Annotated in this window: 30 protein-coding genes and 1 pseudogene; 16 read left to right on the top strand and 15 right to left on the bottom strand. The window is 63.8% G+C overall.

Annotated elements, in window-relative coordinates; translation table 11 throughout:
* On the top strand, positions 1 to 389 hold a 389-nt coding region (locus tag ACIRG5_RS47325), incomplete at its 5' end, for a hypothetical protein (RefSeq protein WP_402918008.1).
* On the top strand, positions 344 to 1,123 hold the full coding sequence (locus ACIRG5_RS47330) for a transposase family protein (RefSeq protein ID WP_402918011.1): 780 nt from the start codon (positions 344 to 346) through the stop codon (positions 1,121 to 1,123). The genes ACIRG5_RS47325 and ACIRG5_RS47330, both read left to right, overlap by 46 nt.
* Here ACIRG5_RS47330 and ACIRG5_RS47335 read toward each other — a convergent pair.
* From ACIRG5_RS47335 to ACIRG5_RS47345, 3 genes and pseudogenes are all read right to left on the bottom strand, one after another.
* Positions 1,102 to 1,326 carry a hypothetical protein gene (locus ACIRG5_RS47335; RefSeq protein WP_402918014.1) on the bottom strand — a complete coding sequence of 75 codons (225 nt, stop codon included), beginning with the start codon at positions 1,324 to 1,326 and terminating at the stop codon, positions 1,102 to 1,104. The genes ACIRG5_RS47330 and ACIRG5_RS47335 overlap by 22 nt on opposite strands.
* A gap of 31 nt (positions 1,327 to 1,357) precedes the next feature.
* Positions 1,358 to 2,695 (bottom strand): annotated as a pseudogene (locus ACIRG5_RS47340) (IS701 family transposase).
* 112 nt (positions 2,696 to 2,807) lie between these two features.
* Positions 2,808 to 3,506: a hypothetical protein gene (locus tag ACIRG5_RS47345; protein WP_402918017.1), complete on the bottom strand. Its 699-nt coding sequence runs from the start codon at positions 3,504 to 3,506 to the stop codon at positions 2,808 to 2,810.
* Between the two features lie 128 nt (positions 3,507 to 3,634).
* Here ACIRG5_RS47345 and ACIRG5_RS47350 point away from each other — a divergent pair, with 128 nt between their 5' ends.
* Both ACIRG5_RS47350 and ACIRG5_RS47355 read left to right on the top strand, forming a co-directional pair.
* The gene (locus tag ACIRG5_RS47350; protein ID WP_402918020.1) at positions 3,635 to 5,383 is read left to right on the top strand and encodes an FG-GAP repeat domain-containing protein; all 1,749 of its coding nucleotides are present in this window, start codon (positions 3,635 to 3,637) and stop codon (positions 5,381 to 5,383) included.
* 10 nt (positions 5,384 to 5,393) lie between these two features.
* Complete coding sequence (locus ACIRG5_RS47355; RefSeq protein ID WP_402918023.1) at positions 5,394 to 6,317, top strand: hypothetical protein; 924 nt, start codon at positions 5,394 to 5,396, stop codon at positions 6,315 to 6,317.
* A 528-nt stretch (positions 6,318 to 6,845) separates the two neighbouring features.
* Here the strand turns inward: ACIRG5_RS47355 and ACIRG5_RS47360 are convergent.
* The 4 genes from ACIRG5_RS47360 to ACIRG5_RS47375 all read right to left on the bottom strand — a co-directional run bounded on the left by ACIRG5_RS47360 (position 6,846) and on the right by ACIRG5_RS47375 (position 10,091).
* Complete coding sequence (locus tag ACIRG5_RS47360; RefSeq protein ID WP_402918026.1) at positions 6,846 to 7,352, bottom strand: hypothetical protein; 507 nt, start codon at positions 7,350 to 7,352, stop codon at positions 6,846 to 6,848.
* On the bottom strand, positions 7,333 to 8,487 hold the full coding sequence (locus ACIRG5_RS47365; RefSeq protein ID WP_402918029.1) for a nucleotidyltransferase: 1,155 nt from the start codon (positions 8,485 to 8,487) through the stop codon (positions 7,333 to 7,335). Before ACIRG5_RS47365 ends, ACIRG5_RS47360 begins: the two co-directional genes overlap by 20 nt.
* 23 nt (positions 8,488 to 8,510) lie before the next feature.
* Positions 8,511 to 9,716: an SAVED domain-containing protein gene (locus ACIRG5_RS47370; RefSeq protein WP_402918032.1), complete on the bottom strand. Its 1,206-nt coding sequence runs from the start codon at positions 9,714 to 9,716 to the stop codon at positions 8,511 to 8,513.
* A gap of 129 nt (positions 9,717 to 9,845) precedes the next feature.
* Positions 9,846 to 10,091 carry a DUF2188 domain-containing protein gene (locus ACIRG5_RS47375; protein WP_402918035.1) on the bottom strand — a complete coding sequence of 82 codons (246 nt, stop codon included), beginning with the start codon at positions 10,089 to 10,091 and terminating at the stop codon, positions 9,846 to 9,848.
* 169 nt (positions 10,092 to 10,260) lie between these two features.
* On the opposite strand from ACIRG5_RS47375, the gene ACIRG5_RS47380 reads away from it, so the two are divergent.
* Positions 10,261 to 10,596 carry a hypothetical protein gene (locus ACIRG5_RS47380; RefSeq protein WP_402918037.1) on the top strand — a complete coding sequence of 112 codons (336 nt, stop codon included), beginning with the start codon at positions 10,261 to 10,263 and terminating at the stop codon, positions 10,594 to 10,596.
* A gap of 34 nt (positions 10,597 to 10,630) precedes the next feature.
* Positions 10,631 to 11,746: an ImmA/IrrE family metallo-endopeptidase gene (locus tag ACIRG5_RS47385; protein WP_402918039.1), complete on the top strand. Its 1,116-nt coding sequence runs from the start codon at positions 10,631 to 10,633 to the stop codon at positions 11,744 to 11,746.
* Positions 11,747 to 12,833: 1,087 nt separating this feature from the next.
* Here the strand turns inward: ACIRG5_RS47385 and drmB are convergent.
* From drmB to ACIRG5_RS47410, 5 genes are all read right to left on the bottom strand, one after another.
* Positions 12,834 to 14,633: a DrmB family protein gene (gene drmB, locus ACIRG5_RS47390; RefSeq protein ID WP_402918042.1), complete on the bottom strand. Its 1,800-nt coding sequence runs from the start codon at positions 14,631 to 14,633 to the stop codon at positions 12,834 to 12,836.
* Entirely contained in the window at positions 14,614 to 17,775 is a 3,162-nt protein-coding gene (locus ACIRG5_RS47395) for a helicase-related protein (RefSeq protein WP_402918044.1), read from the bottom strand. Before ACIRG5_RS47395 ends, drmB begins: the two co-directional genes overlap by 20 nt.
* Positions 17,772 to 19,292: an NERD domain-containing protein gene (locus ACIRG5_RS47400; protein ID WP_402918047.1), complete on the bottom strand. Its 1,521-nt coding sequence runs from the start codon at positions 19,290 to 19,292 to the stop codon at positions 17,772 to 17,774. Before ACIRG5_RS47400 ends, ACIRG5_RS47395 begins: the two co-directional genes overlap by 4 nt.
* Positions 19,289 to 24,028: a DEAD/DEAH box helicase gene (locus ACIRG5_RS47405; RefSeq protein ID WP_402918049.1), complete on the bottom strand. Its 4,740-nt coding sequence runs from the start codon at positions 24,026 to 24,028 to the stop codon at positions 19,289 to 19,291. Before ACIRG5_RS47405 ends, ACIRG5_RS47400 begins: the two co-directional genes overlap by 4 nt.
* A 1,845-nt stretch (positions 24,029 to 25,873) precedes the next feature.
* Positions 25,874 to 26,485: a hypothetical protein gene (locus ACIRG5_RS47410; protein WP_402918051.1), complete on the bottom strand. Its 612-nt coding sequence runs from the start codon at positions 26,483 to 26,485 to the stop codon at positions 25,874 to 25,876.
* A gap of 259 nt (positions 26,486 to 26,744) precedes the next feature.
* On the opposite strand from ACIRG5_RS47410, the gene ACIRG5_RS47415 reads away from it, so the two are divergent.
* Positions 26,745 to 28,190 carry a recombinase family protein gene (locus ACIRG5_RS47415; RefSeq protein WP_402918054.1) on the top strand — a complete coding sequence of 482 codons (1,446 nt, stop codon included), beginning with the start codon at positions 26,745 to 26,747 and terminating at the stop codon, positions 28,188 to 28,190.
* Positions 28,191 to 28,651: 461 nt separating this feature from the next.
* On the opposite strand, the gene ACIRG5_RS47420 is transcribed toward ACIRG5_RS47415, so the two are convergent.
* A complete protein-coding gene (locus ACIRG5_RS47420) occupies positions 28,652 to 30,679 on the bottom strand; it encodes a restriction endonuclease (RefSeq protein ID WP_402918057.1) in 2,028 nt (675 codons plus the stop codon).
* A gap of 1,479 nt (positions 30,680 to 32,158) precedes the next feature.
* Here ACIRG5_RS47420 and ACIRG5_RS47425 point away from each other — a divergent pair.
* The 9 genes from ACIRG5_RS47425 to ACIRG5_RS47465 all read left to right on the top strand — a co-directional run bounded on the left by ACIRG5_RS47425 (position 32,159) and on the right by ACIRG5_RS47465 (position 51,135).
* Positions 32,159 to 33,553 carry a hypothetical protein gene (locus tag ACIRG5_RS47425; RefSeq protein ID WP_402918060.1) on the top strand — a complete coding sequence of 465 codons (1,395 nt, stop codon included), beginning with the start codon at positions 32,159 to 32,161 and terminating at the stop codon, positions 33,551 to 33,553.
* Positions 33,554 to 33,560: 7 nt separating this feature from the next.
* Positions 33,561 to 37,313, top strand: coding sequence for a hypothetical protein (locus tag ACIRG5_RS47430; RefSeq protein ID WP_402918063.1), 3,753 nt, complete (start codon positions 33,561 to 33,563; stop codon positions 37,311 to 37,313).
* Positions 37,306 to 40,893 carry an AAA domain-containing protein gene (locus ACIRG5_RS47435; protein WP_402918065.1) on the top strand — a complete coding sequence of 1,196 codons (3,588 nt, stop codon included), beginning with the start codon at positions 37,306 to 37,308 and terminating at the stop codon, positions 40,891 to 40,893. Before ACIRG5_RS47430 ends, ACIRG5_RS47435 begins: the two co-directional genes overlap by 8 nt.
* 47 nt (positions 40,894 to 40,940) lie before the next feature.
* Entirely contained in the window at positions 40,941 to 44,057 is a 3,117-nt protein-coding gene (locus ACIRG5_RS47440) for a hypothetical protein (protein ID WP_402918068.1), read from the top strand.
* Positions 44,054 to 46,462, top strand: a complete 2,409-nt coding sequence (locus tag ACIRG5_RS47445) for an ATP-binding protein (RefSeq protein WP_402918071.1) — start codon at positions 44,054 to 44,056, stop codon at positions 46,460 to 46,462. Before ACIRG5_RS47440 ends, ACIRG5_RS47445 begins: the two co-directional genes overlap by 4 nt.
* A 1,233-nt stretch (positions 46,463 to 47,695) precedes the next feature.
* A complete protein-coding gene (locus ACIRG5_RS47450) occupies positions 47,696 to 47,905 on the top strand; it encodes a hypothetical protein (RefSeq protein ID WP_402918074.1) in 210 nt (69 codons plus the stop codon).
* 195 nt (positions 47,906 to 48,100) lie between these two features.
* A complete protein-coding gene (locus ACIRG5_RS47455; RefSeq protein ID WP_402918077.1) occupies positions 48,101 to 48,967 on the top strand; it encodes a radical SAM protein in 867 nt (288 codons plus the stop codon).
* On the top strand, positions 48,967 to 49,299 hold the full coding sequence (locus tag ACIRG5_RS47460; protein ID WP_402918080.1) for a hypothetical protein: 333 nt from the start codon (positions 48,967 to 48,969) through the stop codon (positions 49,297 to 49,299). The genes ACIRG5_RS47455 and ACIRG5_RS47460 overlap by 1 nt, the downstream gene beginning before the upstream one ends.
* Before the next feature lie 21 nt (positions 49,300 to 49,320).
* Positions 49,321 to 51,135 (top strand): caspase family protein, encoded by a 1,815-nt coding sequence (locus tag ACIRG5_RS47465; RefSeq protein ID WP_402918083.1) that lies wholly within the window; start codon positions 49,321 to 49,323, stop codon positions 51,133 to 51,135.
* A gap of 139 nt (positions 51,136 to 51,274) precedes the next feature.
* On the opposite strand, the gene ACIRG5_RS47470 is transcribed toward ACIRG5_RS47465, so the two are convergent.
* Together ACIRG5_RS47470 and ACIRG5_RS47475 are read right to left on the bottom strand one after the other, a co-directional pair.
* A complete protein-coding gene (locus ACIRG5_RS47470) occupies positions 51,275 to 52,144 on the bottom strand; it encodes a helix-turn-helix domain-containing protein (RefSeq protein WP_402918086.1) in 870 nt (289 codons plus the stop codon).
* Positions 52,137 to 52,988: a Scr1 family TA system antitoxin-like transcriptional regulator gene (locus tag ACIRG5_RS47475; RefSeq protein ID WP_402918089.1), complete on the bottom strand. Its 852-nt coding sequence runs from the start codon at positions 52,986 to 52,988 to the stop codon at positions 52,137 to 52,139. The genes ACIRG5_RS47470 and ACIRG5_RS47475 overlap by 8 nt, the downstream gene beginning before the upstream one ends.
* Positions 52,989 to 53,216 lie beyond the last annotated feature (228 nt).

Raw genomic sequence — 53,216 nt, forward strand, 5'->3', positions numbered from 1 at the left:
GTCCGCCAAGTCCGGAGCTGTGCAGCAAGGGTGATGCTGTCCGGCTCGCAGCGGATATCTCGCTGCCCCTCATCAACACCAACGCCAGGATGCGCTGCGACTTCCGAAACGGTGTGGCTTCCGCCTGGCTCGTGGGTTGGAGCGTCGCGCTCCAGGTTTTGGGCTGGTTCTTCGCGACGTTGTTCGTCGTTGGAGTGAGCCCTTTTCATCCTGACCTGGATGCGTTGGCGCGCAAGGGATGCCGATTGCAACCAGCAATGCTCGGCGTGTCGGTGCCCGGACGTGGCGAAGCCCCTGGTAGCAGAGCTTTCGACCAAGATCGTTCCGCACCCAGGGGCTTCACGTGTTGTTCTACCGTGCTGCGCTTCCGTTGTCACATCAGACCCTGACCTTCGTGTCCGGCCTGGTTCGCGCTCACCGCAAGCAGGTCGGGTCGGTGTGGCGCAAGCTCAACCCAGGACAGCAGGCACTGCTGGTGCTGGTGTACCTGCGCAAGGGCGAGACTTTCGCCGACGTGGGCGCCGGGTTCGCGGTGTCCACCACGACGTGCTGGCGCTACGTCAACGAAACCGTCGAACTGCTGGCCCAGCGGCCCCCGAAGTTGCGGGACGCGCTGCGGAAGGCGAAACGGCAGGGCCTGGCCTACGTGGTGATCGACGGCACGCTGATCCCGATCGACAGGATCGCCGCCGACCGCCCGTTCTACTCGGGCAAGCACAAGATGCATGGGGTGAACCTGCAGGTGATCGCGTCGCCGGACGGGACGATCCTGTGGGTGTCCGGTGACCTGCCTGGCAGCACCCACGACACCGCCGCGGCCCGGATCTGGAACATCCTCGCCGCCCTGCGCACCGCCGGGCTGATTGCCTTGGGTGACAAGGGCTACCACGGTTACGACGAGACCGGACGGCACGTGATCACCCCGTACAAAGGCCGCAACAAGCCCGAGTCGCAGAAGGACGCCAACCGCGCCCACGCCCGCCTGCGCGGCCCCGGCGAACGTGCCAATGCCCAGCTCAAGACCTGGCGCGTACTGCGCAAGCTCCGCTGCTGTCCCCGCCGCGCCGGCCGACTGGCCAAAGCCATCCACGTCCTACAGAACTACGAGGCCGCCACAGGATGAAAAAGGCTCAGTGTCACGAACGCGGTGCTGCCCCGCAGATCGATCCCTGCGGCGCCAGCCATGTTCAGTGCGATGACCTCTGCGTGGCGATGGCCGTCCTGCCCTTTGTGCGCAGCCACCAGAACCTCGTCGCCGCGGGCGAAGACGACACCGATTCTGGCTGTACTCGGGGATTGCCACATCTCCGCGATGGCTCGCTCCATGTGGTGCCTCGCAGTGGTTACATCCACCTTGTCACTCCGTCGTCCTCGCCGCGACCAACTCTGGATCTCCTAGTACTACAGCCGCAGGCCGTGATCTTTGAGTCGTCGCTGGTAGTGGCATTGCCGGGCGCGGTGTTGGCGGCGTCGTCGCCAGTGTGACCAGGCCTCGGTGTGTGAACGCGGGTGCGGGGTGAAGGTCAGGGTGGCATGCAGGTGCCTGATCTCGTTGACGCTCAACGGGATCATGCCGTCATCGGGGTCTGCAGAGCCCCCTTTTGTGTCTTCGCGGTGACCGCGAGGAAGGCGTGGGCGAGCATCGCGAGGGTGACGTGCCGGTACCAGGCGCCGTACTTGCGGACCTGGTAGTGGTCCAGGCCGACCTCGTTCTTGGCCGCCTGGAAGCATTCTTCGACCGCCCACCGGGTCCCGGCCACCCGGACCAGCACGTCCAGCGGGACCGGATCCGTTGTGTGGCAGAGGAAGTAGGCCAGCTCGTGGACGCCCTTGGCGTTACGGGTGAGCGAGCGGCGGATCAGCAGACTGTGGTGATCGCCAGCGTCGACCAGTGCCCAGTCATACAGCCGTGACCCCTTGGCGCCGTCGCCGCAGGAGCGGCGTTGCCAGGCCGTCTTCGGCACCAGCCGGCCCAACATGTCGGCCCGTCGTTTCCCCGCGGCCGTCGGGAGTTGCTGTGTGCACGGGATCGCCATGATGTAGGCGATACCGCGTTGTTCCAGCCAGGACCGCAGACCAGGGTTCTGGCCGTAGGCCTCGTCCGCGGTGAACCACGAGAACGGCACCCCCGCGTCCACTGCCCGCTCCAGCATGAGTCGGGCCAGTTCGGGCTTGGTCGCGAACTCGACCTCGTCGTCGATCCCGGCCTCCCGGCATCGGTCCCGGTCAGCGCACCAACCGGCCTCGGGCAGGTAGAGCTCGCGGTCGATCAGCGCACGTCCGTGCGGGGAGGCGTAGGTCAGGAACACTCCGAGCTGGCAGTTCTCGATTCGTCCGGCGGTGCCGGAGTACTGCCGTTGCACGCCGGCGGACTTGATGCCTTTCTTCAGGAACCCGGTCTCGTCGGCGACCAGCACTGCCTGCTCGTTCCCGAGATGGTCCACCACATATCCGCGCAGGTCGTCGCGAACCTTGTCCGCGTCCCACGCCGCGTGGTTGAGCAGGCGTTGCATGCCGTCCGGGGTGTCCTCGCCTGCCTGCTCGGCCAGGGTCCACCGTTCTTGCGTTCGGTCCGCGACAGCAGACCCAGCACATAAGCTCTTGCCCGCCTGCGGGTCTGGACCTGCGCGAACCGGCCTGCGAACCGGGCGAACAGGTCGTCGAACCCGGCCCGCCACGCGTCCAGGTCTAAGATCGGCAACGTGGCCACCGTTTCGCTTCGAGTCCCAACACACCTCGAAGTTGATCACGGTGGCCGTCTCACGTCGCCACGACATCGACCAAGATCACGCCATGCGGCTGTAGTACTAGGCCGAACCCGCGAAGTAGGCGGTGAGCACACCAACCTTGGCCGGCGCCGGGAAGTTCTCGTCCGGCGCACCGAGCGGACCGAATTCAACGGTCCATAATGGATCGTCGCGGTTAACCACCGGGCCGGTCCGCACCAGCACGTACTGCCCCTTCTGATCGCAGTAGTAGGCACCGTTGTAGCCGTCTGCGCGACCGCCCCACGAACCTCCGTTGCGGACTCTGCAATGGGCGCCGTTGGTGAGTTCCAGTGCCCACGGCTGAGCGTCTGCGGCGGCAGGTACAGGTGGCACCTGCTTGTCCGAGACGACCCGGCGCAACACTCGGTCCCAAGGATCTGTACCGCACAACAGAGTTCGGCGGTCACGCTGCACCCAGCACACGTCCGCACCAGCAGCGGCCGGCCCACATGCGACGACGTCCGTGCCGACGGAGACGTGCGATCTGCCGCACCCCGACACGGGTTGACTGCCTGCGGCGAGGGTGAAGTCGCGCGCGGCCTCGCCCGCTGGGTCGACTGCGACGACCATGACCACCTTCGTGGTCGCGGCTGGTGGGTCCTCGGACGGCGGGGCAGAGGTGGCGATCGGCGATGTGGCAGGCGGCGTGGTCTGCTCATGGTGCGGCAGGACGACGACGATCGCCGCCGACAGCACGACGATCAGTGTGAAACCTGAGAGCAGCAGGCCCTTTCTCATGGGGTGTCCATAGGTTCTGTTCCGCGATCCGTTACCGCTCTGCGCCATTCGGGTGCAGTGCGTCCGACGGTGAAACACCCGATCGGATGGGACCGAAATGGCGGGTACCGGCCGGAGAGGAGTCGCTGATGGCGAGTAGGCTGATCGTCGCTGTGCTCCTGCTTGCGATAGGTGTCTGTTCTGCCGGTGAGCCGCAGCCGGTCAGCGGCGCTGTCTACTCCTACGTCACCTCGAACGAGGTCGTCGTTATGCGGGGGGCGAAGGCGATCGTTCGGTGGTCCCGGCCGCAGAACGGCAAACTCAGCCGTGTCGTGTGGACGGCCGACGGGCGGCGAGCGGCATTCCTGACCGGCGACAAGAACCGCGAACTGATTGTCGTGGATGTGTTCGAAGGTCGGGTCCGCACCCTGAAGTGCCTGCGCTGCACGACTCTTGCGGCGATGAGTGGCAGCAGAGTGCTAGTGGCGGAACGTTCGGAGAGCTGGACTGACGACTCGTACTTCGGTGGGTTGCTGCGGTTCGACCTCGCGCGTGACGAACCACCGGTGCAGCTTCCGGACATGCTGCCCGGACTCCGCTACGTCGCGCTGTTCTCTGGGGCGGACGAGACGCTGCTGATGGGTGTGGACGGTAACACCGAGGCCTACTACCGAGTGCGCGTGGATGGCAAGTCGGAACGCCTTGGCAGCTGGAACAACCGGCGCACCGGCCGGGACGGGAAAACGTTTCACCGCGGCCTGCGTGAGGCCGTCCAGACGGGCGACGTCGAGGGGCGCACGATCCACGCGATCATCGGGGCGTTCGGGAAGGCCGGTGAGTGCGAGAGCGCCGGCGAGGTCTTCGTTGCCGTTCCGGACAGAAACGCGTTGGTGGGCACCGACTTCACCGCGGCCGAACCGAAGGACACGTCCGTAGCCGCGAGTGTGAACGTGCTGTCTACGTGGTGGGACAAGGAGAACCGGCTTCATTCGGCCGTGCATGCGAAGACATGTGACGGCGATCGATCAATGCTGGACTCGACCGGCGAATGGTTGCTCGATCGTGGGCGCTGGACCCAGGTCTCCCACGAACTGCTGTTCAGCGTGCGTCTGTTGACCGACGGGGCCAGCGCGGTGGCCACACTGCGCGACTCGGGTTCCGCGGACGCGGTCCTTGAACTCCGGCACGGCGACCGCCGGGTGCACGTCGCTGACGGCGTTGAAGCAGTGGATGCACCAGCCGCGTTCGGGCGAGGAGATGTAGCCGACGACTTGTGTGCGCCGTCCGACGCCGTGTGCCTGGCACAGGTCGGCGGCACGATGGTGATCGGCACGGCCCGCGCTGATCTCGATGGTGACGGCGCTGCTGACGAGGTGTCCGTTTCGCAGTCCTGGCCGAGCGCCGGGACGCTCACACTGACAGCCGATGTTGACCTGGGGGACAAGACCGTCCGCACGATCTTGCCCCAGCAGATGACCGCCGTGCAGTGGCTTGGCGCAGCCGATATCACCGGAGACGGACGGGCCGAGCTGTTCGTGCCGTTCAGCAACGGCGCGCATACCACGATTATCCAGATGTACGAGTACGCCGACGGATCCTTCCACCTCATCGACGGTGATCTGAAGGAAGTCGCGATCGGTCAGGCGATCTACGAGAGCTCCGGCTTTACCTGCATGGACGCCGGCATCCGCGTCAGCCTCGCATACGCCGACTGGAGCGCCACCGACCTGCGGCCAGCTGGCTTCGTGCTGCACGAGACCACCTACGTGCCAGACCAGTCTGGTGTGCTGCGCAAAGCAGACGTGCACACCACGAAGATCACGGATGCCGAAATGCCGGCGTCACTGCAAGAACAGGCTGGCGCGCACTGCCCTGGCATGGCGCGGTTCCCTCACTAGGATGGTGAAAATGGGCAAGAACCGGCGGCGGCAGGTGGCCCGGCGGCAAACCGAGCAGCAGCAGGAGGAGCCACGGCGGCGCCGCGCAGTGAAGTGGATCGTCGGCGCCGTGCTGGCGGCGGTCGCGGCCCTAGTGAGCGCGGCGTTCACGGGTGTCTTCACCCAGACTGTCCACCCCCAGGGCATCGGTGACGAGGTGCGTGATCTCTTCCGGCCAGGCACGGATCTCCGGATCACTTTGCTGAACATGGGGCGCCCTGGCGGCGGGTGGTCCGCTGTCCTACCCACCGATGTCACTCTTCCCTCTGACGAGCACACCCGGCCTGGGCCGCTGCTCGGATGGCCTGAGGAAATGCAGAAGGCGTGGCTTGACTCGGGAGCGTTCATGCTGCGCGGCGTCGTGCTGCAGGTGGAGGTGGAGGGCCTGCGCAACCAGGAGATCACGCTATTCAACGTCCGGCCGTTGACGAAGATGGAGCAGATGCCGCTGGGTCACGTGGTCGACTTTGGCAGTCAGGGTGGCGACGCGCTGCGGATGGTGTTCTCGCTCGACGAGGTCAACCCAATGGCCAGGATCGTCGACGAGCAGTCGCCAAAGGGCAGGGCGTTCTTCGAGGAGAAGCGCATCGGATTGACCGACGGGCACAAGGAGTCGTTGTCGCTGGCGTTCATGGCCATGCGTGCCGCGTACTCGTTCGACATTGCCTTCGACTACGAGATCGGTGGCGAGAAGCGCACGCAGATCCTCAAGCGCGACGGTCAACCGTTCCGAGTCGCGCCGTCGATCTGCGCGTCCGAGGACCGGGACAACAAGCTGACTGCTGAAGACCGCGCCCGATTCGCAGGCCTCCGGTACCGCAGCGCGGTTCGGTCGAATTTCAACACGATCCCGTACAGCATCGAAGCCGTGCCGCCCGAGAAATTCTGCGGCTGATCACTCTTCGTGGCGCCCGAACGCGCCGGGGTGGCGGCCGATTACCCAGCTTGATGTACAGGTCAGACTGCTGGTCCATGACGCCGGGATCGACGTCGTGAAGATCCCGCCGCAGTGTGCGCGGGCGAACCTTCCAGGCGTGCATCGTCGCCACCGCGACGATCCGGGCACCGTCCGGGGTGAACGCCACGCCCTTCACCGCCTCGCGTGGCCCGGTCAAGACCGTGGGCGCGTCGCCGGCAAGTACGCGGCAACTTGATCAACGAGTGCGTACCTTAGGCAGCCTGATGGTCAGATCAGGACTCGCTAGACCGCGTTTGCCTCCCACAGGCCTAGAGCCTTCCTGGTCGCCCGCCGGAGCACCGCACAGGCTTGATCGTCGTCGTCGGCCTAGCCGCTCCGTCCCGAAGGTGGCCGAGCCGTCCCAGGCCGAACGCGATGGCCGTATCAGAACTCGATCAACGAGGTCGACGACGGTGCGCGGGTGACGCGCACGCTCCATTTCTTGAGTGGTAGGCGGATCACCTACTACGCAACGGAAGCAGGAGGATCGGTCACCGACGCGGCCGGCTGGCCTGCCCGCCCCGTGTCGCTACACGCGATGGCCACACCAAGGCCCTCCTGATCAACGCTCGGCCAGTCGCCTCCGCCTGTCCATGCACCGGTGACCAGCCAGATCTCGTAGTGGAAGAGCCACTCGCTGGCCCACGGCAGGATGCTGCCGGCGACGGGCATGTCGGTCTTCCACTCGCCGGGCTCGTACAGGCACAACCTGCCGTCGGTGTAGACGTGCGGTAGTCCTTGCGCGCCGGGGTGCAGACGCAGAACAGGTGTGATGACCTCGACGACCGGATCGAGAGGCGGACGGTGGGTGATCCTGACGGTGTACCGGCGTGACACGGGTGTGGGCTGAAGGTCCACGATGCACGTCAGCACACCTCGCCGGATGCGGCAGCGGCTGCCGCTGACCGCCCGGCGGATGCCGAACGCGTGTTGTGCCGCGGTGAGGACCGCCCTACCGCTGCGTCGGACCATGGAAGGTGTGCTTCCAGATAGGGGGAGCTGATGCGCTCGTCGCCATGAGCGCGCCCGCCTTGCGGGACATGCCAAGCTTGCCCGCATCGCGGAACTGTTTGGCCTCCAGGCCCATGCGCTGGGCCGACTTCCTCAGCAGTCCGAGGTCGAAGGACTCACTGAGCCGGTCGACCAGGTGGTCGAGGCCCCGCCCGGCGGTGTCGCCGGCGCTGTTCAGGTCGGCGGCGAGGACATCGAGCCACGACCGGAACTTCTCGTGGCGCTTGTTGGGCTCGTTCCACTTGTCGGCGAAGTTCTCGAGTTCGTGGGCCGGGTTGGGCACCCACAACTTGTTGCCGACCTCGATGATGTGGTCCGGCATGCGCGTAATGGCGTTCAGCGCGGCCGTGAACACATCCGTCTCGCCGGAGTACGCGTGGGCGGCCAGGGTGGTGATGATGACCGATGGCGGACGGTCGTCGAGGTCATCGATGAAGTGGTTGGCGCAGTGCCACTTCAGCACCTGAACCATGCGCTGCAACGTGGTGCGGACTGTCCAGTTCGGAACCGCGGGGACGCCCGCCTCCTCGGCTTTGGCTTCCAGTGCACGGATCATCTCGGCGGACTGGTCGCGGAACCACTCCGCGTAGCCCTTCGGGTTGCTGTGGTGCCACGGGCGCAGCTTCAGGTCGGTGAGCAGGATGCTGTCCGGCGGGTAGTCCTCATCGACCACACACGGCACGACGTCGAGGTGAAAGCCGTCGTAGCCGAGGGTCCAGCAGCGCCGGCACTCGTTGATGGACAGGATGGGGAGGTCGTCGCTGTCGTCGTCGGTCTTCAGCTTCTCGTAGGCCGTGAGCATGTTGCCGACCTCGTTCTTGAGCTTCTCCTGGGTCGTGCTGGTCTTGCTGATCGCCTTGTGGCAGACGATGTCGATGTCGTACTCCCCGTCCTCGTCGGGAGGGCGGATCATGGTGCCGAGAGTGATCGATCCTTGAGGATGGACGGACCACAGGTCGCCGCCCTGGTCGAGCAACGACTCACCCACGTCCTCGTAGCAGGCGATGGTCTTGTCCAGAAGCTCGTCGGGAATGTCGAGTTGCTCGACGCCACCTGTCAGCAGCTGGGAGATGAGTTCCTCTGGGGAGTCGGCCATCGAACGGGTGCTCCTTGCACAGGTCAGAATTCGGTGCTGGTGGCGAAGATGTAGTCGGATGAGCCGGGCATGCGGTCGTAGATGTGCAGCGGCGGATGCGCTGCGTGCAGGAGGTGGCGGCCGATGGTTATGGCCGCAGGCGGAGGCAACGCCGGGAAGATCGGGATGGCCGGGGCGCCAGGATGATCGACCTCGATCGTCGACAGCAGGGTGCGCCACGCCTGGGAGAAGCGATCCAACGTCGCCTGGGTGTTGATGAGCTCAGGCGTTGGCAACGCCGACTCGGGTCGCAGCTCGTAGATCGAGTGGGTGTCGCGTACGCCGCTCGGGAGCCGGTCGACGTCGACGCTTCCGGAGATCGAGCACAGCACAGCGACGCGCGACGGATCGCTGCCCGGCCGCAGGAGATGTGAGGTGAAACGGGTCGGCTCGCCCAGTTCGTCGAAGCCCCAGACCGGCTTGCCTTCGCGCCGCTTTGGGTAGAGGTCGACCTGCAGCATCTTGTCCAGGTAGGTACCCAGCAGCACCAGAACGGGGATCCTGGCCAACGCGAACACCGAGACGTGGTTCACCGACTCCTTGCGCACCTGCGTGCACAGATGCCTCAGCCGATCTTCCAGATGGCTACGCGCGGCCGCCCAGTACGCCGGGCTGCTGGCCGGCTCACCGGGGATGGCGCGAAGGTCGATCTCGAACTCATCGGCGCCGCGCAGGATCCAGTCGGGGAACCGGTTCTTCGCCAGCAGCGCCGTGGTCACGCTGGAGGAGGTGAGCTCGACCGGTCGGCCGTGGATGTTGCCGACGACCCGCAACACCGTCGTGCGGTTGTCGTGATCGAGGCCGGTCAGCCTGCGGACGCGTTCCTCGTGGTCGCGCTTCATCGCGCGCAGCGTGTCCACGTCGAACACCTCCCACAGGCTCTTGTGGTCGATGACTCGATGCTGGTCGTGGCACAGGAGCATCAGGTTCTCCGCCGAGTTCCGCTCCTCGACGGGCAGGTCGTGGTCGCCACGCGGCGAACCAGGGGCGGTGGACCAGCCGACGATGTGCGCCAGCTGGCCGATCGGCACCTCCTGCCCGGTGGCGCCGTCCTCCATCAGGTACCGGTTGCAGATCGTGCAGCGGCCGCCGGCCCTCACCCAGACCTGCCGGGCGACGGCCTCGGGGACGGCGCGGGTCTCGCCCCTGGGCCCGACCGCCCTCGTAGCCGACGGGGTGCCGTTGCCCATCCGCGCACCTTCCGGTTGATAGACATGTCTGTGTGGATGTGCGGCGCGACCAGGCGCGTCCGAGGCGGTCAGCAGGGACTTGAACCGCGTACGTCGGACGGGTGCCCGTCCGATGTACGCGGTGGACGTTCACCTGCGGTCGCGAGGTGGGTTCGGGTCGTTGCCGGGAGCAATGGTGTCGCTGTCCCTGATGTGGCCGTCGCGACCGTGAATCCGCAGCTCGCCACCACCCGCGTTGCCGACGATCTCCCGGCCGCGCGCGATGGCGTCGGCCTGGGTGTCGTGGTGGCTGCTCGCTCGCGAGGATCCGGGAGCGACGACGTCCCAGCCGCCACGCTCGTTGTTCGGCACGACGTGCCGCTCGTTCTCGGTCACTTCGGTGACCTCCAGACTTAGGTAGGGCCATGTCGACCATCACGGCATGACCGCCGAACAGTACCGGAGGAGTTCTGTTTACCCAGTGGGTGCATGAAACGTCCATCCAGGACAGAGGCTAACATGGTGTCTCCGGGTGTACGGAACCCGCAGGAGGCCGAGGTGTCGGGTGAAGATCTTTTTCGATAGTTCTGAGCTCGCACGCGTCTGCAACGACGACGGGGAGCGGGCTCAGGTCTACGGCGAGCCGCTGGCCTCGACCCTGCGCAGGCGCCTCGGGGAGATTTCTGCTGCCTCCCACCTGGCTGAGCTGCGGCGTTTCCCGGCGGTGCGGCTGAGGCAGGACGCCACGCGCGGTGACGGATCGTTGCTCGTCGCGCTCGGGCGTGTCGCGGATCTTCGGGTGCGGCCTCGGTACGATCCGCCTCCGATCTTGCCGGACGGCCGGCTCGACGAGTTCGAAGTGCGGGAGCTCGTGGTGGCGGCCATCGCGGTCGCGGCATGACCACGCAAGGAAGTCACCATCTGAGAGGTATCCGATGACACTCGGCGCCGAACCGCTCGAGTACGTCCCTCAGTCGTCGGCTTCGCCGGGGGAGACGCTCAAGGAGACTCTCGAGGAACTGGGCATCACTCAGGCCGACTTGGCTCGCCGGACCGGGATCTCGACGAAGCACCTCAACCAGATGATCCAGGGCACGGCGGTTCTGACACCGGAGACCGCGGAGGTGCTCGAGCGAGTCACCGGTTTGCCTGCGGTCGCGTGGAACCGGCTTGAGGCTGCATGGCGTGCGCAGGCGGTTCGGGCGTCGGAGGACGTGAAGCTCGGCAAGCACCTGGACTGGCTCGACAACTTCCCGTTGGCGGAACTGGTCGTCAGGAAGATCCTGCCGGACAAGAAGAAGTCGGTGCAGAACCTGCGGCGCTTGCTGAACTTCTTCGGCGTCGCTGATCCCGGTCTCGCTGAAGAGCTGTGGGCGGGTTACCAGGTGGCGTTTCGCAGATCTGCGAAGATCGAGCCCAACGACTATTCGGTGCTCGTGTGGCTGCGCCACTCGGTGCTGCGCGCCCGCCAGGTCGAATGTCAGCCGTTCCGCCGGGACGAACTGGTCCGGTCGCTGCCGGAGATACGCGCCCTGTGCCGCCGGAATCCGGAATCCTGGCTGACGGAACTGCCCGCGTTGTGCGCACGTGCCGGTGTCGCGCTCGTGTTCATGCCGGCCATGCGGGGCACCCACGTCTCGGGAGCGACCAGGTGGCTCACCCCGGAGAAGGTCCTGATCGCCCTGACGGACAGGCACAAGAAGGACGATCGGTTCTGGTTCACGGTCTTCCACGAAATCGGGCACGTTCTCCTGCATGGCAAGCGGCTCACGTTCCTGGATGGGGATCCGTTGAAGTACGACGAGGATCCAGCGGAGGACGAGGCGAACCGGTTCGCCGCAGAGATGTTGATCCCCACACGCTATTCGTACGACTTCGAGCGGCTGCGGGGTCGGCCCAGGCCGTTCACGAAGATCGAGGAGTTCGCCGAGATGGTCGGCATCTCACCGGGCGTGGTCGTCGGCCGTCTCCAGCACGACGGTGCGCTGGCGTGGTCGGAGGGCAACGGCCTCAAACGAGGGTTCGAGCTGATTCTCGACGAACTGGTGTGACGGCAGGGCATTGGATCTCGGCAGCGAGGCGGTCGCTCACCGGGACCACGCGACACGCGAGGAAATCGCCGGAATCTCTGTCTCCTAGCGCGAGCGACGATGACGTCCCGTGGCCGACCTCAGCCGGTTCGGGAATGCCGAGCGCGAACCGCGGTTGTCTTCCTCGCAGGAGTAGGGAGGGTCTCTCCCCGACTCGAGATCGCGTCGAGCACAGTCGGGACATCGTTGGCGAAGTGGGGCGTTTTGTAGGTGGCCATGTCGACGCCGAGGACGATGATTGCCGATCGGGCGTAGTGGACGCCCTTGCGCCCAGCGGTTGACGCCATGAACGAAAAAACGGCTGAGGATTGAAGAATCCTCAGCCGTTTGATCAACTCCGATGTCCGAGGACGAAGTCGCACACTATTCACCCATGTAGCCCTTCCTGGGCCTGGTTAGGCTGACCTGGCCCGTCAGCACATGAGGCCCGTCCCGCGCTGTCACGCGGGACGGGCCTCACACGTTGGGTCTGAAGGCCGCTACCTGCAGCGGTTGGTCCGCAGGGGACGTGGGACAGGTTGTGTCACCTGTTCCCATCGAACACGGGACCTTCGCGTCGCCCAGCTGCCCATGGCGAGATCGCGCGACCGGGACAGGCAGGGTGGCGTGTGCACCAGTTCCTTCCTTCTATGTCATGACGCCTCTTGCGAGTCCTCTTCGTGCGGGTGTTGGCGGCGATGCGGGCGCAGACGCGGTTGCAGGGCCGGTTTCTAGGTGGTCGTCTGCCGTATGGGAATCGGCTTGTCGATGGGGGCTGGCACCCCAACCCGGTGCATGGGCGGTGGGATCGGAGGGTGCAAGTGTTGGCGCCGGCCCTATCCGGTGGGCACACCCATGACGTGCCCGCGATCAAACTCGTGGGCACCTCACTGCGACTCGGCCTGTACCCGGCTCAAAAGATTCGTCAGTTGCCACGCTCAGATCACGTGTGACCATTCCTGCACGCCGTCGTGCGTACGGAGCAGGGCGCCCAGCAACCAGTGATCACGCGACTCTGCAAGCGATGTCACGCGATGCGGTTGTGCGGCATCGTTCACACCTTTCTGTCTCAATGGCGAATCTGCGGCAGTACCTCTTCCAGGAACCCGGTCACCTCGCTGCCACCAAGAACAAGCTGCCGGTCCAAGAACCGATTGCCGGTCTCGCAGGACGTTTCGCTGACGAGTGCACATCCGTGACAGGCGGATAGATTCAGCTGTGCCGCCCGCTGTCGGTCGCATTCGATGCACACCGGGTCGTTGGAGCAGACGTCAGCATCGTCAAGAGCAGCTAGCAACAGCGGCATGAGCTTGTCCGGTCGCCCCAGTCGGACCAGACCGCCGAGCGTGCCCTGGGCGTCGCCTGCCGCCGTGTAGATCAGGATACCCGCAGTGTTGTCGGGGCCGCCCGAGTGCGCGTAGATCCGCTCCCGCAGTGACGCTGACGCGTAGCCGCTCGCGAAGGCGAGCCTTCTGATGAGGACATGCGCCAGCGTGTGCAGCGCGATGAAGCGAGGTTCCGGAACGTCCAGTCGATGCGCCCACGGGCTGTCGTGCCGCAGGCGCATTAGGATGTCGGCTCGTGCTTGGACATCGGGACGGTTCTCCCACTCGGCCAGCTCGGCTTCGTCGAAGCGCAGGAATATGCCTTCGCCGAACAGCTCGATCGCCGGGTAGACCCTCGTCTGGGCCCGGTCCGTGCCGAAGTCCGGAGGAAGCACGTCGGCTTCGGCGCTGTACCGCCGAAAGCCCTTTAGCGCCCGGACTTCACGGACGCGGTGCACTTGGCCTAGGCCCGCGAGTCGGCTCGTCAGCGCCTGCGGCCACTTCGCGTCGATCGGCACCGGCAACCCGTCGACGACGAAATCGCCCTGACTATGGTCGACGCCACATTCGAGCTTCTTCAGGAACGCCGCCCACTCACCGTCCTTGAGCTCCTGCAGAACCGATTCGTCCGCGTCGTCGCCGCCCGCGGCGAGTGCGAGCACCTTTTCCTTCGACACGTTCAGCTCGTCCGCAATCCAACCCGCGACCATGTCCGCCTGCGGGCCGCCGTTGTCGGTGACGACCTTGCCGAAGTAGACGTGGTTCCGGATCAGGTCCGCGTTCGCCTTCGAGGCAGGCTGCTCCTCGGGGATGTGCAGCGCCGAGACGAGGTCGGCGATGTAGTTACCGGTCGCACCGCGCTGCACCGCTACGAGCGGGTGGTCGCAGACGGTGTCGTTGGCGCTCTCCCACGGCTGGGATCCGAGGCATTTGATCCCGTCTCGACGGAGGGCGTCCTTGGTCACCAGCTCGACCAGGGAACGCGTTCGCTTACAGCCGCCGCAGGAGATCCGGATGGACGCCAGGCCTTCGCCGTGTTGAGACGACCGGCGGAACGTCAGCTCCTTGTAGGCACGGCAGAACCGCACGGCTTCGGTGACGCCGTTGTCAGTGCCGCGGTGTGCCCACTGAAACCACGGGATGTCCCGGATGTGGCTGCCTGCGGTGCAGACCGCCACGTACCGCATAGGAACGAGGGTGCCGGCGCACTCACACTTGTTGACCCATCGTCCGTTCTTCTTCCCCGTGTACTGCGAAAGCTTGCTGCATCGCTCACAGAACCGCCAAGCCGGAAACCGCCAGTAGAGCAGACCCTTGGTGTCCTTCGCCGCCCGACCGGAGTGCGAGGGCGGCTGCCGGAGCACGCCGCGACCGCCGTCCAGCCTCGCGACGAGCCGCTCGCAGCTGATCGTCGGAGCGTATTTCAGATCCCACCAGGACGTGTCGGCCGCGATCAGGGACTCCCCGCGCACGTCGACGACAGCGCCCACACCGAACGGCGCGATCGTCTCGGAAAGACGCAGATCATGCGTGATCCGGTCCATTGCCGCTCCATTCGTTGGGTTCGTACACCTGCACCGCGACGTTCGGATCCACCGATCTCATCGAGTCGGCGACGAGCCAGCCCTCACCGGATTGGTCGTAGCGCTTCAGGAGCGACTTGTCGGCTGACTTGCGTCGCTCGTAAGGCAACGGCGCTCCCGTCTCACGGGCGATCTTTGCGCGACTGTCCCAGCCGCGCAGGAGCCACCACACCATTTCCCTGGTGTCCTGCTCCTCAAGGTATTCCGAGCGGCTTGCCAGGTTCACGAACCTGGTCATCAGCTTCTCGATGACGTCCTGCATCTGTGGGTCGTCGAGGTCCATTCGGGATGCGCTCGCGGCGAGCGGAGGAACCGAGTGTCGCAACAGTGCGACGACGGCGCCGGCCAACGACCGCTTTCGAGAAGCCAACGACCACGGCGTGACGCTCGTCGGTTCGACGCTGCGGTACAGCGCTTCGTGGTACCCGCGGAATGTCTCGAAGTGCGAACGGTCGCGCGCGCGGTTCGACCTGAAGAGAGTCACCACGATGCCCTTGATGTCGCCGCGTCCCACCCGGCTGGTGGCCTGGATGTACTCGGCGGTCGTCTTCGGCTGCCCGACCATCAGCATCAGTGCCAGGCGGGGGATGTCGATTCCCACCGACAGCATGTTCGACGACAGGACGACGTCGATGGCGGTTTCGTCGCCGTCGACGCTGCGGCCGAGGGCACGCAGATCGTTGGGTAGCTCTTCCGGTCCGCGTCGACTCGTTAGTTCCAACACCCGGTCCGCTCGCACCTTGCGGGACTGCAGGCCCAGTCGCTCGGCTCGTGCGTCCAGCCTGCCGTTGACGTCGTCGACCACCAACGTTCCCGAGCGGCCGAGCTCCCGCAGGCTGTTGTGATACATGACTGCGGTCCAGTAGGCGTCCCTGGCGACGCCCGGTGCGGCCTTCGTCAACACCTCGGGGAGCTCGACGAGCGGGGTGGTCGCGGAGATCACCGCCGAGACCTGGGACAGAGCCTGGGGCATCAGACCGACGTACAGCCGCCCCTCGCCGTTCTCGACGGGACGGGAGAAGAACGTCCTGTCGTCGTCGAGACCCGCCGGTGGATACAGCGCGACCTTTCGTCCGTAAAGGCCCTGCACCTGTTCGTCCGACGCGCGGATCGTGGCCGTCGAGGCCACGACCTTGGGCATGGTGCCGCCACGGCTGAGCAGAATCTGGATGACGGCGTCGAACACCGCAACGGTGGTGCCGAGCGGCCCGGACAGGAGGTGCAGCTCGTCCTGGATGATCAACGACGGTTGCAGGAATCGGGTGCCAAGTCCGAGCAGCTTGCCCGACTCGGTGTTGAACTGCAGGCGGGCGAACTTGTCGACGGTCGCCAGCAGAATCGTGGGAGGGTTCTCGTAGAGCACCTCGTCGACGACTACCAAGGGGAGCCCGAGGTGGAAGTCGCAGCCCGAGTCGGTGCAGTGGACGACGACGTCATGGCCTTCCAGGCGCATCCCGTAACTGTCGGGGTCAGCCGTCCACTTCTTCGGCAGCAGCGGGCGGCGACACCAAGGGCAGCTCTCGACCTGGAACTTGTTCGCCTCTTCCGGGCGGGCAGCCTTGTGCAGGCGGCTAAGTGCGACCTTCGCGTCCGCTCTGGTCGAGGGCGTGGCCTCGTTGCCGATCCACAGACCGATCGAGAAGCGGGCCAGACCCTTCGCCCTGGGGTCACGCTCGCGCAGCAGCTCCATCGCACAGATCAGTGAAGCCGCGCGCTGGAACTGTTGAGCGGTCAGCAGCCGCAATGTGTACCTGGTGATCACCGCGGTGCCCGCACCGTCGATACCATGCGTCAGGCGGCGGCGGAAGCCCTCGACGGCCGACAGACCGAGATAGGCCTCCGTCTTGCCGCCACCGGTGGGGAACCAGATCAGGTCGACGAGCTCGCGGTCGGCGTGCGTCTCGTCGACTGTGGAGGCGAGCGAGACGAGGAGAAATCCGAGCTGGAACGGTCGCCACACTGGTTCGGTGACGAGGTTCGGGTCCTTGGCTCGACTCTTCGCTGCCTGGAGCATCTGCAGCCGCATCGCAGCCATGCCGAGAGCGAACGCGACGCGCAGCTCCTGCTGCGCGGGATCGCGCAGCAGGTCGACACCTGCCTTCATCCGATGCATAGCCGTCTCGGCGCGACGGGTGATCCTCTGCGCTACCTCGACGTCGGCGTCGAACGTGGCCGCGCGTGCCTTCTGCTCTGCGACCCAGCCGGTGAACGCCACAACGAATGCGTCCAGAGACGTCAGCACGTCGTTCGGGGCGGTGTCGATCTTCTCGAGGAGGTCCAGGCGCAACGCCCTGGCCTCGTTAGTCCCCTTCTTGAAGCCTGTGGTCTCGACCGCTGGGACGACGAACGCGGGAACCGGTTCGAGAAACACCCGAGCACAGCTGCCGTCGGCGAGCTCCCAATCCACGGCCATGCCGTGGCCGACCGCGTAGACCTTGCGGTCCCGGAAGCGAAGTCGCAGTTCCGCAGACTCGTCGTCGAAGTCGAAAGCACGCGAGGTGTCGTAGTCGAGGATCTGCCCGCCCAAAGTGGGCGTCACGCTCAACCCGACCTGGAAGAGCATGTGGACGATGTCGAGCTTGTCGTTCCCCGTCGACTTCGACAGCACGCGCGCGTGCACCGTCACGAGATAGGCATCGCCGAACGGCCGCCAGCGCGACCCGACTTCGAACGGAACCCCACCTGCCTTGAGCTGGTGCGGCGGAGTGCCCTTGGACAGGCGAAGCCCGCCGAATCTGAAGGCACTGCGCTGCCATCGGGGTGGGCCGTCGTCCGAGATCGGTGCGTAGGTGCCGCCTGAGATGTCGCACAGCACGTCGGCTCGGGTCGTGACGAAGGACATGGCAACCGAGGATGGACGCCAGTCCTCGGCCAGCGGCACGCCCGCGCCGTCCTCCTCTACGTCGCCGGAGACCACGTCGGGTGCGAGTTCATCGCCGGCGGGCGAGTCCACTGGCGTGCTCTCAGCCTCCGGCGGGAACAGCATGCCGACCGCGTATTGGAGGTGGGGCGGGTTGAGCACGACCTCCGTGTCGTCGACGGGACCGACGTAGGTGGTGCGTAGGTGGTGCAGCGCGGCTTTCTGTGCCTCGGTCAGCGTCACGTGGTCACCAACCGCTGCCTGGCCAGCTGCTGCAGGCGCTTCTTGTCGTCCTTGGAAGCGAGGATGTGCAGCGATACGCGCGCACGGGTCACCGCGACGTAGAAGGCTGACATTCCAGCCCTGTCGAACATCGAGGGGAGGTCGCACACGACCACGTGCTCAGTTTCCAGACCTTTGGCGTACCTCGGACTGGTGATGATGAATCCGCGCTCGCTCCGGGCGGTAGCCGCGGTCGAGGTGGTGCTGATGATCCAGATCCGGTCTCGCTGGACGCCGTCGGCGATCAGGTCGGCGGCGAGTGACTCCGCCGCGGCGACATCGGCAGCGCCGTCCAGGGCGTGCCAGCGCACTCTCTCTCCGTGCACGATGCCGGGGTCCCCGACATCCGCCCCGAGATACTCCTTGACCACGTGCACCATCGCCCGCGTGTTGCGGACGTTGAGCGTGAGATCCACCTGCAGCGCCTCGGACGCGACGAGCTCGAACACGTCCTTGTCGAAGGCTCCGTCGACGTGTGCCTGGTTGTTCTGGTCGAGGGCCATCCGCCACCGGCCCGCGCCGCGACCGCCGGCGACGACGGCGTCGAGCCTGTCCATCCCGTCGGCGTTCATCAAATCCTGTGCCTCGTCGACGAACACGACGTCGTAGGTCTTGTCCGGCGTCAACCGGTCGAACGGGACGACGTCGATGCCGCGCCTGTCGACGTAGGGAGTGAAGAACCCGGCGAGGTCAGGGGACCGAAACGTGATCAGCACGGTCCTGGCCTGATCCGCCTCCTGCTTGGCCGCCTCCACGAGCACCAGGGATTTCCCGGTACCCGCGCCGCCGTACACCATCACCCGCGGGTTGCGCGCGAGCGAGGCGAGTACTCGTGCCTGACCTTCCGTGGCCCGGTTCTGCTCCTCGATCACCGCCCCGCGTTGCGCGTCGATCACCGGCATCCTGGTGAACTCGCCGAACAGCTGGGTCCGCAGCTCGACGTTGCGGGCGAGTTTCCGGCCTGCCGGAGGCTTCCTGGCGCCGGCTGAGATTGCGTCGAACGCGGCGGTCAGCGATGCGACGGTCATATGTGACTTCGAAAGCCAATGGTCCGTTTTCCACTCGACTGAGTGCGGTGGTGCGTCGATGTCGGGCGTGATCACCACCGCCTCGTGCGCGAACCAGCCGATGCCCTCCTCGCTGAGGATGTCCTTGAACGCGTGCATGGCGGACTGTGCCTGCGCCATCGGGGAACCCGCGAGCTTGTGCCAGTCACCGCGTCGGTCGACGCTGTACCAGGTGCCTTCGAACTTCCTGACGCCGCCACCCTTGACCTCGACGACGAGCACGACGCCCTTCCACAGGACGACGAAGTCTGCCTCAGCCTGCTGTTTGTAGGCGTGCGAGCGCAGTTTCACCGAGTGAAAAGCGACAGCATGCGCGTCGGCATCGACGTCGCGCAGAAGTCGTGCGACCCGACGCTCGGCTTCGCTGTCCGATCTCTTCTCGACATCCGCCAGGTCCGGAACGATGATCATGCTCGCTGCTCCTGCCAGAGGTCTTCGTACTCGCGGTAACCGAGCAAGTCGCTGACGTCTCCAAAGTTGTCCGCCATGTCGACGATGAGGCACTTCTCCTTGCCGCCGTTGGCGGGGCCCCGCAGCCCTCGGCCCGCCATCTGGATGTAGGCGTTGGGGCTGAACGTCGGCCGGGCGATGTACAGAGCCCGCACACCGGGCGCATCGAATCCCTGGATCAGCAGGTCGCAGTTCGCAAGGACTCGGATCTTGCCGTCCTTGAACTGGTCGATGATGTCGCGTCGCTCCTGGCGCCCCGTCTGCCCGCTGACAGCATGAGCCTCGATGTCGTGGAACCTCAGCGTCGCGGCGAGCACCTGTGCCGACAGCACGCTCGGCGTGAAAACCAGCACCGGCCAGGTCGGGTCCAGGTTACGGATGTGGTCGATCAGGATCGCCATCCGCCTTTGGTTCTGGCCGACGCGGTCGAGAACGCCTGGGCTGATCTTCCGCTGACTCTTCACCTCAGCCATCTCCTGCGGGCTGAGCGCTATGTCCACACCCTCCAGCACCTTGTGCTCGACTTGAGCGAGGACGCCGAGGCCAGCGAGCTGGGTGTAGGCCGTGTCGGCTTCGAACGCCTCGAGCTTCCGGTTCCCGAACCGGCTTGCCAATGCCGCGGTCGCCGAGTGGGACTTGCCTTTGAACGGGGTCGCGGAAAGGCCAACGAGTGGTCGTTCCCAACCACGGCCGGCGATACCGAGCAGGCTCAGGATCCTCGTGTAGCGCTCCGAGCCTCCTGCCCGGTGGCCTTCGTCCACGATCACCGCTGAGGGTGTCCGAAGCCACTTGTATTCCGCGTCGCCCAGAACACTGTCGAGTTTCGCGTCGGTCGCCACAATGATGCTGAACGCGGTGTCCGGTTTGGTGACGGTGTGGTTCTCCCAAAGGCGTCCGATCGTCAGCGGGCGCTCGTCGCCCATGCCGCGCCAAACCGTGCTCCAGGTCTGGACCGCCTGCTCGCAGAGCTCCTGGGACTGCGCGATCCACAGGACCGGTCCCTGCAGTTGACCATCGACGAAGAGCTGCAACACCGTCTGCGTGGCGACTCGTGTCTTGCCGGCTCCGGTGGGCAGCTCGACCATCGCCTTCAGACGACGCCCGTTCGCATCCCGAAGCGTCAACACGTCCTTCATCTGGCGACTGATCTTCTTTTGGAACTGGTGCAGTTCAGTGAGCTTGACTGCGCCCGGAACCACGAACTCGTGCTCCTGCGGTCGAGTCGGACGACCCGCGTACTCGGCTCCGAAGGCCATCTTCCGCAGCCAGGTGATGGTCGACGCTCCTCCGGCCCAGTTCGTGGGGACATCGGAGAAGCCCTCTTGCAGAAACAGGTCCTTGAGGTGTCTGATCGAGCCTTTTCCGTACACGGTCAGAAGAAGTTCGGCGACCGAGGTTTCGTCGTCGACGTGTCCCTGTGACTCTAGGGCTTGCCACAGTCCCTTCGGCAACGCGTCGCGCATGTCGTCGGAGCCCAGGTACAGCTCCAACCGGGCGGCGTCGGTTGCTGCCGCCGCAGCCTGCTGTCGGAGGGATTCGAGGCGGTGGTCGAGACCTGCTCGGCGAACCTCTTCCAGCTGAGCGTTCGTCAACCCGAGGCCGAACGCGTTGTTGACGACCTCCAGAAGGCGACGGCCGTCTACATCACTGCGCACGACGAGGTCGCGCTCATCCGCGAGGTGCCACTCAAGCGACTGATCCTCCACACCGTCTTCCGTCGTGGTGCGCTTGGCGACGTGGATCGCCTTGGCGAGCGTCGCGTTGTGCACCTTGTCCGCATTGAGTGTGTTGCGCAGGCCAGTGAAAATGTCGAGGACCCGCTCGCTCTCCTGCTGTCCCTCGATGAACATGGAGAACGTGAAGCTCTCCTCGAAGCGGCGACAGCCGACCACCTCGACGAGGTCGCCGACCTGCTCGTCTGTCGCCCTGAGACAGGGACGCTGACGCGACGCCAGGTACCCCGCCTGCTCGTCTGTCGTCGCGATGTACACGGAGTTCGGTGCGCACGACTCGACCATGCGTCCCACCCGTGCCGGGATACGTGCCGGCTTCCTCACGGGGGACACGATTCGCGACGCCGCGAGAACGAAGTCGACCAGTACGGTGTCCTCGATGCGCGGCGGGAACAACTCGGCCGCGAGCGCCTCCTCGATCAGGGCGATCGGAACGTCCTCCAGCAAGTCCGCAAGTCCCAACGCCTCAGCGATCCGGCCGGATCCGCGGAACAGCGGGAGAAAATCCTCGTACTGCAAGAGAGAGGGAGCGACAACTTCGTGAGGTGCTCGGATGCCTCGGGTCGACGGGAGCAGGCCCACTAGCTCTACGGCCCACTTCACCGGTGACTGGATGGCGTGCGTTTTACCAGTGTCGGTGTCATCGCACGTCCAGTCGGCGTCGTCGGTCTCCAGCAGCTTGACCGTCCAGCGGGCGCGAAGATCGGGCGTCGCGGCAACATCTCGCAACATGAAGAGCATGGAAAACGGCCCAGGCCCTTTGCCGGGGTAGATGTCCACGTTCTCAACAGGACGTTCGCCCGGTCCCCGTGCATCGTTGACGGCGTGAAGAACCGAAGTCCGGTACTGCTGGAACCAGACCTCGTCCTCGACGAGAAAGTCCTTGACGGGTTCCTGGATTACGCCGATCCGGTGGGCGACGGGAGACAGGCAGCGATTGGGGTCGAGCGTCAGTGGAGCGAACTGATCGGCCAACGGGGCATCGAGGTCGAACACCTGGTAGGGGAACGCCCAACCGCCGTCGCGCGTCGGCACCTTCACATGCTGCTGGTTGCCTGCCAACGCCTTGACCGCCTTGGCGATGGGGACCCCCATGACCGCGTCCCAGAGTTTTCCGAACTCCGTGTCTCCCGAAGAAGTCGATAGCCGGGCGACACGTGCGTTGAGCACGGCCTCTGGATCCAGATCGCGGAAGTTGTTGCGCCGCAGCAGGTCCTCGATACCGGGTTGGGCGAGGAACTTAGGGAGGACGAAGACGGCTTCCTCGATGTCCACATCTTCCTCCTGGTGGAGGAAGATGAAGTGTCGGTCCCTGAGCGCGCGCAGCCCGCCCGTGGTCGGAACGACCTTCGCCTGAGCAGCGTCGGGCAGCTTGTGCTGGTGCTCGATCGCGAACCTGACCGCGGCCGCAGCGGATGCGAGATCGGGGCCGCCAGCCCATTCCTGGAGCCACGATCGAAGCCCGCGCTTCGGGATGCCATCCAACGTCTTCTTGAGGTCCCGGTCGGCCTTCTTCAGGCCTCCGTCCTCGGAGGTCAGGTCGTGGACCACCTCCGCGGCGAACAACTGGCGGAGTCGGGCGAAGCGCTGCTGCGTGCCATAGCAACGCCAGTGAGGAACGTCGTCACCGGTGTTCGGCGACTTGATCCAGGCCTCATGAATTGTGCTGTCGTCCACAGTGGAGAAGAAGTCCAGCGGACGCAGGTCGGCGGCAAACCTCATCGTCCCGTTCGCGTCAGGCACGAGCTCGACATCAGCCGATGCCTTGGGCACGTACGCGCACAGCAACTCGTCCCCGAACGACAGTGCTTCCCTGCCTCGCGCGGGCATGTAGTCGAGGTGGGCAGCGGGGTCCGCCTTGCTGCTGACCTTCGGCAACATGTGAACGAACATGTTCGAGAGGGTTTCGAGAATCTCGTGGTTGTACTTGTTGCGGAGCAGGGTGGTCCGGTCGTCGTTTACGCTCCAAGGGGCGTTGAAGAGGGCCGACGCCGATGTTTCGTCCTGCAGTGGGAAATACGACCAGAGGCGTCCGGTGCGGTGCTTCGCGTGGCGTAGCGGCATCGCGACGGTCACCTTGACCTCCGCCCGCGAGACCGCCTCACCCACCTGCCTGCGCGCCTCCGTCGTCGGCCGGTGCATGCGGTCCTGGACGAACCACTCGTCGCCTGCACCGTCCGACCGTTCGATCTTGAAGTGTCCGTCGCCGAAGTCGTGGGACACGTGGCTCGCGTTGAAGCCGTCCTCGCCGAGCACGCGCAGCCTCACCTGGCGGACGGCACCGACGAACAGCAGGAACTCGGACGGGAAGTCCTTGATCTCCGCTCGGAGCCGGTCGAGATTGCTCGCCCCTGGCAGCCTGACGATGGTGCTCGCCCATTCGGCCAGCTCGGCGAGGATCGGGTCGTTCTCGAATGCCGCGTGTGGATCGACCACGGTGGCGGTGCGCAGCGTCGGATACCGGCGTGCCGTGCAAGGTATGTCGGCGAGTGCCGCCATAGATTCGGTCGAGTTGAATTCGAACGAGATCGAGCGGCTGAAGATCTGAGGAGAGTCGGAAACCGCCAGAACCGACTTGAACCCGAGGCCGAATCGACCGATCTCATCGCCGCGTTTGCCACTGAGGTGCGCGTGGGCGATAGAGATGAGTCCGCTCTTTGAGAATGGGCGGCCAGAGTTGGCACAGTAGAGCGTCCTGCGGTCCCGGTCAAGAACTATCTCGACCCGTCCGGCGTTTCCCCCATTGCCCTCGGCCGCGCCCGCCATCGCGTCGGCGGCGTTCTGTACGAGTTCGAGCAGTGTGCGGTTGGCGTATCCGCCCACCCGAATCGACTCCTCGTGGTTCGCGTGCTCGGAGACGAGGTTGTGGTTCGCGCGATACGCAGCGATCGCACTGTCGAACAGCTCTCGCACTGCACCTGTGAGGGTGACGTCCGGAGTCCAGCTCTGATCAATGATCGTCACTTTCAAGCACCTTCGAAAGTCCTGGCAGCTCAGATGAGAGTCCGAGCAAGTTCGGCATGACGGGAACGCGGTGAATCGAGGGCTGGCCGCATTTGTCAACATGAGCGCCCGGCAGTCACAAACATGACGACAAGGTACGACCCCATCTTCCGAGGTGACCTAGCAATACAACATTCGAGAACCGACAACTACGCCGCGTATCGCAACCGGAGGTCAAACCATTACACAGTCGGACGCGCACGGGATGAAAAGTGGTGATCTTCCCCCAGATGGCGTAATGGCGGTCATTCGACTCGTTGGGATTGGCTGCCGATGAGTCTCTGGGTTGTCGACGAGCTCGAAGCCGTGCATCAGGGGGACTTGGAGAGGATGCGTAGGTCCGCGGAGAGCCAGATGCGTTGACAGATCGCGGCGGTCGGCAGTCGATTGCACAGCCATTGCACGTCGAGTGAAGGATGTGATCATGCTGCCGAGCCAGGCGTCGGCACGCCATGGCGACGGTCGTCCGCACTGAGCTCCTGACGATCCGCAGCGTCGACCAGAATGTTTCCGACTCACTGGTGGGTAGCACCCGTGACGACGTCCGGTGCTAGAGAAGCCTGCGGCCTGACGCGAGACAGGATCACCAGAAGGCGTTTGCCAGCCTGGCTTGGTTTGACTTGCTTGCCTGCGCGGAGCAATAGCGCGGACACGGCTTGTGGCCGCAATGGCTCGTTGTGGCTCTGCGCACCACAGGCTGGCACTCGGCAGTGGGCCTCCCTTGTGGCGATTGGGACGGATGTTCGCGGGACGCCAATACGTTCTCGTGAAGCAAGTGCTGCGGAGTGAGTGAGGCCCTTCAGCGGTGGCAGCCAGCTACCACGGTGGCTGCGCTCCCTGGGCCCGGATCTGGGGCAAGGTCAGTGGGCGAGCGGCAAATCGGCGCGAGCGTCTCACGATCTCGGCCTGCGGGCTGCAACTCGTGGGACAATGACCTAGTTCTGTCCAGAAATTGTCAACTCCGCCGTCCAGTGACAAGCCCGGAGTCGTGCAGCAACGGCAGTCGGTGGAGTCGCCGAGCGCGCGGTGCACGTCGACGACGGCCATCAATGCACCTCGACGCGGCCGCACTGGTCGAGGCGATCAACGAGCCTCAGGCGGAGAGATCCGCGTCATGCGCGGCGCTGCAGAACGCCCACCGCCGGTCGAGCGGAGCGTTGCGTAGATTTACGCGTAGCCCGACTCGCTAGGAGGTTTAAGCGGGGTGCTGAAAGGGTAAGAACCGAAGAGACTGGAAGGGCGGCACGACGAGATAGACCTACAGATCCGGTCCAAGCCGCGGACGAGGTACGGCAGATGGTGCCACAGCGCGCGAGCTGTTCTTCGCCTAGCGCCGAATCGGCGATGCTGATCGCGTGCGTGCTTTAGCGGAAAGTGCGCGCGAAACGCATTCCGGGTGCTACTCATCGCCGGTAGGGGGCCTGCGGGGTAACAATAAAGGTAAGGTCGCTTCCTGGAGTAAAGCTCATTCTAATCTCAGGCTGGATCAGTCCGCGGTTGAGCTGCAGTGATCGGTTTCTGTCGTCTGACGGCATGATCGCGGGCGTGGCGCTGCGACTGCTCTATCTCGTCTTTGTCCAGCTTGGTGGCTGATTGGTTCTGCTTGGCCGGTTGCCGGCGGCGAAGAATGCGGAATTGCTGGTGCTGCGGCGTGCGATCGCGGTGTTGAACCGTACTCATGGTTGCCCGCGGTTTGACCAAGCGGATCGTGCGGTGCTGGCCACGTTGGTGCGGCAGGTGCCTGTGTAGTTGCGGACGTAATGCCCGTGACTACACAGGTCTGCGCTCGCTGCTTAGCTGCGAGGTTTAGGCGTTGAAGCGGACCGTGGTGAAGTCGATCGTTCCTGAGAAATCGGTGGTGTCTTGGAAGCCCCAGCCGATGACGGTAGCGGGCTGCGGTACGAGGTAGACCCAGGTCATGTCGGTTTCGAAGCCAGGTTGGAGTTGGTCATTGCATTCAGGGTTGCCCTTGATCTTGTAGAGGTCGTCGATGGCGTCGAAGTTGCGCTGCTGTGAGTCAACCAGCTTCGTGCTGACCGGCAGGCTGCAGGTCAGCACGAAGCTGACCTTTGCGTTGTTGACGACGTGAGCGGTTGCGGAGACGAACCTGCCGCCGGCCTTAGGCATGGTCTCCGTGTGTGTCTCGTTGCCCGAGCCTGGGCGGTAGTTGGACTCGTTCATCAGAACGGAGTTCACTGCGCGTGTCTCGGTCACGGTGAGGGTGATCCCTCGGTTGCTGATGGTCTGTCCGATGCCGGCCGAAGGCGGCGTTGTCGGGGTGGGCGAGGTTGTCGTGGGTGTAGCTGTGGTCGAGGTGGCACCGCTGGAGGTGCTCGAGGTGGGCACTGCGCTGCACCCGATCAGGGCCAGTAGAGCAATTGAGGGTGAGAACAGACGCGGTGCGCACAGCTGCTCCATGAGGTGAGGTGACTGCTTACCTGTCGCCGCGCGAGGCCGCCCCATTACCGCTGGCCGCCGATGGCAAGTTTTCCGTGTCAAAGGGAATATCTAACCGATCACGGTCGACAGGGTGGGCGACTCTTCGGGCGCGAGATCACGTTTGCCTAAGTCAATCGGGACATGCGGCGGTGCTCTGTGCTGTTCGGGTGGACATCCGCTGGAACTCGTCATGTAACTGTCGCGATGTGGTCTTCGCTCTGACCTGAGGGAGTAGATGATGACCGCGCTCACGAACGTTGAATTGCTCGCTGTGGTGGCAGGTCCCCAACCAGCGACAGCGCCGGTGCCCGAGGCGGGTGTGCGGTTCGCGTTCTATGGCCGGATGTCGACGAGTGAGTTTCAGGATCCGCAGACCTCTCGAGCGTGGCAGCGTGCTGTGTCGGATGAGTTGATCGATGGTGTCGGTTCTGTGGTTGTGGAGTTCTTTGACGTGGGGAGGTCGCGTCGTTGGTCGTGGTGGGAGCGTCCTGAGGCGTCGGCACTTCTCGCCGCAGCGGCCCGGTCGGACCGTGTGTTCGACGCGGTGGTGATCGGCGAATATGAGCGGGCGTTTTACGGTGACCAGTTCCGCGAGGTGGTCTCGCAGTTGAACGAGTTAGGTGTCGCGGTGTGGTTGCCCGAGGCCGGTGGCCCGGTCGAGTTGGACAGCCCGGTCCACCAGGCGCTGATGGTGTTGCTCGGCGCGCAGGCTCAGCGGGAGGTGGTTCGTGCTCGTCAGCGGGTGCTCGCGGCGATGCGGGCGCAGGCCAGTCAGCAGGGCCGGTTTCTCGGCGGTCGTCCGCCCTACGGGTATCGCTTGGTCGACGGTGGGCCGCATCCGAATGCCCGGCACGGCGGGTGGGGTAGGCGGTTGCAGGTGTTGGCACCGGATCCTGTCACGGCACCGTGGGTGCGGTGGATGTTTCGGGAGCGTGCGGGTGGTCGTGCGCTGGCGTCGATCGTCCGCGAGCTCAATGACCGTGGTGTGCCGTGTCCGTCGAGTGCGGATCCAGGACGCAACCCGCATAGGACAGGCGGGCGGTGGATGGTGACCGCGGTCGCGGCGATTCTCGAGAACCCGCGGTACACGGGTAGGCAGGTGTGGAATCGCCAAGGCACGCGGGGGAGGGGACCTGGAGGCCGGCGGGGTGGTCGTGCCGCGGGCCGGGTGACCCGCAACCCGGTCACGATGTGGGAGGTGTCCGAGAAACTCTCGCACGAGCCGCTGGTCGACGATGCGACCTTCGTGGCCGTTCAGCGGATCAGGGCACCGAGGCAGACCAAAGACGGCGGGGCGCGCAGACACGCGTTGGCTGGTCTGGTCGTGTGCGGGGTGTGCGACCGGAAGATGGACGCTCACTGGGTACACGGCAGACCTGCCTACCGGTGCCGCCACGGCTTCAACAGCGCGTCGACTCGGCCGCCGGATGCGCCGGCCAACACATACGTCCGCGAGGACGTCGCGCTTCAGGCGCTCCCGAGACTGATCGCTGAGCGCGGGCACAATCCGGAGTCCGATCTGACAGCACAAGTCCACGATCTACAACTAGCAATTACCTGCGTAGGGTCTGATCTGGAATTAAGACCCTGGCCAACTGGTCGAAATCCCGCGCGAACTCTATCTGCGACGCAAGCGGCGTTGGCGCTGGATTGGGGATCGGGGACGCTGGAAATGCCGATATAAAGCAATTACCCCACGAAGAAAACTGCTCCCGTGGGGTAATTCCGTGTCCGAGGCGATCTTGCACGCTAAGCACACGCCTCGTCTGAACTGGTCGGGCCTGGACAAGGTCGTCCTGCCCGTCCTGCGGGGCCGCATCGGCGGGACAACCGTTGGGACAGCCGAGACGCACCGTCTAGCTGGGTAGATGGTTATGGTCGTGGGGGGTGGGACAGGCACGGGCCCGTCCCACCCCCACATCTCGGAATAGCCAACCGGCTTCCTCGATGTCTTCTACGATGGGACGGGACAGATCGGCAGAGGGTGCTGTCGTCGCTTCCAGAGGCCTGCAGACGAGCAAGCGCCCATAGCGAAGCCCCCGGAACTTTCTGAGTTGGGGTTCCGGCCGCCGACCACCTGCGACATCGAGCAGTGGCGGGTCAGCGCCGTCCGCGCCGCGTTGCAGTCGTCGACGCATCGAGTCGCTAGCCATCGTCTCCGAGGGAAAGTGAGCCGAGGCTGGCACTCAGCCCAATTAGTCGCCGCTCGATATTGGTCGGCGCGTCGATCAACTTACACTTGTCGCCATTCATCTTGACCGCACCGACTAGGCTGCTGGTCAGGAAAGTCAAGCAGTCGTCCAGGAACGCTCGTGACGGCCGTGGAACTACATCCTTCCGCAGTGTGAAGTGCAGATTTTCCGTGGATATGTAGCCCTCCGCCATAGGATCGTCATCGTTGGCCTCTTGGTAGAGCACGTTGACAATTCTGGTCAAAATATCGATGGCTGCACCTGCGGAGCTGTAAGAGTCGAAAACTGGGGTGATGTCGTCCGGGTTCTCGAACAAGACACGCAACTGTGGCAACGTCAGTGGCGCGGTAAGGTGCAATTCAAGAAGTCTAATCAACTCCTCGACGGTGATTAGAGTGATCTTGTGGTTTGCCGCCCACTCTTTTACTCTGGGGGCGAACTCTGGTCCCACAATGGCGGCGTAATCAGCCTTATGTTTCTTCAGGTGGTCTTTGATCGCATCGAAGGCTACTGCATTGTCTCCGATTACCCCACTTGCGGAGGCCTTGGCATCGACGATCGCCCTGTATCTGTCGGCTGGCGATAGATCGATGGTAAGTAGGACGTCGGTCTGTCCCTTGCCGCCGAGATGTTGAGCATTGAATCCGAGGAGTTCGAACGCTCGCATCAGTGCATTTTCAAACTGTGCACTGGCGTCACTGGCATTCGCGCATTTGCGTAGATCCGTGATCAGTTCCGTTAGAGGCGCCGACGTCAGTGCAACATTAGAATCTAGATCTTTCGAATCTTTTGCCGGTGACGGCGTCGACTTTCGGGGAACGTCAAGCGGAAGTTCAATTGCTAGTGCCCGACCATTCGTGGTGATGCGATATCGAAACCAGTCGATACGCTCTACAAGTCCGGCTTCGGAAAGAAAAGATAGGCGGGTGCGAATCTCTGCATCATTCATCTGAACGAGGCCAAAATCGGATTTCGCTACGGTAATTAGATGAGAAGCTGACACGCTATCATCGATAGCTGCCAGGAGTTCTCCGATGAAGCTGTATCGCAGATGAAGGTGTCGGACGAAATCAACTTCGTTGCCGGGTTGAAGGAGGATTTTCATATTGCTGGGCACGCCAAAGCGATTGAACGACACCATGTCGACAACGCCCATGTTGCGCAAGGTATTCATGCTTTGAGAGAAGGAACTCTTCTTCTGTCCAAAAGCGTCTTCCGCTCTGTTGAATATCTCGTCGGGCGAAGCGCCGGCGCCGATCAGTTCAAGATAGTTGCGAACCGCGTCGAAGGTTCCGGACTGCGTTCCGTTGGATGGTCGCCCGACTCCCTTTCGTCCTTTAGGGATGTAGCCGATTAGGACCTTGCGTTCAGCTGATCCCTCGGAGTGGTAGTTGGCAAGCGCTGCGGCCAGGAATGGTTGCGGCTCCGGTAGGTCCGCAGCCTCATCATCACTTGAGCTGAAGTCCTGCGCCACGCTTTCCGGTGTGGCAAGTTCAAGTTCGACTTCAGAGAGGAATCGTATGCCTAGATCGGTGACGACAAGCTTCGAGTTCCCCCAGCGTTCTAGTAACCCGAGCGCTTGCAGCCATGAAAGGCGCCTTCGAACCTGGTCAAGACTCGTCCATGATAGGTTGAACCGCTGGGCGAGTTTAAGGAAGTCGTTGTCATCTGGTTCCCTGCGGATATGTTCGAGAAGCTCACCAAACAGCTTAACGTTCGCATGCAGGTGGCGAGCGAAGAAAATATCATCCCCGGTTTCGAACCAGAATCGAGTCGCGGGTGAGGCGTCCCAGGTGTCCGCGCTAGACCGGACCACCATGCCACCTCGTGTCAGTTGACGGGTGAAGAATACATCGCAAGGTACCGATCGAACCTCGCCACCCATGAATGTAAGTGTGACGTCTTGGCCACTAGTTAGCGGAAGCTGCTCGACCACGCGTCGGAGCGAATTAGCCTGATCATCGGACTTGCCGGGAATCACCCCCACAGTATTCGAACGATCACGCCATGAACTTGTGACCACCTCGGGCATGTTCACTGGTACGACCACTTCCGTCGGGTTGCATCGGAACCGTACCTCTTCACATCGGCATCGCCAGTGCAGCGTTACTCGGGGCGGTGCACAGAGTCACGTATGCGGCAAGGCTGTGGCCGAGTTGCCCCTCGGCCAGGTGAAGCAGAGCTGCATGAGGGCAGCTCCAACTCGACCGATGCGGAAGAGCTGCTCACGATGGTCAACAAGGAATTTGACGGAACCCTGCCACGTCAAGTACAGCCCTAAGGCCGCACTATGAGCAGCCACAAGAGCTGACAGCGAAGAAAGCAGAAGAGGTCGTCCGCGCGGACGACCTCTTCTGCTTGATCAACTCGTATGTCCGAGGACGAAGTCGCACACTATTCACCCACGTAGCCCTTGGCGACCCTGAGTAGGCCGATCTGGCCTGTTCTGCCTAAGAAGCCCGTCCCGCGGTGGCCACGCAGGACGGGCTCTAAGGCGGTGTCTGAGAGGGAGAGCTGCGGAGAGGTATGGTGCAGGACTCAGGACGGGGGAGTGGCTGGCTGTCCCAGATGTGCGATCGGCCGTGCTTGCGCGTCGTGTTGAAGGGTTCCACGTGGGACGGGCGCTGATGTTGCCGGGATGTCGCGACGACGGAGCCGGTGCGCACCGGCGCTCAGCAGCACCTCTGGGCGCACCTGCCCAGCAACTCGACGACCCTGCCAGGCGGCCTGATGTTGCACGGCGGAACTGAGGCGGGCGATGCCGCTGACCGTGGCCGCTCTGGCCGCCGACCACCACGGCCACGAGTTCGCGTTCCTGTCCGCCTGTCAGGGCGCCATAGGCGGTCTGGGCGACACGGAGAGGCGGTCACTCCCGCAGTCGCTTGGGCTTCCGCGGCTGGAGGCAAGTGATCGGCGCTCTGTAGCTGGTGTATGACGACACGTCGGCGGACCTGTCCACGCGACTGTGCGAAGCGCTGGCGCTGGACGATGGGCAGGACTTCGCATCTGCCCTGCGGCTGATCGTGCAGGTGGTCAGGACGAAGCATCCATGCGAACCCAGTGCGTGGGCGCCTGGAGCGCGCGGGTGACGGATTCTGTGGCCAGTTTGCAAAACTGGACCTCAGTATCACGAATCAGCGGCGAACGAAAGGCAAGTCCGATTCGCATTTTTCCAAGTGACAGTAGAATTGGTGTGCCTTCCTCACGCGGCTTTCCCAGCTTCGTCGTTGGGGTTCGTGCACGTGTTACATGTCCGGGTAAGTGTCACCGGATCGGAGTAAATGAAGTCGACCTGGATGTGCGGGGCGTGGCTCATCGCAGGCGGCGGATCACGCAGAGTGTTTTCGATCTAGCGTGTCCGGTTTCGGGAACTGTGTAACAAACAAGAAGTCTGATCGATGAGCTGGCCATGCCGCCGTTTTCACACAGTAAGACTGGCCAGCCGGCACCGATGAGGCTGATGCACGATGCCGTGATCGTCGTACCAGGGATCATGGGCAGCACACTTGAAGACATCAATACCGGTAAGACGCTCTGGGGTGTGGGCGAGCTCTTCAAGTACACCGCGCGGATGCACGCGGATCGGTTGCGCAGCCTTGCAGTTACCGAGGAAGAGCGCTCAGGCCAGCTAGCGAGGGTCAAGGCGACAGGGCTGCTCAACATCGCCGACTGGCTGCCGGGCCTTGGCGGAATGCAACCCTACGGCCAGATCGTTCGACGTATGCGCCAGAACGCTTTGCACAAGGACGCGGTATCGACGTTTCCTTACGATTGGCGGCTCTCCGTCGCGCACAACGGTGTCCTGCTGCGTCGGGCCGCCCGCGCTCATCTGGACGCCTGGCGAAGCCACCACGCCCACCAGGAGCACCGCGCCAGAAATCCGGAATCCGGACCCGCGCGCCTCCTGTTCGTCGCGCACTCGATGGGTGGGCTTCTCGTCCGGGAACTCCTGCGATTCGAGGATGTGCGGGACGACATTCGTGCGGTGCTGACTGCGGGTACGCCGTTCCACGGTTCGGTGAAAGCCGCAGTGATGCTCAACTCCGGTGTCGGAGCGCCTGTACCGGTCGATCCGGACCTATTGCGCGCGGTCGCCCCGACCATGCCGGGGCTGTACGATCTGCTGCCCTCATATCGTTCGTTGGACGACGGCACCGACATGCGAGCGCCGGATCTCCAAGACATCGTTGCATTGGGCGGCAACGCGGATCTGGCACAAGCTTCGCTCGATTGGAGGCGACAACGTCTCAGCGGGTTTTCTCTTCCTGGGCACAGCATGGTGTTGGGCTACGGGCATCGGACGTTGCAGAGCTATCGCATGACTTCGTCCGGCGCGGTGGGCCAGGAGTACGTATATATGCGGGACGGGGGCCGTGTTCTGAAGAAACAGGACGGTTCGCCCAGGCGTGAAGATCGCCGAGGAGATGGGACCGTCTACCAGTTCGCTGCGCACGACCGTGGCTCGGACGCAAAGCCGATCGAGATCAGGCAGGAGCATGGCGCGCTCGTTCGAAGCAGCACCGTGGTCGAACTGGCGGCCGGCATGCTTCGCGGGCTGAGCCACCCCAGTCAGCTCCCGGACATGCTCGGGGAGGGTGAGATCGGGCTGGAAGTTCCCGAGTGGGCTCCGCTGGGAGGTCCGTTCGACATCACGGTGACGGGCTGGGACGGAGACGCGTTGCCGACGTGCGTGCTCAGGGAAGTCGGCAGCGGCGCAGTGCGCCCCGTGATCCTCCGGCCTGGTGACGGCACGGCGACCGCCGAGTGCCTGCTGCACGAACCGGGACTATACGAGGTCGAGGTGACTGGCGGCAGAGAACCCGCGTACCGGCTGGTGCTGGTCGTGGAGCGGTGAGGGCACGATGTCAGGAGACACTTTCGACGTCCACGTCCTTCCGGTCGGACCGGTGGACAGCTTCGCTGACGCGGGCACTCTCGACGAGGCGAAGCTGACCGTCGCTGCGCTGGCTCAGATGGGCGGCCGACCAGTCACCGCCGCTGACATGCCAGAGGTGATCGTCTCCCTCTCCGGTGCGGACGCCGCTCTGGCGAGGTGGTCGACCAAGCGGGACGGTGAAGACCGTTCGTCCGCCCTGCTGTGGTTCGGCCACGGCCAAGCCAGAGACGTCGGCGCTGTGTTGCACGTCCCACGCACCAGGCCGGACGGGGGGAACGCGTATGTGACGCCGGCGATGTTCGCTCACCACATTCACGAGGAGCAGACGCGCCGGCAGCGCAACAGCGACGACCTGTGGGCGGTCGTCGTGATCGAAGCCTGCAACGGCCGGAGTTTCGTCGGAGACATCGCCAATCTCTTCCAAGGCAGCAGACGTCCTCCGGGCCACGCGCTGCTCCTCGTGGGTTCAGGCGAGATCAGCGGGCCGGGATACCTGGGCAAGTTCCGCCAGGCGCTCGAGGACTACCTGGTGTCCCTGACCCACCACGATCAGGTCTTCACGCTGAGACACATCGCGGACGTCGTGTGTCGCGACAAGGACGTGTTCTTCTCACAGATCCTCGGTGCTGACCCCGGTACGGAGTTCCGGCTGGTGCTGCCCGGCGACTTCCAGGACGCGGGTGCGATGACCGTCGCCGATCAGCAGCGGTTGAAGGCGGGCGACGCGCTTCGCTCGGTGCCCGTCGGCCGTGTAGCCGCAGGGGCGAGCCACCTTGAGACGACCACCCGCTTCGCGGGACGCGCCGAGGACCTCCAGCGGATCGCTGACTGGGCTGGGAATCCGCGCGGCGCCGCTGTGCTGGCCGTAACTGGCCCGGCGGGTGCGGGCAAGTCGGCGTTGCTCGCCGAGGCGGTCAGGCGCGCTCCTGAAGGCAACTTGCCCGGTGTCGTCGTACTGGCGCTGACCGGAAGCACACCGGACGACGTTGTACGTCGGCTGGCGATGTGGTTGGGCTTGCAGGATCAGGAAGGTGCATACGTCGACGCGGTTCGCGCCGCCTTCGTCAATGCCCCGCCACAAGGTCAGTGGCTGATCGTTGCCGATGCGCTGGACGAGGCGAGAGACCCGGTCCAGGTCGCCTCGGTTCTCCGGGACCTGACTAACGTGCCTGGGGTTCGGCTGCTTGTCGGCACCAGACCTGCGTCAGCGCGGGGTGCAATCGGTGACCAGGGCGACGTGCCGGGGACGGATCTGCTCGAAGTTCTCGGATCGCGGACCGGATATGCGGAAGTGTGGACGGTGGAACCGGATGCTGTCGGTGCGCGCGAGTACACAGAGAAGCACGTTCGCCGGTTGGCGATGCGGCACTTGGAGCCCGGCGACACCCTGTCCGCGCTCGTGCGCAAGGTCGCTGACCGTGTCGAGTCGCACGTGCGCAGCGGGGAATGGCAGTTCCTCCAGGCGACCCTGGTGATCCAGGCGATTGAGGAGCGGACCACTATCCTCTTCGACAACGACTCGCTGAGTGTCCTGTTGGAGAGCAACAGAAGCGGTCTCTTCGGCGCGGCGGTCACACGCATCACCGCGGAGATGCCGAAGGCCCGAGCCTTCCTGCGAGCTCTGACGTACGGACATGGCCGCGGTTTGCCTAGGGCTGAGGGAATCTGGGCGAAAGCCGCAGCGGGTCTGGCCGGTGACGGCGGGGTTGACGACGGCGACCTTGCGTCGTTCCTCCACCTCGCGGCCGGCTACATCATGCTGGACGGCGAGTACCGGAGAAGTGTGTACCGCCTGGCAAATCGCAGCTTCACCGACCAGCTCCTGGAGACCGGCGATCACGAGCAGGAGCGGTTCGGCATGTTCGCCGCCCTGCTGGAGCTCGCGGACCGGCAGGCCCGGTCGAAGGAACGGATGAGCCCTCATCTCCGGTCGCGGCTCGCCGAGTACGCGTCGGACTGCGGAGCCCAGGGCTGGGCGGCACTCGCTGGGCACACCGCAGTGCTGGACGCACTGCCCATGCCATCGTTGACCGCGCTGGCGCTCAGCCCGCGTCCCGGGGCGGAGGCCGCCGCGATCGACCTGCCCATCGAGGTGGTGGGCACGGTCGTCTCCGCGCACCTGATTGAGTCGTCTGACCACGACGATCGTCCTGGCCTGCGCCAACTGGGCGGACTGAGGGCCACCGGGCGTCTCCACGAAGCCGGTCCGAACGCGGCGTGGCGGATTCGCTGGGGACGGCTGCGTCGGGTACCTCCACATCTGCAGCTTGAGGGTGTCGACGGCGCGGTATCCGCGGTCGCGGCGGATCCGTCGGCGCGGTGGCTGGTGACCGGCTCGCTCGACGGCACGATCCTGGTGTGGGAACCGTGGCGACGACACCACCCGACCAGGCTGATGAGAGACGCCACCAGCGCGGTCAGCGCGATCGGCGCGTGCGGCAGCAAGGGAATAGACGACGTTCCCGTTCTCCTTGCCGCCGCCCACGAAGACCGGAAGGTGCGGTTGTGGCAGCTCACGAGCGAGGTGCCGACATCGCAGACGCACACCTCTCGTGAGGTGATCAGGGCGATCGTCGCCCTTCACGGTGAGCCGTTCCGTTTCGTGATCGCTGGAGAGGCCGGATACGTCGCTCTGCTCGATGCGGCCGGAATCGCACCACAGCAGACCGAACCTCCTTCGAGCACCGAGGTTGTGGGGTTGGTGCCGATCTCGGGAAGGTGTGGCGAGCGGTTCTTCGCGACTGCTCAGCAGTCCGGCCACATCGGACTGTGGAGTGCGGACGGGCCCAGTCCCGTTCTTCTCTCTGTTGTCAGGTCTCCCAGTGTTCTCGCGGGAATGGCCACAGCTGCTTCAGCAGAGGGCGCGATCCTTGTCACGACCAGCATGAGCGGGGCGGTCGGTTACTGGAAGTTGAACGGTGACAACAAAATCGTCGCCGATGTCGAGGCTGAGCAGCAGGACAACAGGCCACGAGACCTCGGGCGGCAGGCGATACCCGTCGTGGTGTCCGCTGCCGGGCGGACCGCGTCGATCTTCGGGCAGAACGACGGCGTTCTGATGGTGACCTGCCCCGGTGGTCGTCTCGAACCTGTGCAGATGGGAAAGAAGGCCATCAGGGCCATGACAGTTCTGCGCGGCCCCCATTCCGGCCCCGTGGTCGCGGTGACAGTGGAACGTGACCGGAGAGTCCACTTCTGGGACCCGTCGGTTCCCGTCGGCTTCCAAGGAGAAGGTGGTTCGTATCCGGTCGCGGACCACATGTACCGCCATGAGTGGGCGAACGGCGGCGAAGCGCTCGTGATCGTAAAGAAACGCGGTGACGAGGCCAGGCCGATGGTGCTCGACGCCACCAACGGCGACGAGTGGCTTTCCGCGGACGCGGTGCTGACAGAGGAGAACGGTACCTGCGGAACAGGAACGATCGTCGGAGTTGCAGCGCAGGAGCTCGGCTACCGAGTGGTGGCCGAGGTCCCGCTGGTTTCGGAACGAGGGTTTGTGAATGTCGCCGCGACGGCCAACCGCCGAGGCGCGGTCGTTCTGTGGAGACGAGCCGGCGAGGGGTGGGATCGCCTTCGGGTGATCGAGCTTGGGGCCGCCTGCCGCGGACTGGTCGTGCTGAACGAGCTGCGCCTCGCCGTGTCGACGGACGACGGTGTGCTCGTGCTGGATCTGTGCGGGACCTGCTCGTCAGACGGATCGGAGAACGATGATGAATGACGACCACGAATTGCAGGACATTCTCGACGAGCTGTTCACCGGCCCGAGTCCGAGGTATGGCGGCTACGAGCGGTTGTACGACCCCGAAGTCGTGATTCCGAACAGGCTGGTCAACCTGACATTGCGGGACAGGCGGAACAGCGTTGAAGTGCGTGACGTGACGCTCTTCCTCGGTCTCCAGCAGGCGGGCGGCGAACTGTGGGAGCACGAGGTGCGCAGTTTGCTGCGGTTGCAGGTTCTGGGGCATCCCGCACTTCCCCAGATCGAGGATGGGAAGTTCGATCGCGGCCAGAGCATCGCTTTTGTGATGACCAGGTACGAGGGCCAACCGTTCGCCCGCGACTGGGAGGATCTGCTGACCCAGTGGGCGCCTGCCCAGCCGGTCGTCGCGTTCGAACAGTTTAGCCTGCTGGTGGACGCGCTGTGCCAGCTGCACGGAACCCGGGTCATGCACAGGAACCTGTCCCTCGGCGCGATCCGGGTGAAGAATGTGGAGGGAAGACCCGACAGGACGACGTTTTCACTTGCGCGTTTCGAAGTCAGTGCACTGCTAAACAACCTGTTGCACGCTGTGTTCGACGAAGATGGCAGGCCGGAGTACGACGAGGTCGTGCGAGCCCTGTTCCTGAAACCTCCCGGCTCACTGACGCGTGCACACCACCTGGCATATCTGCCACCGGAACGTCATGCCCTTATCTTCCACGACGTCGGGTTCCGCCAGCTCGACTACGGAAGTACAGACGTCTTCGGCTTGGGCGTGCTCGGTTGGGAACTCTTCGTTGGCCCTCTGGTACGCGTGCTGCGTGATGAGTGCCGAGCGGTCGAAGCAGCCACGAGAGACGAACTGCCTTCGGCCTTGATCGACCTGCACAACGCGATGCGAGTGAGACTGGTCGGCGACACGACGATCCCGCGGCCACTGCGCGAGACGCTGCGGAACATGCTCGACTCCGCGCCTGCTGATCGCCTCACCTCTTTCGAAGCGTCAGGGGAACTGCAGCAGCACTGGGCGGACATCTGCACGGCGTTGGAGGGTGAGGCAGCCGAGACCGAGCTGAAACTCATTGCGTTCATGCCGGACGACTCGGTCGACACCTTGTACAGGATCCGCGGCTGGATCGACCACTCGCCGGACACTCCGGAAGGCTGTACCGAACTTCAGGCCTTTCTGGAGAACGAGTTGTGCAATGCGGAACTGGTGCATTGCCATGGAGGGGCGACCGGCTTCGTGAAGGCGACAAGTACGAACGCTGCCAGTCAACGCGACGCGCAGTGGGTTTTGATCGGTGAACAGGCGGTGTGGTTCTGCGCATTCCACTACATGGCATCCAGTTCGGGACGGAGCAGGGAAACGCACTACGACACCCTAGTGATCAAGTACCTGACGGATAAGCGCAATGCCTCAGAGATTATCTCCATCCGCCCTCGGCGACGCATCGGAAGAGTGGATCTCGTTCCGTTCCGGGCGGGCGATCCGCTCGACGACCACCGCGCAGGACGTCCGTCGTGGAAGCCGTTGACGGAGGAGGTGACGACCGAGCGGGCACGCGAGGACGTCGGCGTCGACGAGCTGATGCGGCAGGCCAGATTCACATTGCAGTACCGCGGCTTGATGCACAGAGCCCGTCAGTACCCCTTCTACCGGCGTGATCTCGAGGACGGCACATTCGTGCTCGTCCACGACAAGGAGAAGGACCGTTCGCGACAACACGAGGACGCGCTGTACGCCGCCTACGTTTCGGTCGACGGCGGCCGGTTGAGACCGTCGCTTGGCGGGTTCGCCGAAGAGCTGCTGCACGAGTCGGAAGTTCCGGTGTTGAAGATCGGAGGCGACAGGGACTCCCCCTACTTCGGTAGGCACGGGGATGAAGTCGCCATCGTCAAGCGGCTCGACGACAACGCGATCGTGGTCAGGCCGAGGAACGGAAAGCGGTCGGTGCCGGAGAAGGGGTGGTTGAGGCCTGAAGGCGATGTCGGCAGCGAGGTTCAGCTGCGCAGGGAGGGCGAAGGAGTCGACGCCCTGCGTCAGCGACGGGGTCTCGCCAAGGTGCTGAGGACACCGAGGTCGATCGAACTGACGCACAAACGGGACTCCGTGATCGGGATTCCGCTCCCGCCGGACACAAAGAACCTCGTGGGCAAGGCGGACGAGATCGTCGCGGAGATGCTCCGGTTGCACCCGTTCTATGCGCTGCAGGGACCGCCAGGCACGGGAAAGAGCACGGTTGTCTCCCGGGCTTTGCACCAGTACCTGACGACCGAGCACGGCTCGAGGGTGTTGGTGAGCGCACAGTCGAACGACGCATTGGACCAGTTGGCGGCCAAGGTGGTCGCGTTGCTCAAGCCCGCTGTCGACGACCAGTCCGTGCTGGTGTTGCGCGAGCTCGCCAGGAGCAAGGACGAAAAGGATCTGCCGGCCGGACTGCGGTGGATGACCGCTGAGCAGAACGCGCGAGCTCTGGTCGAACGAGTGCGGGACCGGGTGAACAAGGGCTGCGACGGCGCGGCTGACGAAGATGAGGCGGAACTCATGAGGCGGTGGGCCGCAGCCGCGCAGAAGACCCTGGTGGAGCTGACCGAACGGGTGCGCTCAAGTGCTGACGTCGTGTTTGCCACCTGCTCGATTGCGGGAACGTTGACCGATGATCTCCGCAGCTCGGCAGGCGTTTTCGACTGGGTGATCGTGGAGGAGGCCGCGAAGGCCTGGCCGACCGAGATCATCATCCCGCTCGTGCGAGGGGTGCGTTGGACGCTCGTTGGTGACCATCGGCAACTCGGTCCGCATCGGGCGCGGGACATGCACACTTTTCTGGAGAAGCTGGCCAATCACGAGCATGAACAGGTCGCGCTGCACCACGCTGCGCGGGAGGGGTACGAGAAGTTCGTCCGACTCTTTGAGGGATTCTTTGCGCAGGAGCGGGAGGAAGGACCCAGCGGGAGCTCGCCACCGGTCAACTCGCTGGACACGCAGTTCCGTATGCATCCGGACATCGCGATGCCGTTCGCCGAGACCTTCTACGGCGGAATCGAGTCGGGAGCGCGGATGCGGGAGGAGAGGGTGCACGGCCTGTCCGATCCGCTCTATCTCGAAGGCGCGCCCCTCGTCTGGCTGGACACGTCGTGTCACGAGGCCTGCCAAGACGAAGGCTTCTGGTACAACCTGGGCGAGGCCTCGTTGATCGAAGAACTGGTCGGCCGCCTGAACCTCCGGAAGGACAAGAACGCCGGCCGGCTCGTAGTCCTGACGCCGTACCGCCAGCAGGTGGACAAGCTGAGCCTGGGTGACCTCAAGGGCAGAGTGCACACGGTGCACTCGTTCCAGGGCGGCGAGTCAGACATCGGAATCATCTCCCTCGTGCGCAGCAGGGCACGTGGCGTCGACGTCAGGCAGAACGTGGGTCACACCGCCAGCCCGGAAGTGATCAACGTGATGTTGTCACGCGCAAAGCAGCTCATGATCGTGGTGGGCAACCTGCCGCACTTCGAACGCTACGGCGGACCTGACTGGGCTTCTGTGATCGCCGAGTTTCGCAAGGTGGGCAGGACGGTCGACGCCGCCACGGGGGAGGTCGTCCGATGACCAGTTCGGTGCTCGTATCCATCCCATGCCGCCTCATCACTTTGAACATGGAACTGGGAGAGGCGGACGGCGCGGGCACACTGGAGGGACTGGTCCTGCGTGCGGTGGCCGGTGGGAGGACCACGGTCAAGCACCTGTCCGAACTATTCTCTCTGCCCAGCAGGCTGATGCTCGACGTGGTGCACGGCCTGTGGAGCCGAGGGCTGCTGGCGGTCGACCTCACAAAGAACGTTCTGGAGCTGACGTCCACCGGGTTGGCCGCGTGCGGCCGGACCGAGGACGAGTCTGTCGTCGCCAAGCTGGACAAGGACAAGTTCCTCTTCGACCCTGTCACTGAAACGATCATGCCTTATCGACCGGGTATGGAGAGGAGCCAGTTCGGCGCGCTTGAGATGCCGGTGACACGGGGTGTGGACGTGAGTGACATCCCGCAGAACGCGCTGTTAAGGGCTGTGAGGGAGGCCGTGCGGGACGAACGCAGCAAACTTCTGCCGCGCAAGGTGCTGAAGGTGTCGTTCGCCAATCCGCTGCTGAGTCCTCCGGAAGCTGTCCAGTGGAAAACGGTCGAGGTGGTGCTTGGGCGCGATCAGGTGACCAGGCAGCTGACGCTGACCCCGGTCACCACTCCACCGGGATGGAACTTGCGGGCGGTGCAGCGGTTCCAGTCGAGGGTCCGGGAGTTGGTCCGGGACAGACCTGACAGTCGATTCGTACGCCGCCTGCTGAGCGAGGAAGCGCCGGCCGCGGCGCCGCCGGCTGACCTCCGTGCACTGATGGTCGAGCTGGCGCAGTTCGCTGACGACGTGAGTGCGGTCGCCCCGGACGAGCTCGAGGACCTGCACAAGGAGCTGCGTGCCACCGTCACTAGCGTGCTCACCTACGTCGAGGATGCGGAGCGCTCGAGATGCTCGGTGGAGTGCGTGGCACCGGGCAGTGGTGCCGACTGGGCGTTGACCTACCTGGTGGAGCAGGCCGAGCAGCAGATCGTGCTGTCGGTGCCGCGCATCTCCTACAACGCCTTGAACAAGGTGCTGCCGTTGTTGGAGACCGCGGCTGAGCTCGGCAAGCGGCTCGTGTTCCTCTGGGGTGATCATCCGTCGGCCGCGCTGGACGGCAAGACCAAGATCGCATTGCTGCAACTGAAAGCCAAGTTTCCGCGACATGTCCTGCTGGAGGGGAGCAGCAGCCGGTGCACCACATCGGTGATCGTCTGCGACGACAAGCAGGTGTTCCTCAGCTCCCGGAGCGTACTGTCGGAGGACAGCGGGGCTGGAGTGCTGGTGGGCCCTCGCGATGGAACCACAGAGGCGCCCGAATGTGTTCTGGACGTGCTGAAGTGGGCGAAGAAGGCTTATCCCGACTGGGAGACGGCGCGCCGCATCGCTGTCCTGCCCACCGATTTCGGCGCCCAGCAGAAGGACCTGGACGACGCGGAGCCGCTGTTGTGGCGTCGGCTCCGGCTGCCGGAGGTCGAGGAGGGCTGGCGAGCGGACGAGATCGGGTATCGCACGAAGTGGGCCGCCAGCTGGGGCCGGGTGCTGAGAGAACTCGTGGTCGCAGTGGAAGAGGTCTATCGGGGTGCTCCGGTCGTGCGCGCTGTCGCGGGTGGTGACTACGTCGACCTCGTTCGTCGGACGATCGCCGGAAGCGCCGAGCGACTCGCGATCATCGACGACAACGCCGAGACGGAGAATTGCGGCACAGAGCTCGCGGAGATGTTGCTGGAGGCCATCAACCGCGGTGTGATCGTCCACCTGCAGCACCCGCAGTTCCACGGCGGGCGGCGTCCGGTCGATAAGTACGCCGATGTGCTCGGTGAGGTCACTGCCGCGCAGACCCTGCGCAACACCAAAGGGAAAGCACGCGCGGTGATCCGTGATCACGAACTTGTCGTCGGCGGCCATGGGCCGGTGGGCAACAAGTCGGCACGGCCGACGCACGGCCAACCTCTTGCGGAACTTGGACTGCACGTCGTGAGCACGATGTTCACTGCGGAGTTCGCCGCGAGCATGGGTATCCGGGACTGGTTCGGGCTGTCCGCGGGGGAGGAGGACGCGCCTCGCTACCTTCCTCCGCTGCCGACCCTGACGGGGGCCCAAGTCGACGACGATCCGTGGGCGGTGCTCGACGCTCGGCTGGTCGCGGGAGCGCCGCCGGACAGGTTGCGCCGCGAAGCGGCAATGTTGCTGGCGGGGGAAACCGACGGAGGGCAACGGCGTGAGAACTGGGGCAGGTGGCTGCTGCATGAGGCGTGGGAAAGGCGCGCGTTCGTCGAGGCGGGGTTGCTGGCGCCATTGATCGGCGATCCGGAGTTTCCAGCCGCACAGGCGGCTGCGGCGATCCCGCTTGAACACGGTCCGCTCGGGGAACAGCTGTACGAGTTCGCAGTGGATCTCGCGGCAGGACCGCCGGAAGGGCGCCTCACCGCTCTCGTGGGCGTCGTCGCGGAGATGCTCCTCCACGGTGCCGAGAGTGGACTTGAGGTCTACGACCTGCTGGCCGCGGGGGGCGACGGATACAGGGAAGGTCTGCCACCGACGTGGTGTCGGCTCGTCGAGGAAGCGTCGGCCTGTTTCAGCGCTACGCGCGCGCCGCTCCCGCTCGCTGACATCGACGAGTGGGCGCGCAAGCGGGCGTTCTACGGCGATGTCCGGCAGAGCAAGGAAGACCTTCGCATCAAGGTGGAGGCGTTTGAGAAGGGGGAGAACCACTTCAACTTTGTGCCTGGGCAGAAGCTGCACAGAGAGATGTTCATGCCGGGCGAGATAATGACGGATGTGCTGAGCATCGCGCGGAACGAGGTCAGCGAGGTGGAACGAGCACGAATCGCTGCGGCCTTGCCTGAAGACGCTCGTGCGTACATGAACGGGCTGGCGTCGAAGCAACTCATGATCCAGAAGATCGCCTGGAGCAACCACCTGACGTACGCGAGGAAGGTCGATCACTTCGTGGAGGAGGCACGGCGGCTGGCCGTGATCCCGGACGACCACGAGGCCCGGCCCGTACTGGCTCCTGAGCAACGCAGGTTCGCGCGTTTCCTTGAGAGGGAGTGGCATCGACTCGAATCCGAGGCGGAAGCGCTCGACGTTCCGGTGTGTCATGCCGCGAACGCCCTGTTGCACTGGTTCAGCTCAATGCCGACGATCGGGAAGGAGATCCGATGAGCGCGCTCGACCTCGAACTGCTCAGGAGGTGGCCTGGCCGGCTGCGCTTTCCTGATGTGCTCGTCGCTTTGGACGACTCTCCGGACGCGACAGCGCCGGATCCCGTCGTACTCGGCAGAGCGGTGCTCGCCGCGGTCGGAGGTATGTCTGCGCACGCCGTGTTCGACGATCTGTTGAATCGCGGCGAGTTCGTTGCCGCGGAACACCTGCTGGGGCAGTGGCCCGACGCGCGCGAGCGAGGTTCAGCGGATCTCGCGATGCGGCTGGCTTCGGCGCGGGAACAGGCGGTCGTGACGGTACGGCAGTGCGTCGAAGGACTGGTTCGTCGTGCCGAGTCTGCGGGCGTGCGGTTCGACAAACCAGATCTAACAGAGCTCGTGAAACGCGCATCGTACCGTGTGGCTGCGGCAGACGAACTGATGAGACCGGTGCAGTCCCGCTTTGAGGAGAAGGTGGAGGCCGCCAGCAGGGCGTTGCGTGACCGGATCACAGAACAGGAACGTTCAGCGGGCGCTGATGCGGGTCAGTTCGCGTCGAAGCAGCTGCTGGCGTTGCTGGCGGCGGGGGAACTGGTCGCTGTCCGGGCGAGGCTCGACCGCGAACCTGTGGGAGCTCCGATCCCCGAGGCCACGATGGCGCTTCCCACGTGGACGGGGCGGTGGTCACCGGAGGAGATGCTCGGATACCACCTCAACCAGGGGAAGAGCCGTCCACCCGAGTTCGGTCTGTGGAAGCCGTCGGACGTGGAGGCCCGGCAGGTGCTCACCGCGTACCAGGATCTCAGCACGCGCCAGCCGGGAAAGGCGGCCGCAGCGTTCGCCACCGCCCTCGACGCGTTCCTGGGCGTGGCCGACCGGCAGGTCACCGCGATGCCGTCCGACGGTGGACACATGGCTTTCATCGAGGGAATGTTCGCGAAGGATCACCTGTCGCGGCTGCACCCGAACGGCAAGGTCGATCTCTACATCGCCAGTCCCGGCACGACCGCGGTGCCGCCATCATCGAGTTCGTGGCAGCCTCACATCGCGGTGGGGCCCGATCTCGTCTCCGGCCAGTACACCGACCGCCATTCCACGGCAGTGCTTTCGCTGCGGGACCTGCTCAGACTGGTCGTGTTGCCGCCCCGTGATCGCGCTGTGGGCTTGCTGAGCGTCGTCGCCCCACAATGGCCGGTCGACGCCCTGATTGGAGACACTGCCGAGGCTCTCGACCGAATTCTGGGAGACGACCCCGCGGACCGATGGCTGGCGCTGCGGTGGATCACGCACCTGTCGTTGCGCGGTGCCGCCTCAACCGCGTTCGCGATGGACCAGTGCACCGGCATGGACGCTTCCCTGCTGAGGGTCGCGTTGCGCTACTCGCAGGATGTGAGCCGGAACCTTTGGAACGAGGCAGATGGCGGGTGGCGCTACGACGCGGCTCTTCGGCAAGCGCTACGTGACGTTCTCCTGACCCGATGTGGTCCGCCAGAGGCCCAAGCTGCATGGTGGGCCGCAGTGGCCAGCTGTGACGACGACACGGGTGCGGTGGGACGGAAAGATCTCCTCGAGTTCGCCGTCATCGCCTCCGATGACGACAAGACGCGCGACGACGTCGCCGACGGTGTGGAAGTACTGCTGGCGAATGGACTTTTGATTCAGCAGAGATCGGCGAACGAGCTCACGGTGCCACTCGCCGGTGTGGTGCGACTCCTTCGCAGCGAGGCCGAGGGCCGGTTGATCGGGACGCTCAACCGAATGGCCACACGCGTTGAGCAAGCCGTCGTCGAGCCAGCGAAGGCCTGGACCGCCTGGCATCGCAACAGGTTTGTCGTGGTGCCTGCCTACTCGGCGTATGTCGAGGCCGAGAGCGCGGCAGCCGACGCGGAGAGGCTGGCGACTCTCGTGTCCGCGGTACGGCAGGAACTCGCGGAAGGCCAGTGGGCCAACATCCATCCCGTGACTACCAGTCTTCCCGAATTGCTGACGGAGCTGGCAGCGCAGTGGCGTGGCGAGTACCCCGATGTTCATCTCGACCTGCGGTGTCCTCCCATAGTTCGAGTCGCCGTACCGGTGGAGGTGGTCAAGGCGGCTTTGTACGAGGTTCTGGATAACGCGGCGGAGGCGATGCCGGGCGCCGGCGACTGGAACGTGACGGTGATGGTGACGGTCAACACCCTCGAAGTTCTGGTCGATGTCCGTGACAACGGCCCAGGTTTACCCGCCGTGGTCCGGGGCCGTCGGATCTTCGGAAAGGGGGTGAGCACCCGCGGCACAGACCGTGGCTTCGGCTTGTACAGGGCGCGGCAGTTGTTGCGGCGCTACTCGAACTCGGTGGTCGAGGCGGATATGGAGGTCATTGAGACGCCACATCCGACACTGTCAGGTGCCGCGCTGAGGGTAGTGCTGCCAGAAGAGGAGCCCTAAGCGAGTCTTGTTCACGACAGATAGAAGGATTGCGCCTGACAGGTCCGGCTGCCGGCAACTGGGCGGGAACTGCGCCTGCTGGCCGCGATAGACCTGATCATGCAGGGCGTTGCCTCTCGCTACGCGCCGACCGGCCCGTACAATACGCTTCCGTTGAAGTGGCAACCTGCTTGAGATGGGGCGCAGAGTCCTGCCGCTGCGGAACCTCTCGACCTCGTCAATGCACGGACACGCTTTGTTAGATTCACGCTGAAGGAGTCAACTGTTTGTCAGCGGCCAGCAGGAATTCCCCGTGGACGGCCAGTTGTGGCGGCCACTTACGTTCCCCGCTGGCGGCCATTTGCACTGTCGGTGAAGTCCGGAGGTGAGACGAACTACCGGACAGGCTGATCGGGCGTCGCCGTCCAGACGGCGCCGCCGCGGGGCCTACGGGCAGCGGGCCGCTTCGATGCTGCCCAAGACCCCAGGCTGCCGCGCCGCTTCCGGTGCTCGGCCGCTGGCGCGCCCTGCGCTCCGGGTCGGCTTGCCACCGATCGCCTCGGTCACGTCGGGGACTTCAGCGTGAACATCCACATCACTCGTGGCAACTGTGGTGCGGCCAGATATCTCCCCGCTAACTGGCTGTCAGTGGGGAGTTTGAACTGGCCACTGACAACTGTTCGATCTGGGCGATGAGTTGTTCAGGGTAACGTCCAGTTTCGGGGGCCACACGGCGACGGGTATCGGCGAGTTGTGGATGTCACGTGTTGTGGCGCCCGCCGTACCAGCCACCCATATACATGGCCCAGGCCGTGAATCAACCAAGCACCAGCGAGCGTTCACATCGCGAGCGCCAGCGTCAATGCAAGGGGGTTCAAGTCGCTACCGACTTGAACCCCCACGTGTCCGAGGAGCGACTTGCTCTCTATCCCTACGGCTCTCTATGGAATGACGTCGCCTGACCAACCCGTCCCGGTCGTCCCGCCGATTTCGATGGCTGGCCACGTCGTCAGGACGGCCAGAACCGGGTTGCTACCTGGGCGAACCGCTTGAAGGCGCTATCGGGACGGGCATCGTGAACCCCGTCCCGATAGCGCTGCATCCCTGTGCTTCTGGCTCGTCTCAGCTGATCGCGGATGGGCCGGGTGGCCGGGTAGGAGCTCAGGCCGCACTGCGCACCAGCGTAGGCCTGGGCCGGCGTGTCGACGCGCGCTTCGCGCGCATCTCGGCCGAGCGGGGTCGAGCTGCTGCGTCATGTCGATCGAGACGAACCCCTGGATGGCGCCGGGCGGCAGTTGGCGCACGCGTAGGTTCCTCACGCCGTTTGGGCAGGTGAGCAAGCATGCTGCGCTGACCGTCCGCTCGGCGGACGGCGAAGTTCATAGCTTGCTGATGCGATTGCTCGACCAGGGCTGTGGTCTCGTCGCTGCGCACGTAACAACTGTTGTTGGTGCATCGACATGAAGGTAATGACAACCGCCTTGGGAGGTGGTCGCGTGCCTCGTACGTTGACGGCGGGGCAGTCGCCTGTGGTGTTGTCAATAGAACTATCAGTTCTTCTGCAGTCCGGTCGACGAGCCGTCGAGTTGGCCGCAAGAACGCTGCCTCGGCAAAAGTTTGGACAGCTGGCGTTTCGTGCGATCTACGTATAGGGGTGACATGGAATACGATCCCGACACCAACGCTTTCTCCGGTACATACCACGTGGGCTTACCGCAGGTGATGTGGCACATCACCGATGTCTGCGCACTCACTTGTCCGTACTGTTTCTCGACGAAATCCGGCTTAGGCACCGAAGTTGACAAGCTTGAGCCCATAGTCGATAGGTTAAAGCAGCTTGGGGTGCTGAAGGTAGATTTTGGCGGCGGCGAGCCTGTTTCGTACAGTCAGTTCGGTGAAGCTGTCGATTTATGCGAGCAGCGTAGAATGCACCTCACTGTGACCACCAGTGGTGTCATCTCGCCGAAGTCGCGAGGCTGGTTGCTTACGAATCATAACCGATTCGCGCGGGTGATCGTGTCTATGGACGGAACCTCGCTGATTCACGATCGGCTGCGTGGGCGGATTGGCGCGTTTCGGGAAGCGCTCGCACTTCTGGTAGATCTGATAGGCGACGGCGCAAAGGTTCGAGTCAATACTGTGATTACATCAGCGGTCACCCGAGAGGTGATGGGGGGCCTTCAGCGTGAACTCGATTCAGTGGGTCTGTCAGAATGGTGCCTGATACAGCCGCACCCTTCAAACGCAAAGCCGACGTTTGAGGACTTTGCTATCGAGGATGCAAAGTTTCGCGACCTTGTTGCATCGGTGCGTGGAACTCGCAGGGAGGAAATGAAGGTCATTGAGCGCCCGCGATCTGCTTATGTTGGCTATTGGACGCTTCATCCTGGGGGCCAGATGCGACCACAAACAACCGGACCGGAAGATGGAGTAGGCTTCCACATCCTAGAAGCAAGCTATGAACAAGCAATGCTGGAAATTGGAAAAGTTCCCGTCAAGGTTCCGACTGAAAATGGAGTCAAGTAGTGTCTGCTGAATCGACTAAAGTCGAGAACAGAGGGTCCTCGGAATATGTATCTCAGCTGCTCGGGCTTATGGCGGAGAATGTGGCGGGCATGGGTGTAGCTGCCAAGGTCAATAGTCGGCCGTTGTCGGGCAAGAAATCTTCAGTAATCATCGACATAGTCGTGGGTCTGGGTGTTGCCGCTACCTGGGATGTTCTGAAATTCGTGGTCGGCGCCTTGGGTGTGTCTCGACGCGGGTCTTCCGATGACGAAATTACCATAAATGGCAGGACCTATTCCATCAAGGAGATCGATGACGGAGATAAGAAAGATCCGGACTCCAGTAGCGACTGATCGGGCATCCAGGCGGTAGGCATGAAGACCGTAGTAGTGTCGATGGGCGTATCAGGCTATCCAGGAAGCCGGCAGCTGGAAGACATTCCCTGTGCTCATCAGGACGCTCACAACTTGCACAAGAGTCTGCGGCTCGGGCTTGGCGATACTTACGACATGTGGCGCAGCATAACGATGCAGGACCCATCCGCTAATGAGGCGCTAGCGCTCCTGACGCTGACTTCTCGAATTCTGCGTTCGGAAGACCTGCTGGTCATCTACTTTAGTGGACATGCCAGGCTTCGGAGAAGCACCTTAATGTTGGCGTGCTCAGACGCGCTTGATGACGGTAGAGGTCACCTAGCGGTATCGGATTTGGCTAATGCATGCGCAGAGGTAAATGCCGCATTGATCCTTGACTGTTGCCATTCGGGCGCGGCTGCGAGCCTAGCTAATAGACCAAATTTGCTCACGCCAACAACTCTCTCGGTTCTTGCGTCAAGCGCTGCTTTCTCTACTGCGGAGCATCTTCCGGAAGGGAGTCCGTTTACCTCAGCACTGATTGGTGTCATCGAGGACGCCTCAGTGACTGGCAGTGAACTTTCACTTGTGGCGCTAGCAAAAGAATTGAACTCAGGTAAGGGTGCGCAGGATCGATGTGTGGTCAACGTTGCGGAAGGTAACGACGACGTCGTGCTAATCCGAGAGCAACGCGATCTGATCGCTGCCAAAGAAACTGCGGATAGATTCGTCGGCAAACTTGAGAGTGCTGACCGGGTGGCACGAGAACTGATGTGGTATTCCGCTGCGGAACTTCCGCAAGCGTATCAGTCAGTTCTAGTTGGTGAAATAGCCTCATCGCGGATTGCTGGAGAGGCAAGCTGGCTCGTGCGGCGCGCAATCGGGTCATTTCTAGATAGTCAGCCGGGGCATTCTCGGATCCGCAATGACGTAGCTCTCAGGTTGATCAGTTCGGAAGATTGGATGGAAGTCTGTGTAGGTCTGATCGGTGCTCGGCATCTTTTAGGCACGGACGGAGGCCTACGTACAGCTGCCTTGAGCGTTCTTGAATCTTACATGCCTGCAAATGCGACATGGTTGGCTAGCATGTACCTGACCGACTGCGGTGAGTACGACTTTGAATGTGTGGAGCGCAGTCAACTTGTGAAGACATCCTGGGGCCTCATGGAGGTTCTGGAGCACTTCCGTGCGTCGGAAAAAGGTGATCAATGGCTTTCGGCCTGGGTTCTTGATCTTGCGAGAGTAACCGGGGAAGAAGGTGTGTATCTGGATGTCGCTACGCATTTGAGTATGAATGGTTTCGTATTGCCGTCCCGCGTTGTTGCTCGTCCAATTTCGGAGGATCCGCTCTTTAAGTACCTATATTCTTTGGAGCCAAGGGGAAGACTGTCGTCGGCGAGTGGGAAATGGCTGATGTCGGGCTTATTTGGAAACTGGCGACGCGATGGAAGGTCGAATCTTCGGGCATATGCAGAAAGTAGGCGGCCGAGCGCTGTTTTGCGAAGCCTCGAACAGCTTGGGGCCCTTCCCTCGGTAACGCTGCGCACAGCGGTCTTGCTGGACCCTTGGGTAAGTGAACACCTAGATCGGACTGACGTGGTTCTGGGCTGGGGCTTGACCGACGATCACCCTTGGGTTCGCAGGGCAGCTGTGGAGCTTGCTGGAGATGGCCGACTCGGCCCCGTTACTGATGCGCTTATTGACCTAGCTAGGCGTCCTGGCCTCTTTGATCTACTTCTGACTCTGGGTGATCTGGGTGGTGACACGTTATCGCTGCTTGAGCTGATTGAAGTAACGCCAGTTGAGCAGGCGGCACTGGCGCGAGATGGGAGCTGACAATGGAATTCGCGGGTGAACATGCTGGCGGCGTAGGCGCGGAGGAGGCGGCGCCAGGAGGTGTTACTATCGCTTTCGCGCTTGGGTGTCGACGTTAACACACGCTACGTTCGCGCTCGCATTGCCGCCACCCGTTCGGTCAGTCCGCGTCTTTGTGTTGTTGTGCGGCTTCGATTAGTCGGTCAGATGTGTCGTTGGTGGGGAGCGCCTCTGAGGCGAGCTGTGCGAACGTCTCTGTGTATGGCTGCACGTCGCTTTGGGATTCCAGCCACGTTCCGCCGTGTAGGGTATCGAGGTATACGACATCGTCGAACGCGACTTCGCGGAACGACATGGCGGTAAAGGGCGCCATTCCGGCGAGTGCGCCATTGTTGTCGGGTGCAAGCTGCACTCGCACGCCGGGCAGTGTGGAAAATGTAGCTAAACGGAGCAGTTGATCAGCCATAACCAGCGAGCCTCCGACTGGACGATGCAAGATCGATTCTCCGATAATGAGATCCATGCACAGCGTTGGTCCGTTGCGAAGATGGTCAATCACTTGTTTGCGGTCAGCGTCGCTGTAGTGGCGATGGAGCTGCTTCGATAATGCGTCGGCCTGTGTCCTGCATAGCGCTGCCTCGTACTCTGGTGATCTAACAACGGGTGGTAAGACCTCCAATGCAACCACCCGCGTGTAGTTCGCCTCGGACTCTATTTCGGCGTAGGTCCAGCCGAGGCAAGCTGAGATATCGCCGCCCAGTAGCTCGAACTGCGTAGGTGCCTGTGCGCGCTGTGCTCCTAGGAGTACCGGTCGCCGCCGATCGTCAGCGATCCCGTATATCAGCGCTAGAGCGAGCACGTCGTGATCAGGAATGGGTTGAAGTGCATTTTGCAGCATCGACGTCTTGGCTGTAGACCAGCCAACATGTTTGGTCACTTCAGTCAAGCTCATGCCGCTGTCTGCGCGCCATCTGGCTAGCGCCCGGCCAACGGCGCGGTTTTGAAGATTGGATTTGAAGTTCTTAGGCACTGGTACCCTTGGCTCCCACGCACATGCTGGCGATCAGCTCTACGGAAGCAGCTTCGTTCAGACTCGTCTCGTCGAGCGCGCTGATGACCTTCTCGTACCCCTTGACTGCGTCCTGGGATTCAATGAAGAGGCTGGAGTTTTCGGCTTCGACCCACACCAGGGGCTCGTACTGCTCGAACGTCAGCCGAGTGAAGGGACCAGCGTGGCCAGCGTGCGCGCCGTGCCGTGAGGGCAGGATCCTGATCGTGACGTTCGGCAGGTTCGCCATCCGTACGAGGTGCATCATCTGCCTGGCGTGAGCTTCGGCTCCGCCGACCATCCGGTGGAGAGTCAACTCGTCGATGAAGAACGTGCGGGTGACTCCGTACTTGATCAGCTCCTGCAGTGCCAACTGCGCTTGCACGCGGTCCTGCAGTTCGTTCCGGGGCGCGGTTGCCGACGCCGCCTGCAGTTCGAGCACGTACTCGGCCGTCTGTAGGAAGACCGGCACCATGTGCGTGTGCCAGCTCGTCACCGTTCTGGCTAGTTTCAGGTGCTCAACGAGCGTCCGGAGCCAGATGGGCGCGTACACGCCGTGCTGCTGCCACCAATCCCGAACGTGAGTCTCGGAGTGCAGTGACATCAGGTGTGCCAGTTCCGCGGCCCTGACTCGGCAGGCTCCGAGAAATACTGCCACTTCGAGCTGACTTGCTCCGCCCTTGCCGTTCACGATGCCCGAGACCTTTGATTCGTCCCACTCGAAGATTGCGGCGGCGTCACGTGAGCTCAGGCCGGCGCTGGCCAAGGCCGCCCGCAGGCCGGCGCCCAGCTCGCGGCCGCGTGCGGTGGAGATCCTCTTCGGCACGTTGAGAGTCCTTTCGGTGTTTCGCCTTGGGATGGGTCGACCACCTGACGACCTCGGTAGGCCGCTTTGGTGGCGATCCATGTCAAACTGAAATCAACGTCTCATCAGCATTTCGTCAGCAGAACGACTTGGCGGCGACATGCAGGCGACATGGATGACTCAGGAGGTGGTGCGGCGTGCGGGGGTTCCGGACGGTGCTGGAGCAGAAGATCCGGGAGCGGCGGCAGA

This window comes from Lentzea sp. NPDC102401, from assembly GCF_044765805.1.
In the GTDB taxonomy this organism is placed as follows: domain Bacteria; phylum Actinomycetota; class Actinomycetes; order Mycobacteriales; family Pseudonocardiaceae; genus Lentzea; species Lentzea sokolovensis.

Coding starts and splice junctions, on each gene's coding strand:
- ACIRG5_RS47415 (WP_402918054.1), top strand. CDS start 26,745: ATGACCGCGCTCACGAACGTTGAATTGCTCGCTGTGGTGGCAGGTCCC.
- ACIRG5_RS47385 (WP_402918039.1), top strand. CDS start 10,631: ATGACACTCGGCGCCGAACCGCTCGAGTACGTCCCTCAGTCGTCGGCT.
- ACIRG5_RS47440 (WP_402918068.1), top strand. CDS start 40,941: ATGGAACTGGGAGAGGCGGACGGCGCGGGCACACTGGAGGGACTGGTC.
- ACIRG5_RS47445 (WP_402918071.1), top strand. CDS start 44,054: ATGAGCGCGCTCGACCTCGAACTGCTCAGGAGGTGGCCTGGCCGGCTG.
- ACIRG5_RS47465 (WP_402918083.1), top strand. CDS start 49,321: ATGAAGACCGTAGTAGTGTCGATGGGCGTATCAGGCTATCCAGGAAGC.
- ACIRG5_RS47355 (WP_402918023.1), top strand. CDS start 5,394: ATGGGCAAGAACCGGCGGCGGCAGGTGGCCCGGCGGCAAACCGAGCAG.
- ACIRG5_RS47455 (WP_402918077.1), top strand. CDS start 48,101: ATGGAATACGATCCCGACACCAACGCTTTCTCCGGTACATACCACGTG.
- drmB (WP_402918042.1), bottom strand. CDS start 14,633: ATGGACCGGATCACGCATGATCTGCGTCTTTCCGAGACGATCGCGCCG.
- ACIRG5_RS47410 (WP_402918051.1), bottom strand. CDS start 26,485: ATGGAGCAGCTGTGCGCACCGCGTCTGTTCTCACCCTCAATTGCTCTA.
- ACIRG5_RS47365 (WP_402918029.1), bottom strand. CDS start 8,487: ATGGCCGACTCCCCAGAGGAACTCATCTCCCAGCTGCTGACAGGTGGC.
- ACIRG5_RS47450 (WP_402918074.1), top strand. CDS start 47,696: ATGTCGATCGAGACGAACCCCTGGATGGCGCCGGGCGGCAGTTGGCGC.
- ACIRG5_RS47370 (WP_402918032.1), bottom strand. CDS start 9,716: ATGGGCAACGGCACCCCGTCGGCTACGAGGGCGGTCGGGCCCAGGGGC.
- ACIRG5_RS47360 (WP_402918026.1), bottom strand. CDS start 7,352: ATGGTCCGACGCAGCGGTAGGGCGGTCCTCACCGCGGCACAACACGCG.
- ACIRG5_RS47425 (WP_402918060.1), top strand. CDS start 32,159: ATGCACGATGCCGTGATCGTCGTACCAGGGATCATGGGCAGCACACTT.
- ACIRG5_RS47350 (WP_402918020.1), top strand. CDS start 3,635: ATGGCGAGTAGGCTGATCGTCGCTGTGCTCCTGCTTGCGATAGGTGTC.
- ACIRG5_RS47400 (WP_402918047.1), bottom strand. CDS start 19,292: ATGATCATCGTTCCGGACCTGGCGGATGTCGAGAAGAGATCGGACAGC.
- ACIRG5_RS47335 (WP_402918014.1), bottom strand. CDS start 1,326: ATGGAGCGAGCCATCGCGGAGATGTGGCAATCCCCGAGTACAGCCAGA.
- ACIRG5_RS47435 (WP_402918065.1), top strand. CDS start 37,306: ATGAATGACGACCACGAATTGCAGGACATTCTCGACGAGCTGTTCACC.
- ACIRG5_RS47430 (WP_402918063.1), top strand. CDS start 33,561: ATGTCAGGAGACACTTTCGACGTCCACGTCCTTCCGGTCGGACCGGTG.
- ACIRG5_RS47345 (WP_402918017.1), bottom strand. CDS start 3,506: ATGAGAAAGGGCCTGCTGCTCTCAGGTTTCACACTGATCGTCGTGCTG.